This is a genomic window from Bradyrhizobium viridifuturi (assembly GCF_001238275.1).
Taxonomy (GTDB): Bacteria; Pseudomonadota; Alphaproteobacteria; order Rhizobiales; family Xanthobacteraceae; genus Bradyrhizobium; species Bradyrhizobium viridifuturi.
In genome coordinates this window covers 1-55,702 of record NZ_LGTB01000031.1, presented here as the reverse complement: position 1 = coordinate 55,702, position 55,702 = coordinate 1, and the positions used below count along the sequence as shown (strand labels likewise).

Annotated in this window: 52 protein-coding genes, 1 other RNA gene and 7 pseudogenes (1 of these 60 cut by a window edge); 39 read left to right on the top strand and 21 right to left on the bottom strand. The window is 65.6% G+C overall.

Going from position 1 to position 55,702, the window contains the following annotated elements:
• Positions 1–357, bottom strand: a pseudogene (locus ALC15_RS26160) (LysR family transcriptional regulator) (it extends 536 nt beyond the left edge of the window).
• A 108-nt stretch (positions 358–465) separates the two neighbouring features.
• Here ALC15_RS26160 and ALC15_RS26155 point away from each other — a divergent pair.
• A complete protein-coding gene (locus tag ALC15_RS26155; protein ID WP_050629749.1) occupies positions 466–1,458 on the top strand; it encodes an aldo/keto reductase in 993 nt (330 codons plus the stop codon).
• 181 nt (positions 1,459–1,639) lie between these two features.
• Here the strand turns inward: ALC15_RS26155 and ALC15_RS26150 are convergent, their stop codons facing one another.
• Positions 1,640–2,671 carry a peptidoglycan -binding protein gene (locus ALC15_RS26150; RefSeq protein ID WP_050629748.1) on the bottom strand — a complete coding sequence of 344 codons (1,032 nt, stop codon included), beginning with the start codon at positions 2,669–2,671 and terminating at the stop codon, positions 1,640–1,642.
• Positions 2,672–2,756: 85 nt separating this feature from the next.
• The gene (locus tag ALC15_RS26145; RefSeq protein ID WP_050629747.1) at positions 2,757–3,749 is read right to left on the bottom strand and encodes a hypothetical protein; all 993 of its coding nucleotides are present in this window, start codon (positions 3,747–3,749) and stop codon (positions 2,757–2,759) included.
• A gap of 538 nt (positions 3,750–4,287) precedes the next feature.
• Between ALC15_RS26145 and ALC15_RS26140 the strand changes: the two genes are divergently transcribed.
• The 3 genes and pseudogenes from ALC15_RS26140 (at position 4,288) to ALC15_RS26130 (ending at position 9,928) form a co-directional block, all read left to right on the top strand.
• Positions 4,288–5,493, top strand: a complete 1,206-nt coding sequence (locus ALC15_RS26140; protein WP_094194100.1) for an efflux RND transporter periplasmic adaptor subunit — start codon at positions 4,288–4,290, stop codon at positions 5,491–5,493.
• 6 nt (positions 5,494–5,499) lie between these two features.
• A pseudogene (locus ALC15_RS26135) lies at positions 5,500–8,651 on the top strand (multidrug efflux RND transporter permease subunit).
• Positions 8,652–8,788: 137 nt separating this feature from the next.
• Positions 8,789–9,928, top strand: coding sequence for an AAA family ATPase (locus ALC15_RS26130; protein WP_050629746.1), 1,140 nt, complete (start codon positions 8,789–8,791; stop codon positions 9,926–9,928).
• A gap of 14 nt (positions 9,929–9,942) precedes the next feature.
• Here ALC15_RS26130 and ALC15_RS26125 read toward each other — a convergent pair whose 3' ends face one another.
• The 8 genes and pseudogenes from ALC15_RS26125 to tkt form a co-directional block, all read right to left on the bottom strand.
• Positions 9,943–10,737, bottom strand: coding sequence for an inositol monophosphatase family protein (locus ALC15_RS26125; protein WP_050629745.1), 795 nt, complete (start codon positions 10,735–10,737; stop codon positions 9,943–9,945).
• 232 nt (positions 10,738–10,969) lie between these two features.
• Positions 10,970–12,051, bottom strand: a pseudogene (locus ALC15_RS26120) (tetratricopeptide repeat protein).
• A gap of 7 nt (positions 12,052–12,058) precedes the next feature.
• Positions 12,059–12,735 (bottom strand): annotated as a pseudogene (locus tag ALC15_RS26115) (thiamine phosphate synthase).
• Positions 12,736–13,776, bottom strand: coding sequence for a class I fructose-bisphosphate aldolase (locus tag ALC15_RS26110; RefSeq protein ID WP_050629808.1), 1,041 nt, complete (start codon positions 13,774–13,776; stop codon positions 12,736–12,738). It abuts the pseudogene before it with no gap.
• A gap of 190 nt (positions 13,777–13,966) precedes the next feature.
• Positions 13,967–15,034, bottom strand: a complete 1,068-nt coding sequence (fba, locus tag ALC15_RS26105; RefSeq protein ID WP_050629744.1) for a class II fructose-bisphosphate aldolase — start codon at positions 15,032–15,034, stop codon at positions 13,967–13,969.
• A 40-nt stretch (positions 15,035–15,074) separates the two neighbouring features.
• Positions 15,075–16,271, bottom strand: coding sequence for a phosphoglycerate kinase (locus ALC15_RS26100; RefSeq protein ID WP_050629743.1), 1,197 nt, complete (start codon positions 16,269–16,271; stop codon positions 15,075–15,077).
• Between the two features lie 144 nt (positions 16,272–16,415).
• On the bottom strand, positions 16,416–17,423 hold the full coding sequence (gene gap, locus ALC15_RS26095) for a type I glyceraldehyde-3-phosphate dehydrogenase (RefSeq protein WP_050629742.1): 1,008 nt from the start codon (positions 17,421–17,423) through the stop codon (positions 16,416–16,418).
• Positions 17,424–17,583: 160 nt separating this feature from the next.
• Positions 17,584–19,566 carry a transketolase gene (gene tkt, locus ALC15_RS26090; RefSeq protein WP_050629741.1) on the bottom strand — a complete coding sequence of 661 codons (1,983 nt, stop codon included), beginning with the start codon at positions 19,564–19,566 and terminating at the stop codon, positions 17,584–17,586.
• A 322-nt stretch (positions 19,567–19,888) separates the two neighbouring features.
• Here tkt and ALC15_RS26085 point away from each other — a divergent pair, with 322 nt between their 5' ends.
• From ALC15_RS26085 to ALC15_RS26070, 5 genes are all read left to right on the top strand, one after another.
• The gene (locus ALC15_RS26085; RefSeq protein ID WP_050629740.1) at positions 19,889–20,209 is read left to right on the top strand and encodes a DUF4164 domain-containing protein; all 321 of its coding nucleotides are present in this window, start codon (positions 19,889–19,891) and stop codon (positions 20,207–20,209) included.
• Positions 20,206–20,589: a cell division protein ZapA gene (locus ALC15_RS26080; protein ID WP_050629739.1), complete on the top strand. Its 384-nt coding sequence runs from the start codon at positions 20,206–20,208 to the stop codon at positions 20,587–20,589. Before ALC15_RS26085 ends, ALC15_RS26080 begins: the two co-directional genes overlap by 4 nt.
• 341 nt (positions 20,590–20,930) lie before the next feature.
• Positions 20,931–21,091: non-coding RNA, 6S RNA (gene ssrS / locus ALC15_RS41185), on the top strand.
• 168 nt (positions 21,092–21,259) lie between these two features.
• Entirely contained in the window at positions 21,260–21,838 is a 579-nt protein-coding gene (locus ALC15_RS26075) for a 5-formyltetrahydrofolate cyclo-ligase (protein WP_050629738.1), read from the top strand.
• Between the two features lie 2 nt (positions 21,839–21,840).
• A complete protein-coding gene (locus tag ALC15_RS26070; RefSeq protein ID WP_050629737.1) occupies positions 21,841–22,665 on the top strand; it encodes a TIGR00282 family metallophosphoesterase in 825 nt (274 codons plus the stop codon).
• 194 nt (positions 22,666–22,859) lie between these two features.
• Here ALC15_RS26070 and ALC15_RS26065 read toward each other — a convergent pair.
• Positions 22,860–24,281, bottom strand: a pseudogene (locus ALC15_RS26065) (methyl-accepting chemotaxis protein); the annotation flags it as partial.
• Positions 24,282–24,431: 150 nt separating this feature from the next.
• Positions 24,432–26,185: pseudogene (locus ALC15_RS26060) on the bottom strand (methyl-accepting chemotaxis protein).
• A gap of 213 nt (positions 26,186–26,398) precedes the next feature.
• Between ALC15_RS26060 and ALC15_RS26055 the strand changes: the two are divergent.
• From ALC15_RS26055 to ALC15_RS48180, 8 genes are all read left to right on the top strand, one after another.
• Positions 26,399–27,145, top strand: coding sequence for a YebC/PmpR family DNA-binding transcriptional regulator (locus ALC15_RS26055; RefSeq protein ID WP_050629736.1), 747 nt, complete (start codon positions 26,399–26,401; stop codon positions 27,143–27,145).
• Positions 27,146–27,359: 214 nt separating this feature from the next.
• Positions 27,360–27,887, top strand: coding sequence for a crossover junction endodeoxyribonuclease RuvC (gene ruvC, locus ALC15_RS26050; RefSeq protein WP_050419558.1), 528 nt, complete (start codon positions 27,360–27,362; stop codon positions 27,885–27,887).
• Positions 27,884–28,501, top strand: a complete 618-nt coding sequence (ruvA, locus tag ALC15_RS26045; protein ID WP_021076496.1) for a Holliday junction branch migration protein RuvA — start codon at positions 27,884–27,886, stop codon at positions 28,499–28,501. Before ruvC ends, ruvA begins: the two co-directional genes overlap by 4 nt.
• Positions 28,498–29,547, top strand: a complete 1,050-nt coding sequence (gene ruvB, locus ALC15_RS26040) for a Holliday junction branch migration DNA helicase RuvB (protein ID WP_050629735.1) — start codon at positions 28,498–28,500, stop codon at positions 29,545–29,547. Before ruvA ends, ruvB begins: the two co-directional genes overlap by 4 nt.
• A 171-nt stretch (positions 29,548–29,718) precedes the next feature.
• Positions 29,719–30,636, top strand: a complete 918-nt coding sequence (locus ALC15_RS26035; RefSeq protein ID WP_050629734.1) for a metallophosphoesterase — start codon at positions 29,719–29,721, stop codon at positions 30,634–30,636.
• Positions 30,637–30,795: 159 nt separating this feature from the next.
• Complete coding sequence (ybgC, locus tag ALC15_RS26030) at positions 30,796–31,197, top strand: tol-pal system-associated acyl-CoA thioesterase (protein WP_430649191.1); 402 nt, start codon at positions 30,796–30,798, stop codon at positions 31,195–31,197.
• Positions 31,198–31,277: 80 nt separating this feature from the next.
• Positions 31,278–31,745 (top strand): nuclear transport factor 2 family protein, encoded by a 468-nt coding sequence (locus ALC15_RS26025; protein ID WP_050629732.1) that lies wholly within the window; start codon positions 31,278–31,280, stop codon positions 31,743–31,745.
• Between the two features lie 163 nt (positions 31,746–31,908).
• Positions 31,909–32,382: a hypothetical protein gene (locus ALC15_RS48180; protein ID WP_050629731.1), complete on the top strand. Its 474-nt coding sequence runs from the start codon at positions 31,909–31,911 to the stop codon at positions 32,380–32,382.
• 176 nt (positions 32,383–32,558) lie between these two features.
• Here the strand turns inward: ALC15_RS48180 and ALC15_RS26015 are convergent, their stop codons facing one another.
• Entirely contained in the window at positions 32,559–33,203 is a 645-nt protein-coding gene (locus ALC15_RS26015; protein ID WP_050629730.1) for a glutathione binding-like protein, read from the bottom strand.
• A gap of 100 nt (positions 33,204–33,303) precedes the next feature.
• Between ALC15_RS26015 and ALC15_RS26010 the strand changes: the two genes are divergently transcribed.
• From ALC15_RS26010 to ALC15_RS25995, 4 genes and pseudogenes are all read left to right on the top strand, one after another.
• The gene (locus tag ALC15_RS26010; protein WP_050629729.1) at positions 33,304–33,963 is read left to right on the top strand and encodes a TetR/AcrR family transcriptional regulator; all 660 of its coding nucleotides are present in this window, start codon (positions 33,304–33,306) and stop codon (positions 33,961–33,963) included.
• A gap of 90 nt (positions 33,964–34,053) precedes the next feature.
• Positions 34,054–34,701: a dihydrofolate reductase family protein gene (locus tag ALC15_RS26005; RefSeq protein WP_050629728.1), complete on the top strand. Its 648-nt coding sequence runs from the start codon at positions 34,054–34,056 to the stop codon at positions 34,699–34,701.
• Positions 34,702–34,799: 98 nt separating this feature from the next.
• Positions 34,800–35,126, top strand: a pseudogene (locus ALC15_RS46520) (ArsR/SmtB family transcription factor); the annotation flags it as partial.
• A gap of 154 nt (positions 35,127–35,280) precedes the next feature.
• On the top strand, positions 35,281–35,772 hold the full coding sequence (locus ALC15_RS25995; protein WP_094194099.1) for an SRPBCC domain-containing protein: 492 nt from the start codon (positions 35,281–35,283) through the stop codon (positions 35,770–35,772).
• Between the two features lie 191 nt (positions 35,773–35,963).
• Here ALC15_RS25995 and ALC15_RS25990 read toward each other — a convergent pair whose 3' ends face one another.
• Positions 35,964–36,929 (bottom strand): 2-hydroxyacid dehydrogenase, encoded by a 966-nt coding sequence (locus ALC15_RS25990; protein ID WP_050629727.1) that lies wholly within the window; start codon positions 36,927–36,929, stop codon positions 35,964–35,966.
• A gap of 166 nt (positions 36,930–37,095) precedes the next feature.
• On the opposite strand from ALC15_RS25990, the gene ALC15_RS43510 reads away from it, so the two are divergent.
• From ALC15_RS43510 to ALC15_RS25960, 6 genes are all read left to right on the top strand, one after another.
• Complete coding sequence (locus ALC15_RS43510) at positions 37,096–37,305, top strand: hypothetical protein (RefSeq protein WP_128089584.1); 210 nt, start codon at positions 37,096–37,098, stop codon at positions 37,303–37,305.
• 163 nt (positions 37,306–37,468) lie between these two features.
• Positions 37,469–37,849 (top strand): YciI family protein, encoded by a 381-nt coding sequence (locus ALC15_RS25980; RefSeq protein WP_050629806.1) that lies wholly within the window; start codon positions 37,469–37,471, stop codon positions 37,847–37,849.
• On the top strand, positions 37,846–39,123 hold the full coding sequence (locus ALC15_RS25975; protein WP_050629725.1) for an RNA polymerase sigma factor: 1,278 nt from the start codon (positions 37,846–37,848) through the stop codon (positions 39,121–39,123). Before ALC15_RS25980 ends, ALC15_RS25975 begins: the two co-directional genes overlap by 4 nt.
• 355 nt (positions 39,124–39,478) lie before the next feature.
• A complete protein-coding gene (locus ALC15_RS25970) occupies positions 39,479–39,889 on the top strand; it encodes a DoxX family protein (protein ID WP_050629724.1) in 411 nt (136 codons plus the stop codon).
• A 33-nt stretch (positions 39,890–39,922) separates the two neighbouring features.
• Complete coding sequence (locus tag ALC15_RS25965) at positions 39,923–40,459, top strand: SRPBCC family protein (RefSeq protein WP_050629723.1); 537 nt, start codon at positions 39,923–39,925, stop codon at positions 40,457–40,459.
• Positions 40,460–40,530: 71 nt separating this feature from the next.
• On the top strand, positions 40,531–40,950 hold the full coding sequence (locus ALC15_RS25960) for a VOC family protein (RefSeq protein ID WP_050629722.1): 420 nt from the start codon (positions 40,531–40,533) through the stop codon (positions 40,948–40,950).
• A gap of 205 nt (positions 40,951–41,155) precedes the next feature.
• On the opposite strand, the gene ALC15_RS25955 is transcribed toward ALC15_RS25960, so the two are convergent.
• Together ALC15_RS25955 and cobT are read right to left on the bottom strand one after the other, a co-directional pair.
• Positions 41,156–41,572: a hypothetical protein gene (locus tag ALC15_RS25955; RefSeq protein ID WP_430649190.1), complete on the bottom strand. Its 417-nt coding sequence runs from the start codon at positions 41,570–41,572 to the stop codon at positions 41,156–41,158.
• Positions 41,573–41,675: 103 nt separating this feature from the next.
• The gene (cobT, locus tag ALC15_RS25950; RefSeq protein ID WP_050629720.1) at positions 41,676–42,689 is read right to left on the bottom strand and encodes a nicotinate-nucleotide--dimethylbenzimidazole phosphoribosyltransferase; all 1,014 of its coding nucleotides are present in this window, start codon (positions 42,687–42,689) and stop codon (positions 41,676–41,678) included.
• A 177-nt stretch (positions 42,690–42,866) separates the two neighbouring features.
• On the opposite strand from cobT, the gene cobS reads away from it, so the two are divergent.
• Together cobS and ALC15_RS25940 are read left to right on the top strand one after the other, a co-directional pair.
• The gene (cobS, locus tag ALC15_RS25945; RefSeq protein ID WP_050629719.1) at positions 42,867–43,619 is read left to right on the top strand and encodes an adenosylcobinamide-GDP ribazoletransferase; all 753 of its coding nucleotides are present in this window, start codon (positions 42,867–42,869) and stop codon (positions 43,617–43,619) included.
• A gap of 6 nt (positions 43,620–43,625) precedes the next feature.
• Complete coding sequence (locus tag ALC15_RS25940; protein WP_050629718.1) at positions 43,626–44,195, top strand: histidine phosphatase family protein; 570 nt, start codon at positions 43,626–43,628, stop codon at positions 44,193–44,195.
• Here ALC15_RS25940 and ALC15_RS25935 read toward each other — a convergent pair.
• Entirely contained in the window at positions 44,192–44,977 is a 786-nt protein-coding gene (locus ALC15_RS25935) for an SDR family NAD(P)-dependent oxidoreductase (protein WP_050629805.1), read from the bottom strand. The two genes, ALC15_RS25940 and ALC15_RS25935, sit on opposite strands and share 4 nt — an antisense overlap.
• A 165-nt stretch (positions 44,978–45,142) precedes the next feature.
• Complete coding sequence (locus ALC15_RS25930) at positions 45,143–46,813, bottom strand: methyl-accepting chemotaxis protein (protein WP_050629717.1); 1,671 nt, start codon at positions 46,811–46,813, stop codon at positions 45,143–45,145.
• A gap of 486 nt (positions 46,814–47,299) precedes the next feature.
• On the opposite strand from ALC15_RS25930, the gene ALC15_RS25925 reads away from it, so the two are divergent.
• The 9 genes from ALC15_RS25925 to ALC15_RS25885 all read left to right on the top strand — a co-directional run bounded on the left by ALC15_RS25925 (position 47,300) and on the right by ALC15_RS25885 (position 53,453).
• On the top strand, positions 47,300–47,953 hold the full coding sequence (locus tag ALC15_RS25925; protein WP_050629716.1) for a glutathione S-transferase family protein: 654 nt from the start codon (positions 47,300–47,302) through the stop codon (positions 47,951–47,953).
• Positions 47,954–48,107: 154 nt separating this feature from the next.
• The gene (locus ALC15_RS25920) at positions 48,108–48,479 is read left to right on the top strand and encodes a nuclear transport factor 2 family protein (RefSeq protein ID WP_050629715.1); all 372 of its coding nucleotides are present in this window, start codon (positions 48,108–48,110) and stop codon (positions 48,477–48,479) included.
• Between the two features lie 71 nt (positions 48,480–48,550).
• Positions 48,551–49,759, top strand: coding sequence for a serine hydrolase domain-containing protein (locus tag ALC15_RS25915; RefSeq protein WP_050629714.1), 1,209 nt, complete (start codon positions 48,551–48,553; stop codon positions 49,757–49,759).
• Between the two features lie 123 nt (positions 49,760–49,882).
• The gene (locus tag ALC15_RS25910) at positions 49,883–50,299 is read left to right on the top strand and encodes a YciI family protein (protein WP_050629713.1); all 417 of its coding nucleotides are present in this window, start codon (positions 49,883–49,885) and stop codon (positions 50,297–50,299) included.
• 155 nt (positions 50,300–50,454) lie between these two features.
• The gene (locus ALC15_RS25905; RefSeq protein WP_050629712.1) at positions 50,455–50,880 is read left to right on the top strand and encodes a YciI family protein; all 426 of its coding nucleotides are present in this window, start codon (positions 50,455–50,457) and stop codon (positions 50,878–50,880) included.
• A gap of 145 nt (positions 50,881–51,025) precedes the next feature.
• Positions 51,026–51,391 carry a YciI family protein gene (locus ALC15_RS25900; protein ID WP_050629711.1) on the top strand — a complete coding sequence of 122 codons (366 nt, stop codon included), beginning with the start codon at positions 51,026–51,028 and terminating at the stop codon, positions 51,389–51,391.
• A gap of 100 nt (positions 51,392–51,491) precedes the next feature.
• Complete coding sequence (locus ALC15_RS25895) at positions 51,492–52,025, top strand: dihydrofolate reductase family protein (RefSeq protein WP_050629710.1); 534 nt, start codon at positions 51,492–51,494, stop codon at positions 52,023–52,025.
• A gap of 93 nt (positions 52,026–52,118) precedes the next feature.
• Entirely contained in the window at positions 52,119–52,832 is a 714-nt protein-coding gene (locus ALC15_RS25890; protein WP_050629709.1) for a TetR/AcrR family transcriptional regulator, read from the top strand.
• A gap of 129 nt (positions 52,833–52,961) precedes the next feature.
• Positions 52,962–53,453, top strand: coding sequence for a DUF2852 domain-containing protein (locus ALC15_RS25885; protein ID WP_021080144.1), 492 nt, complete (start codon positions 52,962–52,964; stop codon positions 53,451–53,453).
• A gap of 105 nt (positions 53,454–53,558) precedes the next feature.
• Here the strand turns inward: ALC15_RS25885 and ALC15_RS25880 are convergent, their stop codons facing one another.
• Positions 53,559–53,858: a DUF6678 family protein gene (locus ALC15_RS25880; RefSeq protein ID WP_050629804.1), complete on the bottom strand. Its 300-nt coding sequence runs from the start codon at positions 53,856–53,858 to the stop codon at positions 53,559–53,561.
• Between the two features lie 149 nt (positions 53,859–54,007).
• Here ALC15_RS25880 and ALC15_RS25875 point away from each other — a divergent pair, with 149 nt between their 5' ends.
• Positions 54,008–54,772, top strand: a complete 765-nt coding sequence (locus ALC15_RS25875; RefSeq protein WP_050629708.1) for a serine acetyltransferase domain-containing protein — start codon at positions 54,008–54,010, stop codon at positions 54,770–54,772.
• Between the two features lie 29 nt (positions 54,773–54,801).
• On the opposite strand, the gene ALC15_RS25870 is transcribed toward ALC15_RS25875, so the two are convergent.
• Positions 54,802–55,560 carry a haloacid dehalogenase type II gene (locus ALC15_RS25870; RefSeq protein WP_244486266.1) on the bottom strand — a complete coding sequence of 253 codons (759 nt, stop codon included), beginning with the start codon at positions 55,558–55,560 and terminating at the stop codon, positions 54,802–54,804.
• Between the last annotated feature and the right edge of the window lie 142 nt (positions 55,561–55,702).

Here is a 55,702-nt window from a genome sequence, read left to right as displayed (position 1 = left end):
AGCGCGGCAGGAACTCGGCCAGCGCCGGCCACAGGATCGTCTCGGCGGCGTGCTCGCCGGCGTGATGCGGATGGTGCCGGCGGGCTTCTCGCGCAGCGCGCTGAGTGCGGTGAGCTCGGCCTCGATCTCCTCGAAGCGCGGGCCGATGCCCTGCAGCAGCCGTTCGCCGGCTTCGGTCGGCGCGACGCTGCGGGTGGTGCGGGTCAAGAGCCGCACGCCGAGCCGCTCCTCCAGCGCGCGCATGGTGTGGCTGAGCGCCGATTGCGAGACGCCGAGCTGCGCCGCGGCGCGGGTGAAGCTGCGCTCGCGCGCGACGGCGAGGAAGGCGATCAGGTCGTTGACGTCAGGCCGCGGCATTCATGAGCCCTGCTCATAAGTTCATCCCGATTTCTACGTCTAATGGCCTGCCGACGCACGTCCTAAATCCCGCTGCGACGAATCCAGTCATCGATGCGGAGAGACATCATGCAGACGCGCAAACTCGGCAACAGCAACCTCGAAGTCTCGGCGATCGGCCTTGGCTGCATGGGGTTGAGCTTCGCTTATGGTCCGGCGGTGGAGAAGCCCGCAGGCATCGCCATGCTCCGCGCAGCCGTCGAGCGCGGCGTCACGTTCTTCGACACCGCCGAGGTCTACGGTCCCTTCGTCAACGAGGAACTGGTCGGCGAGGCGCTGGCGCCGGTCCGGAGCGAGGTCGTGATCGCGACCAAATTCGGCTTCGACATCGGAACCATGGCCGAGCGGCACCGCTCGCTGAACAGCCGGCCCGAGCACATCAAGGCGGTCGCGGACGCCTCGCTGAAGCGCCTCAACATCGAGGTGATCGACCTGTTCTATCAGCACCGTGTCGATCCCGACGTGCCGATCGAGGACGTTGCCGGCGCCGTGAAGGACCTGATTGCCGCCGGCAAAGTCCGCCATTTCGGCTTGTCGGAGGCCGGCGTGCAGACCATCCGGCGCGCCCATGCCGTGCAGAAGGTGACAGCCTTGCAGAGCGAATATTCGCTGTGGGAGCGCGGGGTGGAAGCGGAGATCCTGCCGCTGCTGGAAGAGCTCGGCATCGGCTTCGTGCCGTACAGCCCGCTCGGCCGCGGCTTCCTCACCGGTGCGATCAGCGCCAGCACAACATTCGCGAACGACGATTTCCGCAACCTCGTGCCGCGCTTCACGCCGGAGGCCCGACGCGCCAATCAGGCGCTGGTCGATCAGCTCGGCCGGATCGCCGCGGGCAAGGGGGCGACGGCGGCCCAGATCGCGTTGGCCTGGCTACTCGCGCAAAAGCCCTGGATCGTGCCGATCCCGGGCACCACCAAGCTCAATCGGCTCGAGGAGAACATCGGCGCGGCGCGCGTCGAGCTGAGCTCCGCCGATCTTGCCGAGATCGGCAAGGCGGTCGCCGCGGTCGAGGTGCAGGGCGCGCGCTATCCGGAACAGTTGCTGGGGTTGGTCGGGCGCTGAGGAAGTCGAGCCGCACACTCGGTGTCGTCCCGGGCTTGACCCGGGACCCATAACCACTGATGGCAATTGTCGCGCGATGCTGGGGCCGCGATCCCGTTCATCACCGAATGCGGTGGTTATGGGCCCTGGCTTTCGCCAGGACGACGGATGGTTAGAGCCGGAGCGGCTGACCGCTTCTGCCCTACCTCTCCGTCAGCTTCAGCTCGATGCGACGGTTGCGCTTGTAGGCGTCTTCGGTCTGCGCGGTGTCGAGCGGCTGGAATTCGGCGAAGCCGGCGGCGACCAGGCGCTGCGCCGGCACACCGAGCGAGATCAGGTATTGCACCACCGAGATCGCGCGTGCGGAGGACAATTCCCAATTCGACTTGAACAGCGGGCTGTTGGTGATCGGCCGCACGTCGGTGTGGCCGTCGACGCGCAGCACCCAGGCGATCTCGGCCGGGATCTGCTTGTCGAGGTCGATCAGCGCATTCGCCACCGTATCGAGCTCGGTCTTGCCTTCCGGCAGCAGCGTCGCCTGGCCGGTGTCGAAGAACACTTCGGACTGGAATACGAAGCGGTCGCCGACGATGCGGATATCAGGGCGGTTGCCGAGGATTGCGCGCAGCCGGCCGAAGAATTCCGAGCGGTATTTCGACAGCTCCTGCACCCGCTGCGCCAGCGCGACGTTGAGGCGCTGGCCGAGATCGGCGATCCGGTTCTGCGATTCCTTGTCGCGCTTCTCGGAGGCGTCGAGCGCCTCCTCGAGCGCGGCGAGCTGGCGGCGCAGCGCACTGATCTGCTGGTTCAGCACCTCGATCTGCGCCAGCGCGCGCGACGACACGCTCTTCTCGGACTCCAGCGCCTTGTTGAGCTCGTTGGCGCGGCCCTGCGCGTCGTTGCCGGAATTGGCGAGCCCCTCATAGAGTCCCTTCATCCGGTCGCGCTCGCCCTCGGCGGAGGCGAGGCCGGCGCGCAGCTGCGCGACCTGGTCGTCGAGCGTCAGCTTGGAGAGCTTCTCCAGCGACAACAGGTCGTTGAGCTGGGCGATCTTGACGGTGAGCTGCTCCAGCGCCTTGTCCTTGCCGGTTACTTCCTGCGACAGGAAGAACTGCACGACGAGGAACACCGACAGCAGGAACACGATCGACAGCACCAGCGTCGACAGCGCGTCGACAAAGCCGGGCCAGTAGTTGAAGCCGGATTCGCTACGGCGCGAGCGGGCGAGGGCCATCAAACAATCTCCTCTCTCGTGTCCCGGGCGCGGCGCGGCATGCAACGCCGCTCAGCAGAGCCGAGACCCAAATTCTCTGCCCCTCTCAGCTCTTCTCGGGCTGGCGGGCGAGGCGTTCGAGCAGCCGCTTGATCTCGCGGTTCTGCTCGCCCTGGCCGTCGGCCCATTCGCGGATCATCTGCTGCTCGGTGCGCATATGCGCAACCAGCCCCTGGATCGCCTCGGCAAGATTGGCCATCGCCGCGGTGGTGTTGCGGCCGCCCGTGCCGCCGCCACCTTCCTCGAGCGTGGCACGCAGCCGGTCGATCGCGCCCTGCATGTCGGCGCCGCCGACGCCGTCGCCGGAAATGCCGCGCACGGTGGTGGCGAGCCAGTCCTCGAGGTCGGTGTAGAAGCGGTTCTGGGCCTGGCTCGATTGCAGGTCGAGGAAGCCGAGGATCAGCGAGCCGGCGAGGCCGAACAGCGAGGACGAGAACGAGATGCCCATGCCGCCGAGCGGCGCGGCAAGGCCCTCCTTCAGCGTATCGAACAGCGCGCCGGCATCGCCGCCGACCTTGAGCCCGTCGATCACCTTGCCGACCGAGCCCACCGTCTCGATCAGGCCCCAGAAGGTGCCGAGCAGGCCGAGGAACACCAAAAGGCCGGTCATGTAACGCGAGATGTCGCGGGCCTCGTCCAGGCGGGTTGCGATCGAATCGAGCAGATGCCGCATGGTCTGCTGCGTGATCGACATCCGTCCGGTGCGCTCGCCGCCGAGAATGGCAGCCATCGGAGCAAGCAGCGTCGGCCGGCGCTCGATCGCAAGGCCGGGATCGGCGATGCGGAAATTGTTGACCCAGGCCACTTCAGGATAAAGCCGGATCACCTGGCGGAACGCCAGGATGACGCCGATCAAGAGCACCGCGCCGATCAGGGCGTTGAGCCCGGGATTGGCGAAGAAGGCGGTGACGATCTGCTTGTACAGCACCACCCCGACCAAGCCGCAGAGCACCAGGAACACCAGCATCCGCACCAGGAAGATCCTGGGCGAGGACAGCTTGCTCAGTTCGATCTCCATTTCGGAGCGAGAAGGGGGCATTGCCGGATCATCCGTTCGCGAAGGCCGCATCTGTAAGCAATATGGCACAGCGGCGGAGTGAGGAAAGCCGAATCCAGGGGCTGTCGGCAGAACCTGGGGTTGATACGGAGTGGACTGTTGCCGCTTTGTGCAGCTTTCCGGGGCGCCGGCGCATCAGGGGTGTGCAGAAAGCGCCAGTCCCACGCGCGGATCGCGAGACGCACGCCGGTTGCGTCGCTTGGTGGTGGGCGCGGCGGTCGGCGATTCGCGCGCCGCGCATTACGAGTTTGCAACCTGCGGCATTGTGCGCAGGCAAACGGCCACTTTCCCGCTCGCGCAGTCCTTAACGCATTCCCACAGCCTGCGATGGAACCCGCTCACAATCCGGTGAGTCGACAAAACATGCCGCGAAATCAGAGCGATAGGATTGTGTGACATTGAGCCGCCCGAGAAACGCATTGCGTCGCAGCAAGCAGGATTTATTTTCAGCGGGCAGAGCGGTGCCGCTGTGGCGCCGCCATTTGTTTATCCTAACCAACCCACAGGGGCGATCATCTCAATGTCTGGACTTCGCGCGCAATCGGCATGCATTGCTCTGATGCTGGCCGTGACGGCGCCACTGCTTGCTGGCTGCGACGAGCCGAATTCTGCAACCGCCGCCGTGCAAGCACCCGAGCCGGACGTCAGCGTGGTCACCGTGAAGCCGCAGGCGCGCGCGATGATGCGCGAGCTGCCGGGCCGCATCGCCCCGACCCGCGTTTCCGAGGTGCGCCCGCGCGTCTCGGGCATCGTCGTCAACCGCATGTTCCATCAGGGCAGCGAGGTGAAGGTCGGCGATCCCCTGTACCAGATCGATCCGCGCCCGTTCGAGGTCGAATTGCAGTCGACCGAGGCGGCGCTGGCGCGCGCCAAGGCCGTGCTCGAGCAGACCTCGCTGCAGGCCCGCCGCATCGCGACCCTCACTAACCAGCGCGCGACCTCGGAGGCCGAGAACGAGAAGGCGATCGCCAACCTGAAGCAGGCCGAAGCCGACGTGCAGGGCCGCGAGGCCGACGTCGCGCGTGCCAAGCTCAACCTGGACTACGCGACGATCCGTGCGCCGATCGACGGCACCATCGGTGCTGCCGTCATCAGCGAAGGCGCGCTCGTCGTGCAGAACGACGCCGCGAGCCTTGCGACCATCCAGCAGCTCGATCCGATCTACGCCGACTTCCAGCAGTCGGTGACCGAGATGAACCAGCTCCGCCGCGCCTTCGAGAGCGGCGATCTGGACCGCATCGCGCCTGACGCGATGAAGGTACGTCTCGTGCTCGACGACGGCTCGATCTATCCGCTGCCGGGCAAGCTGCTGTTTTCCGACGCCAAGGTCGACGCCTATACCGGGCAGGTGACCCTGCGCGGCGAATTCCCCAACCCGCATCGCATCCTGCTGCCGGGCATGTATGTCCGCGTGCTGATCGAGCAGGGCATCGACTCGGACGCGATCGCCGTGCCGCAGCAGGCGATCCAGCGCAATGGCGGCGGCGGCAGCGAGGTGTTCGTCGTCAAGGACGACAATCACGTCGCGGTGCAGCCGGTGCGCACCGGCTCGTTGCAGGGCGGCCACTGGTTCGTGAGCGAAGGCCTCAAGGCCGGCGACAAGGTCGTGGTCGAGGGCTTCCAGAAATTCGCCGCCGGCGACAAGGTCCGGCCGCTGGCCTGGCGCGAGGTCGATGCTGCTGCAGCACAATCGGATTCGCAGCAGACCGCCCACGCGAAGCAGTGATCCGACATGCCTAGCTTCTTCATCGACAGGCCGATCTTCGCCTGGGTCGTCGCGCTGTTCATCTGTTTGGTCGGCGCGATCTCGATTCCGCTGCTCGCGGTCGCTCAGTACCCGATCATCGCGCCGCCTTCGATCTCGATCTCGACGAGCTATCCCGGCGCGTCGCCCGAGAACCTGTACAACAGCGTGACGCGGCTGATCGAGGAGGAGCTCAACGGCGCCGCGAACATCCTGAACTTCGAATCGACCTCCGATTCGCTCGGCCAGGTCGAGATCATCGCGAACTTCAAGCCGGGCACCGACACCAGCCAGGCTTCGGTCGAGGTGCAGAACCGCCTCAAGCGCGTCGAGGCGCGGCTGCCGCGCGCCGTGATCCAGCAGGGCATCCTGGTCGAGGAAGCCTCCTCGGCCGTGCTGCAGATCATCACGCTGAACTCGACCGACGGCTCGCTGGACGAAGTGGGCCTCGGCGACTTCATGATCCGCAACGTGCTGGGCGAGGTGCGCCGCATCCCCGGCGTCGGCCGCGCCACGCTCTATTCGACCGAGCGTTCGCTCCGCATCTGGATCGATCCGGCCAAGCTGGTCGGCTACGGCCTGTCTGCCGACGACGTCAACAAGGCGATCACGGCGCAGAATGCCCAGGTCGCCTCCGGCAGCATCGGCGCCGAGCCGAGCACCGATACGCAGAAGATTTCCGCGCAGGTGCTGGTCAAGGGCCAGCTCTCCTCGCCCGACGAGTTCGGCGCGATCATCCTGCGTGCCAATGCCGACGGCTCAACGGTGCGGCTGCGCGACGTCGCGCGGATCGAGGTCGGCGGCCTCAGCTACCAGTTCAACACCCGCCTGAACGGCAAGCCGACCGCCGGCCTCTCGGTGCTGCTGTCGCCGAAGGGCAATGCGCTGGCGACCGCGAGCGCGGTCGAGGCCAAGATGAAGGAGCTGTCGCGCTTCTTCCCGGCCAACATCTCCTATGAGATCCCCTACAACATCACGCCGGTGGTGAAGGCTTCGATCGAGAAGGTCCTGATGACCCTGGTCGAGGCGGTGGTGCTGGTGTTCATCGTGATGTTCCTGTTCCTGCAGAACATCCGCTACACCATCATTCCGACCATCGTGGTGCCGGTGGCGCTGCTCGGCACCTGCGCCACGCTGATGGCCGTGGGCTACTCGATCAACATGTTGACCATGTTCGGCATGGTGCTGGCGGTCGGCATCCTGGTCGACGACGCCATCGTCGTGGTCGAGAACGTCGAGCGCATCATGGCCGAAGAGGGCCTGCCGCCGAAGGAAGCCACCCGAAAAGCAATGTCGCAGATCACCGGCGCCATCATCGGCATCACGCTGGTGCTGATGGCGGTGTTCGTGCCGATGGCATTCTTCCCCGGCTCGGTCGGCATCATCTACCGCCAGTTCTCGGTCACGATGGTGGCGGCGATCGCGTTCTCGGCGCTGCTCGCGCTGTCGCTGACGCCGGCGCTGTGCGCGACCTTGCTCAAGCCGGTCGAGAAGGGCCACGGCCATGCCCGCAAGGGCGTGTTCGGCTGGTTCAACCGCGTGCTCGACAACAGTCGCGCCGGCTACACGCGCACGGTGCAGGGCTCGCTGAAGCGCACCGGCCGGCTGATGCTGATCTATCTCGTGCTGTTCGCAGGCGTCGCCTACGGCTTCGTGCGGCTGCCCGGCGGCTTCCTCCCGGTCGACGACCAGGGCTTCATCACGACCGACGTGCAGACGCCGTCGGAATCGTCCTATGCGCGCACGGAAGGTGCGGTCGAGCAGGTCGAGAAGTACCTGAAGGATCGCGCCGGCATCGAGAACGTCACCTTCCTCACCGGCTTCAGCTTCCTGGGCCAGGGCATGAACACGGCGCAGGCCTTCATCACGCTGAAGGACTGGTCGGAGCGCGGCCCGAAGGATTCGGCCGCCGCGATCGTTGCCGACATCAACCGCGACCTGTCGTCGATCCGCGACGCCAGGATCTCGGCGCTGCAGCCGCCGCCGATCGACAATCTCGGCAACTCGTCGGGCTTCTCGTTCCGCCTGCAGGACCGCGGCCAGAAGGGCTATGCGGCGCTGATCGCAGCAAGCGACCGCCTGGTCGCGGAGGCCAACGCCAGCCCGATCCTGCAGAAGGTCTATGTCGAAGGCCTGCCGCCGGCGCCGCAGGTCAACCTGATGATCGACCGCGAGAAGGCCGGTGCGTTCGGCCTCACCTTCGAGGACATCAACAACACGATCTCGACCAACCTCGGCTCGAACTACATCAACGACTTTCCGAACCGCGGGCGCATGCAGCGCGTCATCGTGCAGGCCGACAAGACCAGCCGCATGAACGCGGACGACATCCTCAACTACAACGTCAAGAACAGTCGCGGCCAGCTGGTGCCGTTCTCGGCCTTCGCCACCATCGAATGGACGAAGGGGCCGACACAGATCGCGGGCTTCAACTACTATCCGGCAGTGCGCATCTCCGGCGAGGCGAAGCCGGGCTTCACCTCGGGCGACGCGATCGCGGAGATGGAGCGGCTTGCCAACAAGCTGCCGCGCGGCTTCGGTTATGAATGGACCGGCCAGTCGCTGCAGGAGAAGCTGTCGGGCTCGCAGGCGCCGTTCCTGCTCGCGCTGTCGGTGCTGGTGGTGTTCCTGCTGCTCGCCGCGCTCTATGAGAGCTGGACCATTCCGCTCGCGGTGCTGCTCACCATTCCGCTCGGCATTTTCGGCGCCGTGGTGGCTGCGACGCTGCGCGGGCTGTCCAACGACGTCTATTTCACCGTCGGCCTGATCACCATCATCGGTCTTGCGGCGAAGGATGCGATCCTGATCATCGAGTTCGCCAAGGACTGCGCGCGCAGGGCAAGCCGCTGGTTGACGCGACCATCGAGGCGTGCAGTCTCAGATTCCGCCCGATCCTGATGACCGGCCTTGCCTTCGTCTGCGGCGTGCTGCCGATGGCGATCGCGACCGGCGCCGGCGGCGCCAGCCAGCAAGCGCTCGGCACCAGCGTGATGGGCGGCATGATCGCCGTCGTCATCCTCGCGCTGCTCCTGGTGCCGGTGTTCTTCGTCAGCGTGCAGCGCGTGCTGGCCGGTGACCGGGAGAAGGTCGAGAAGCCGGAAGTCTACGGTCCGCCCGCGCCGGCAACGGGCGGCCACTGACATCGAGGCCGGTCCTGATTGAATCAGGGCCGGCTTGCTTTCGCGGCATCGCCAATCCAGACTGCATCTCTGGATTGAACGGATTGTCCTTGGCACGGTGACGGAATGCGCAGGCATCGGCCGATCGAGAGCAGGTGATGCGCCCGACCGACATCGAGATCGCGAATTATCGTTCCATTCGCCGGCTCTTCATGCCCATCCACCCGCTGTCGGTGTTCGTCGGCGAGAACGGCGTCGGCAAATCCAATCTCTACAAGTCGATGTCACTGCTGCGCGACGCGGCGGCGGGCCGGATCACCCACACCATCGCCGACGAAGGCGGATTGAATTCGGTCTCCTGGTCCGGCATGCGCAAGCGAGGCGACGATCCCCGGCTGCGGCTGGCCGCACGATTCGACGACATCAAATATTCGATCGAGCTCGGATATCCCGGCCCGGCTGAGGCGGCGTTTGCCGGCGAGCCGATGATCAGGTCCGAGCGGATCGAGATGATCCGCGGCAAGCGAAAAGTCCTGATGGTGGAGAGGACGAACGCGCTGGTCAGCATCCGCAACGAGAGCGGCGTCTGGGAAAGCCACAAGGAGGCGCTGTTGCCGTCCGAAACCGTACTGGCCGGCTTCTTTGACGGCAAGAACTCCCCCGAGATCGACCAGATCAGAAACGCGATGCTGGGCTGGCGGTTCTATCACGACTTCCGGACCGATCAGGCGTCGCCGATCCGAAAGCCCTGCCTCGCGGTCACGACGCCGTCGCTGAGTGCCGACGGCAGCGATCTGGCCGCGACGCTCGCGACGCTCTACTCCATCCGGCAGGATGCCGCCGAGCTGCAGGCCGCGATCGAGGACGCATTCCCGGACGCGGAGCTCCGCGCATGGGCCCAAAACGGCCATTGCGAATTCGATCTGCAGCTTGCGGATATGCCGCGCCCGTTCAAGGCCCACGAATTATCCGACGGCACGCTGAAATATATCTGCCTGCTCGCCGTGTTCATGGGCTACCGGCTGCCGCCGTTCATCGTGCTGAACGAGCCGGAGGCGAGCCTGCATCCATCGCTGCTGGCGCCGTTGGCGCGGCTGATCGCCAAGGCCTCGCGCCGCGCCGATATCTGGATCGTCACCCACTCGGACCATTTGATGGAGGCGTTGCGTAGCGAGAGTTCGGTCCCGCTGCGCCGGGTGGTCAAGGTGAAGGGCGCCACCGCCATCGAAGGCCTGAGCATCGGCGGCGAATTTCGCGACGGCGATGACGATGATGACGACGACGATGACGACGAATAGTTCGCGCCGCTGCGCTACTGCCCGAGCGGCTTCAGGATCTTGATCAGCTCGCCGTGCACGAACTCGTTGCCGCCGACGACGTGGCCGGTCTGCAGCGGGTCGTCGTTGCCCTGGATGCCGGAGACGGTGCCGCCGGCTTCCCGGATCATCAGCAGGCCGGCCGCGAGGTCCCAGGGCTGCAGGTTGCGTTCCCAATAGCCGTCGAGGCGGCCGGCGGCGACGAAGGCAAGGTCGAGCGAGGCGGCGCCGAAGCGACGGAAGCCCGCGACCTTGCTCTGCAGCGAGGCCAGCTCCTGCAGCGCCAGCTGATGGTTGCCGCGGCCGATATGCGGCAGGCCGCAGGCGACCACGCATTCGTTGAGCTGGCGGCGGCCGGCGACGCGGAGCCGCTGGTCGTTGAGGAACGCGCCCTTGCCGCGCTCGGCGATGTAGAGCTCGTCATTGGCGGGATTGTAGATCACGCCCGCGATCACGGTGTCCTCGCGCAGCAGCCCGATCGAGATCGCGAATTGCGGGATGCCGTGCAGGAAGTTGGTGGTGCCGTCGAGCGGATCGACGATCCAGGTGTGGCTCTTGTCCGAGCCTTCGCGCTTGCCGCCTTCCTCGCCGAGGAACCCGTAGCCGGGCCGGGCCTTTTCGAGATCGGTGTAGAGCATCTCCTCGGCGCGCTTGTCGGCCAGCGAGACGAAGTTCGCCGGGCCTTTCAGCGACACCTGGAGATGTTCGATCTCGCCGAGGTCGCGCTTGAGGCTGCGGCCGGCGCGGCGCGCGGCCTTGACCATGACATTGATGAGGGCGGAGTAGAGCATGATGAGAACTTGTGACCGAGATTGTGAATGTCGATAGAGCGGCGGGCGCAAATCTCAGCCCGTCATCCTGAGGAGCGCGAAGCGCGTCTCGAAGGATCGACGCCCCGGTCCGGGGCCGTGCATCCTTCGAGGCTCGCTCCGCTCGCACCTCAGGATGACGGGCGAAAAAGAACGGAACGCGGCCACCTAGGCTTCGGACTGGGTGCCCTCTGGAAGTGGCGCCGTCAAGGCGTCATTTGACGTTGTTTCCGATCCATTTTCGGGCAGCTGCCTCGCCCTTGGCGCGGTCTTCCGGGGTCATATCGGCGAGGATGTCGTCGAGATCGGGGTCGCCCTTGCCGGCGGTCTTGGCGACCGTGTGCCATTTCAGCGCCTCGACCTTGTCGACCGGGGCGCCGGCGCCGGTCGCCAGCACGTGGGCGAGGCGGTTTTGCGCGATCGGGCTGTTCTGCCGGGCCGCCTTGCGCAGCAGCGCGATTGCCGCCGGCACGTTCCGCGGCGTGCCGGAGCCGTTGTAGAGCGCGATGGCGTATTCGACCTCGGCATCGACATTGTCGGCCAGCGAGGCGGCCTGCAACAGCCGCGCCGCCTTTTCGAGGTCCTTCGGCACGCCGGTGCCTTCCTTGTAGAAGGTCGCGAGCGCGTATTGCGCCTCCGGGCTGCCGGCGTCCGCCGCCATGCGCAACAGCTCGGCGGAGCGCTTGAGGTCCTGCGGCAGGGTCTGGCCGTCGAGGTAGAGCAGCGCGAGATTATAGGCCGCCTTGGGTTCGCCGAGCTTGGCCGCCGACGCCAGCAGCTTGACCGCGGAATCCTTGTCCACCGCGCCGCCGCGGCCCGCGATCCGCATCATGGCCAGCGCGAACATCGCCTCGCGGTCGCCGGCATCGGACGCGCGCTTGTACCAGTCGTCGGCCTTGACGTAGTCGCGCTTGACGCCGAGCCCGTTGGCATAGAGCTCGCCCAGCATCGTCATAGCCTTGGCATCGTTGTTGTTCTGCGCGCGCGCGTCGCCAGGTCGAACGCCGTCTTGTACATGCCGCGCTGATAGGCACCGTAGACGAGGTCGACGTTGGGATCGTCCGGGGTCGGCGACGGCGTCGGGGTCGGTGTCGCTGATGCGCCGGGCTTCGGCGTCGCTGTTGCGGCGGGCTTCGGCGCGGGCTTCTTCGCGACGGGCGAATGTACCTTCGGCTTCGGCGCCTCCTTCTTCGCAGGCGGCGTCTGTGCCGGCGGCGTGATCGAGAGCTGCGCCATCGCGCCGCCCGTCAGCATCATGCAGCCGAGCGCAACAGCTATCGGACGCAGGCATTTCATTCCGGCGTCATCCCTCGGCCTTGGCCGTTCCGAACGTGGCGGCATGCGCCCGCGCAATGGCCGCGCCGATCTCGACCAAGGCGCCTTGGCGCCGCGTGGATCGGACCAGATGACGTCTCCGACCAGCACGAAATCCGCGCCGGCCGCCGCGAACGCCTCGGCCTCCTCGCGCGAGGTCGCAAAGCCGACGCAGGGCGGCTCGAACAATTCGTCCCACCATTCCAGCCGCTCGGCGATCGCCTCCGCCGAGGGCCGCTGCCCCTTGGCGTCGGGCTCGCCGAACAGCACGTAGTCGGCGCCGGCTTCGCCCGCTGCCATCGAATCGTGGCGTGTCGCGAGCCCGCCGACACCGACGATGCGGTCGGGCCGCAGCGAAGGCATCGCCTCTTCCATCGCGGCGACGCCGGTCAGATGCGCGCCATCGGCACCGGCGCGGGCCACGATGTCGGGATGGCCGTCGATCAATAGTGCCGCACCGGCGCGCTGGATCGCCGGCGCCAGCGCCTTGACGGTGGAGATCATGCTGCGCGGGTCGCTCTCGCGCAGCCGCACCAGAACCGCCGCGACGTCGGCCGCGGCAAGCACGTCGGCAAGCTCGGCCGCAAGCCGTGCGGGCTCGTCGACCGGCGGGGTTGCCAGATAGAGGCGCGGCGCCGGCCGCGGCGGAACGGGCTTGGTGGCCAACTATGCCGCCTGCTTTTCGAGGCCGGCTTCCCAATTGCCGGTGCTCGCGAGCCCGTTCATCCGGGCGCGATGCGAGAAGGCGCGCTGTCCGGCGGGGACGTTGTCGGGCTTGCCGGACCACGCCTTCTGCGGCGCCGCCTGCAAGGCGCGGCCATAGGAGAAGGTCAGCCGCCACGGCAGATGGCCGATCTTGTTCATGGCGTCGAGATGCGCGGTCGCTTCCTCGTCGCTCTGCCCGCCGGACAGGAAGGCGATGCCGGGCACCGCGGCCGGCACGCAGCTCTTGAGCAGGCGGATGGTCTTCTCGGCGACTTCCTGCACCGACGCCTGCTTCGGGCACTTCTTGCCGGATATGGCCATGTTCGGCTTCAGGATCATGCCTTCGAGCGCGACACGCTGCACCCGCAATTCCTGGAAGGTGCGGTTCAGCACGCGCTGCGTCACCTCATAGCAGCGGTCGATGTCGTGATCGCCGTCCATCAGCACCTCAGGCTCGACGATCGGCACGATCTGCGCGGCCTGGCACAGCGCGGCGTAGCGCGCCAGCGCGTGGGCGTTGACGCGGATCGCGGTCATGGTCGGGATGCCGCGGCTGCCGGCGCCGGAGCCGATATCGATCACCGCGCGCCATTTCGCGAAGCGCGCACCGCGCTCGTAATATTTCTTCAGCCGCTCGGCGAGCTTGTCGAGGCCGACGGTGACGAGTTCGCCGGGGCAGTTCGGCAGCGGCTGGGTGCCTTCGTCGACCTTGATGCCGGGGATCGCGCCTGCCTGCTCGATCAGCTTGACCAGCGGCGTGCCGTCCTTGGCGTTCTGCCAGATCGTCTCGTCGTAGAGGATGACGCCGGAGATGTACTTGCTCATCGCCTCCTGCGAGCGGAACAGCATCTCGCGATAGTCGCGCCGATTGTCTTCGGTCGAATCGACCTTGATGGCGTCGAAGCGCTTCTTGATGGTGCCGGAGGATTCGTCGGCAGCGAGCAGGCCCTTGCCCGGGGTGACCATGGCAAGCGCAATTTTGTTGAGGTCAGCGAGGTTCATCGGGAACATCCTCCAGAGCATTGCCTTTGCAAACCAAAATAGGCGGTTCTCGGGCAAATGCCTAGAAAACGTTCGTCGCGGCCGGCGTTTGCCGCAGCCGGCGATCAAGCCTTCGGGACACCGTTTCCGACTGCGTCAGAGCCGGTGTCCCGCCTTAATGATTCAGGCAAGAAGTTGTCAGGTCGCCTCGTCAGGCGACCTTGGGATCAAGCTCGCCCTTGGCGTAGCGCTTGGCCATCTCAGCCGTGGTCAGCACCTTCTTGATCTTGCTGGCCTGGCCCGCGGTGTTGAACTCCTGCAGGCGCTGCTTGCACAGCTTGGTCATCGCCTCCATCGCGGGCTTCAGATACTTGCGCGGATCGAACTCTTCCGGATTGTCCTTCAGCACCTTGCGGATCTGGCCGGTCATCGCCATCCGGTTGTCGGTGTCGATGTTGATCTTGCGCACGCCGTTCTTGATGCCGCGCTGGATCTCGGCGACCGGCACGCCCCAGGTCGGCTTCATCTTGCCGCCATTGGCGTTGATGATCTCCTGCAGCTCCTGCGGCACCGACGAGGAGCCGTGCATGACGAGATGCGTGTTCGGCAGCTTGCGATGGATTTCCTCGATCACGTTCATGGCGAGGATGTCGCCGTCCGGCTTGCGGGTGAACTTGTAGGCGCCGTGCGAGGTGCCCATCGCGATCGCCAGCGCGTCGACCTTGGTTTCCCTGACGAACTTCACGGCCTCGTCGGGGTTGGTCAGCAGCTGGTCATGCGACAGCTTGCCCTCGGCGCCGTGGCCGTCTTCCTTGTCGCCCATGCCGGTCTCGAGCGAGCCGAGCACGCCGAGCTCGCCCTCGACCGAGATGCCGCCGAGATGCGCCATGCCGGTCACCGTCCGGGTGACGCCGACATTGTAGTCCCAGTCGCCGGGGGTCTTGCCGTCGGCCTTCAGCGAGCCGTCCATCATGACCGAGGTGAAGCCGGCCTGGATCGCGGTCATGCAGGTGGCGGGCTCGTTGCCGTGGTCGAGATGCACGCAGACCGGGATCTGCGGGTAGATCTCGGTGACGGCGTCCATCATGTGCTTGAGCATGACGTCGTTGGCGTAGGAGCGCGCGCCGCGCGAGGCCTGGATGATGACCGGCGCGTCGACTTCGGAGGCCGCCGCCATGATCGACAGCGCCTGCTCCATGTTGTTGATGTTGAAGGCAGGTACGCCGTAATCATGCTCTGCCGCGTGGTCGAGCAGTTGCCGCAACGTTATGCGAGCCATTCCATTTCTCCCTGTAGTGCGTGTTCGGATTCGAACTAAATCAACGGTTTTTCAAAACTTCGACGCCCGGCAGTGGCTTGCCTTCCATCCATTCAAGAAACGCGCCGCCCGCGGTCGAGACATAGGAAAAATCGCCGGCCACGCCCGCCTGGTTCAGCGCCGCGACGGTATCGCCGCCGCCGGCGACCGAGATCAGCTTCTTGGCCCTGGTGCGCTCGGCGGCATGCTTGGCCGAAACCACGGTGCCGCGGTCGAACGGCGTCAGCTCGAAGGCGCCGAGCGGCCCGTTCCAGACCAGCGTCGCGGCGTCGTCGATCGCGGCATGGATGCGCGCGATCGATTGCGGGCCGACGTCGAGGATCATGCCGTCGGCCGGGATCGCATCGAGGCCATAGGCGTGCGACGGCGCGTTGGCGGCGAACTGGTTGGCGACGACGGCGTCGACGGGAAGGATGATCGCGCAGTTCGCGGCGTTGGCCTTCTCCATGATCCGCAGCGCGGTCGCGGCGAGGTCCTTCTCGGCGAGCGACTTGCCGACCGCGACGCCCTGGGCGTGCAGGAAGGTGTTGGCCATGCCGCCGCCGATCACCAGCGCGTCGACCTTGTTCACGAGGTTTTCCAAGAGGTCGATCTTGGTCGAGACCTTGGCGCCGCCAATGATCGCGATGACAGGCTTGGTCGGGGCTTCCAGCGCCTTGCCGAGCGCGTCGAGCTCGGCCTGCATGGTGCGGCCGGCATAGGCCGGCAGCTTGTGGCCGAGGCCTTCGGTCGAGGCGTGGGCGCGATGCGCGGCGGAGAAGGCGTCGTTGACCCAGATGTCGCCGAGCTTTGCCAGTTCAGCGACGAAGCCGGCGTCGTTCTTTTCCTCTTCCTTGTGAAAACGCGTGTTTTCCAGGCAGAGGATGTCGCCGTCCTTGAGGGCTGCAACCGCCGTGGCAGCAGCTTCGCCGATGCAGTCCTCGGCGAAGGCGACCGGACGCTTGATCACCTTGGACAGCGCCTCAGCAACCGGCTTCAGCGATTCCTTGGGATCGCGTCCCTTGGGCCGGCCGAAATGGGCGAGCAGGATCACCTTGCCGCCCTTGTCGGAAATTTCGGTGATGGTGGGGGCAACGCGCTCGAGCCGGGTGGCGTCGGTGACGCGACCGCCTTCCATGGGAACGTTGAGGTCGACGCGCAGCAGCACGCGCTTGCCCTTCACATTGACGTCGTCGAGGGTACGGAACGATTTTGTCATGAGCGTTTCCTGTGCGGCCGGACACAGCCGTCCGATGGACGGCGTCGCGTTCGCTTGCCGATGTCGCGGCCGTCGGGGCCGCGGATGCGGAGGGCCAAAGACGCAGATGCCCGGCTTTGGGCCGGGCATCGCGAACAGTCGAACTTAGATCAGCTTGCCGATCGCGACGGCGGTGTCCGCCATGCGGTTCGAGAAGCCCCACTCGTTGTCGTACCAGGCCATCACGCGCACCAGCGTGCCGTTCTGCACCTTGGTCTGGTCCATGTGGAAGGTGGCCGAGTGCGGATCGTGATTGAAGTCGATCGAGACGTTCGGCGCGTTGGTGTAGCCGAGGATGCCCTTGAGCTGCTGCTCGGCGGCGCGCTTCATCGCCTCGTTGATCTCCTTGGCGTCGGTGGCGCGCTTGGCGACGATCTTGAGGTCGATCACGGAGACGTTCGGGGTCGGCACGCGGACCGAGACGCCGTCGAGCTTGCCCTTCAGCTCCGGCAGCACCAGGCCGATCGCCTTGGCGGCGCCGGTCGAGGTCGGGATCATCGACATCGCTGCCGCGCGGCCGCGATAGAGGTCCTTGTGCAGGGTGTCGAGCGTCGGCTGGTCGCCGGTGTAGGCGTGGATCGTGGTCATGAAGCCGGTCTCGATGCCGACGGTGTCGTTCAGGACCTTGGCGACCGGCGCGAGGCAGTTGGTGGTGCAGGAGCCGTTGGAGACGACCAGCTGATCCTTGTTCAACGTGTCGTGGTTGACGCCGTAGACGATGGTGGCGTCAGCGCCGTCGGCAGGCGCCGAGACCAGCACGCGCTTGGCGCCCGCGGTCAGATGCGCCGAGGCCTTGTCCTTCGCGGTGAAGATGCCGGTGCATTCCAGCGCGACGTCGACGCCCAGCGCCTTCCACGGCAGCTTCGCGGGATCGCGCTCGGCTGAAACCTTGATCTTGTTGTCGCCGAGGCTGATCGAGTCGCCTTCGACGGTCACGGTACCCGGGAAGCGGCCATGCACGGAATCGAAGCGCAGCAGATGTGCGTTGGTCTCGACCGGGCCGAGGTCGTTGATGCCGACCACCTCGATGTCCTTGCGGCCGGACTCGGCGATAGCGCGCAGAACGTTGCGGCCGATGCGCCCAAACCCGTTGATCGCGACGCGGATTGCCATGCTCGTCTCCTCTAAAGCTGTTGTCAGCCCCGCGGGAGGGCTCCCACGAGGTTTTTACGGCGGAACGCCCGGTTCGGCCGGGCGCGTACGGAAAAGATGGAGCTTTGGTAATCCTTTTTTACGACAAGCTCAACCGTGGGCCGCGGGTGCCAGCCCAGCGTCAGACGCGCTTGGTGGCAGCGTTAACGACAGCCTCAGCGGTAATGCCGAAATGCGGGAAAAGGTCCTTCGCGGGGGCGCTGGCGCCGAATCCGTGCATGCCGATGAATTCGCCGTCGTGGCCGATCACGGCGTCCCAGCCCCAGCGCACTGCGGCCTCGATCGCGATCTTGACCGGAGCCTTGCCGATAATGGCATTTTGCCGCTCGGCGGGCTGCGCCAGCAGCAATTCCAGCGACGGGACCGAGACGACCCGCGTCGCGATGCCGCGCCCGGCCAGCTGCTTCTGCGCCTCGACCGCGATCTGGACCTCGGAACCGGAGGCGAACAATGACACTTTTGCGTCACCCTGCGCCGCGACCAGCTCGTACGCGCCGTGGCTGCACGGGTTGTCGTTCGGCGCCGTGGTGCGGAGCTGCGGCAGGTTCTGGCGGGTCAGCGCCAGCACCGTCGGTCCGTCGACGCGGTTGAGCGCCAGTTCCCAGCACTCGGCGGTCTCGACCGCGTCGCAGGGACGGAACACGCGCATGTTGGGCATCGCGCGCAGTGCCGAGAGATGCTCGACCGGCTGGTGGGTCGGGCCGTCCTCGCCGAGGCCGATCGAGTCATGGGTCATGACATAGACGACGCCGGTGCCCATCAGCGCCGACAGGCGCATCGCGCCGCGCGCATAATCGGTGAACACCAGGAAGGTGGCGCCGTTCGGCGCGAAGCCGCCATGCAGGAAGATGCCGTTGAGGCACGCCGCCATGCCGTGCTCGCGGATGCCGTAATGGATGAAGCGGCCCTTCGGCGTCTTGGCGCCGAACGCGGTCGCCGACTTCGCCTTGTTGTTGTTGGAGCCGGTGAGGTCGGCGGAGCCGGCGACGAACTCCATCGGCATCGCAGCCGCGATCACTTCGATCGCAGCTTCCGACGACTTGCGGGTCGCGACGTTGAGCGGATTTTCCAGGAGACCCTTCTTGAAGGCGCGCAAACCCTTGGCGAGCGCTTGCGGCCGCTCGTGACGGATGCGGCGCTCGAACTCGGCGCGCTTGCGGTTGCCGAGCTGCGCGAACTGCTCGTCCCACGCCTTGTGCTCGGCGGCGCCGCGGCTGCCCGCCTCGCGCCAGGCCTTCAGCACGTCGTCCGGCACCGAGAACGGCTCGAGCGAGATGCCGAGCTTCTCCTTGGCGCCCTTCAGCTCAGCGGCGCCGAGCGCCTCGCCATGCGCCTTGGCGGTGCCGGCCCTGGTCGGTGCGCCGAAGCCGATCGTGGTCTTGCAGGCGATCAGCGAAGGCTTGCTGGATTTCTGCGCGCGGGCGATCGCAGCGGTGATCGCCTCCGGATCATGGCCGTCGATCAATTCGGCGGCCCAGCCGGCGGACTTGAAGCGCTTCACCTGGTCGACGGAATCGGCGATCGAGGTCGGGCCGTCGATCGAGATGCCGTTGTCGTCGTACAGCACGATCATCTTGTTGAGGCGCCAGACACCGGCGAGCGCGATCGCTTCCTGCGAGATGCCTTCCATCAGGTCGCCGTCGGAGGCGAGCACATAGGTGTGGTGATTGACGATCTTCTTGCCGAACTCGGCGGCGAGCATCTTCTCGGCGAGCGCCATGCCGACCGCGGTCGCAATGCCCTGGCCGAGCGGACCGGTGGTGGTCTCGATGCCCTTGGTGTGGAAGTTCTCCGGGTGTCCCGGCGTCAGCGATCCGAGCTGGCGGAAATGCTTGATCTGGTCGAGCGTCATATCCTTGTTGCCGGTGAGGTACAGCAACGCATAGAGCAGCATCGAGCCGTGGCCGGCGGAGAGCACGAAGCGGTCGCGGTCGGGCCATGCCGTGTCGGCGGCATCGAACTTCAGGAATTTCGTGAACAGCACGGTCGCGATGTCGGCGGCGCCCATCGGCAGGCCGGGATGGCCGGAATTCGCCTTCTCGACGGCGTCCATGGCAAGGCCACGGATCGCATTGGCCATACGGGTGTGATCGACCTGCGTCATGATGAAAAGTCCGCCTGGAATGAGGAGCTGATTGCTGGACGTATCGGGGCGGGCAGCCGCGATACGCGCGTGGATGGCCTTACGGGTTGGAGGGTGGATTAGCACCTCAAATCCGCAAGTCCAAGGCGATGAAACGCCCCAAAACGGGGAAAAGTTGCTCGAAATGGCCCTATTTCATTGAACGGTGCATAGTTCTGCGCCGCCGTTGCGCTTCGCTCGCTCGCCACGTAAATTTCGTCCCGTAAACGCTTGCCGAACCGCCAGTTTTGCCGTGCGGCAGCCATCTCCAGCAGGCCTAATTGAGGGGTCCACGCCGCGTGTCATGAGTGATCGTCTCGCCAACGGGTCTGGCAATACCGAGGCACCGCTTGCCGATATCGATGCTGCGACCAAGCGGCTGATGGCAGCACTTGATGCGCTGGAAAGCTCGGTGGAGCGGCGCCGCGAGGCCGACCGCGACGAGAACGAATTGGCGAGCAGGATCCAGGCGCTCGGCGCCGATCGCTCGCGGCTTGCCGACGAACTCGACGGATCGCTGGTGAAGACGCGCAGGCTCGAGCGCGTCAATCGCGACATCGCAGAAAAGCTCGACGCGGCGATCGGCACCATTCGCGCCGTGCTCGAGGGCGGAGAGGGTAGATGAGCCACATCAACGTCACCATCAATGGCCGGCAATACCGGATGGCCTGCGAGGAGGGCCAGGAGGTGCGGCTGCTGAAGCTCGCGGAGAATCTGCAGCAGCGCGTCGAATCACTGCGCGGCAAGTTCGGCGAGATCGGCGATGCGAGGCTCACCGTGATGGCGGCGCTGACCGCCTGCGACGAGTTGGTCGATGCGAGCGCGCGCATTCGCAGCCTCGAGGAAGAGATCGAGCAGCTGCGCAATGCCCGCACCGCCGCCACCGATCGCGCCCGCGCGACCCAGGCCGCGGTCTCCAACGCGCTCAACGCCGCTGCCGAGCGGATCGAGCGCACCACGCAGGTGCTCAACCGCACCATCGGCGGCGGCATCGCGATCGGGTGATCTTGCTCCCCCCTCCCTCGGAGGGCAGGACTATCGCATATGGCTGCCGGCTATGACGACGTGGAAACGTCGGTTGCAGAAGCATGCAAATGCCATGCGCGCCCCTTGGGGGAGTGCCGCCTGCCGGATTTCGGAATACCGGAAGAGTATCGGTGAGTTGCCCGACGCGTCAAGTCGTTTGGTCGAACGTCGGCCCCCGCCGCCGCTTTGCATGGGGTTGTTTTCGATATTTTGGCGGCGCGCCCCCGCAGATGCTCTCAGGTGGACAATGAAGAGGAGCAGGAGCTCTGCGTCGTCCTTACCGCTGGCGGATTTGGCCAACGATAGCTAGATTAGCCCCCGCGAAGCTGCGTCGTGCGTCAGGAGCCATATATCCCCGGGGCCTTATCGATCCTTTAGGGAACTGTCCCTGGCCGGGTCCGTGGACCCGGACATATGGTGCCCACCTACTTTCGTAGGGAACTCCGGGATCGAGCGCTCCAACGGCCTCTGCGGCTTCGCACTATTTTTGCTGTTGCCTGGTCGTCGCGCGGCGGCGGTTCGATTGTGGTGCAGCGCTGTCCCCTGCGAAGCAGGGCGTCCAGTGCGCCGCGGCCTGGCCCTTTGAATGCGAGCGTCTCTGAATGATGGATCGTCCGTTGTCGCGGACGACGACAGCGGAAGATGGATCATGCACGCATCTCCATCGAAGGCCGAGCTTCGGGCGCTCGCCCTCGCCAAGCGCGACGCGCTGAGCGACGAGCAGCGCGCGACGGCTGCGGAAGCGCTCGCCAAGCGCGGCGCGCCGTTCGAGATCACGCAGGGCATGATCATCTCCGGTTATGCGCCGATCCGCAGCGAGCTCGATCCGGCGCCGCTGATGAAGAAGCTTGCCGACAAGGGCGCGCGGCTCGCGCTGCCCTGCATCAATGCCCGCGGTCAGTCGCTGACCTTCCGCAGCTGGTCGCCGCAGGACCGGCTGATGCTCGGGCCGCTCGGCATTCCCGAGCCGTCGCCGGCCGCGGCCGAGGTGCATCCCGACGTGATGCTGGTGCCGCTCGCCGCATTCGACAAGCTCGGCCACCGCATCGGTTACGGTGCCGGCTATTACGACTATACCTTTGCGCATCTGCGCAAGGCCAAGCATGTGATCGGGGTGGGAATTGCCTTTGCTGCACAGGAAACCAAGGCTATCCCGGCGCTGTCGCACGACGTCCCGCTCGATTATGTGCTAACGGAGCGCAAGACGTTCGATTTCCGGAGTAGCTAGCCTTGCGTATCCTCTTCGTTGGTGACGTCGTCGGCAGGACCGGCCGCACCGCCATCTCAGACCATCTTCCCGGCATGATCAGGGACTGGTCGCTCGACCTCGTCGTCGTCAATGGCGAGAATTCCGCCGGCGGCTTCGGCATCACCGAGGCGATCTACCAGGAGCTCGTCGATGCCGGCGCCGACGCGATCACGCTCGGCAACCACGCCTGGAATCAGAAGGAGGCGCTGGTGTTCATCGAGCGCGCGCCGCGCCTGATCCGCCCGCTGAATTTCCCGCGCCACTCGCCCGGCCGCGGCGCCACGCTGGTCGACACCAAGAACGGCAAGCGCGCGCTCGTGCTCAATGCGATCGGCCGCGTGTTCATGGAGCCGTCGTCCAACGATCCGTTCAGCGCGATCGATCGCGAGCTCGAGGCCTGCCCGTTGCGCGAAGGCGCAGATGCCATCGTGCTCGATTTCCATGCCGAGGCGACCAGCGAGAAGCAGGGCGTCGGCTTCTTCTGCGACGGCCGCGTCAGCCTCGTGGTCGGGACCCATACCCATGTGCCGACCGCCGATCACCAGGTGCTGCCCGGCGGCACCGCCTATATGAGCGATGCCGGCATGACCGGCGACTATGATTCGGTGATCGGCATGCAGAAGGAGGAGCCGCTGCAGCGCTTCCTCACCGGCATTCCCTCCGGCCGTTTCGAACCGGCAGGCGGCGTTGCGACGCTCAGCGGCATCGCGGTCGAGACCGACGATGCGACCGGGCTTGCGGTCAAGGTCGCGCCGGTGCGCGCCGGCGGCCGGCTCGAGCCCGCGGTGCCGGGGTTCTGGACCTGAGTCATCATCAGGCCGCGGACTTCACGACTGGCCGGGACGAGGAGCGTCCATTATTTCGGAATAATGGAAAAATGCTCCTGAGTTGCCCGACGTGTCAAGTGCAGTGTCGGGCGCCGACAGCCGCCGGCTTGCTTTGCATGGGGTTGTTTTGCATTTTTTTGGCAGTGCGCCCCATCCCGGCCGGTGGCTGGCCTAGCCTGGCGGAAGCCCATCCGGAACGCGCCCCAGTGGCGGCCGCCGACGAAGATCGGCGATGACAGGTCCTTCATCAGCACGAAATTGCCGCCGCCCATGTCGCGGCGGTAGGTCTGCAGCAGGAACGGCTTGGTGTTGGCCGCAACCTTGCTCACCGCGCGGTCGTTGAACAGCCGGCGGTTGCGGCAATTGGCGTTGTTCCAGACCGGGTCCGGTCCCTGCGGCTGCCGGTAGTTCGGATTGTGGGTCGGTAGGTAGCCGCCGCGCGCCCAGGCGACGCAGAACACGATGCGCGGGTCGGTCTTCTGGATCGGGTCCTGGATCGCCGGCAGCACGCGGTCGGTGAAGCTGACGTAATCGGTCAGGTACTGCTTCGGATTGGTGCCGGCGATCTCGCGATACTTCTCATCCATTAATTGCGCCAGCGTGATCTCGCCGCGTGCGACGGCATTCTCGAACAGGTCGGAGATCTGCTTCGCAGTCTCGATCACGACGCGGATCAGCGGCGCATCGCTGGTTTCCACGCCGCTGTCGGCGATCATGACGATCAGGCTCTCGGAGAGCTCGAGCAGTTTCGCCACGCGGCCGTCGGCGTGCTTGAGGTCGCGCGAGGACAGGTCGACGCCCTTGGCAAGCTCGTTCAGCTCCGCGATCACGGTGTCGCAATGACCGAGATTGGAGGTCGCAGCGCGCGCCACGTTGCCGATCTCGGCGCCGACGGATGAGAAGCCCTCCTGCACGCGGGTGATGATGCCCGAGATCTGCTGGGCGCCTTCACCGGCGCTCTTGGCGCGCAGCGAGGCATCGCCGCTCTCGCCGATCAGGCTACCGATCTGGCCGTCGAGATCGCGCACGGTGTCGGAAATCTGGTGCGTCGCCTGGCGGGTCGCCTCGGCGAGGTTCTTCACCTCGCTTGCGACCACCGCAAAGCCGCGGCCGGCATCGCCGGCGCGCGCGGCCTCGATCGTGGCGTTCAGCGCCAAAAGGTTGGTCTGCTTGGCGATCGCCTCGATCGAGCCGGACACCTTGGCGACCTGGCTCAACGCCGAGCCGACCGCGGCGAGCCGCGCCTCGATCCGTCCGACCGCTGCGACGAGCTCGGCGATGTGGCTGACCGCCGTCTCGACCACGTTGCGCGATTCCGCGATCTGGCCGGCCGCGGCGGATGCGGTCGACTGCACCGCCTGCGACGCATTGGCGATGTCATGATTGGCCGAGACCATGATCTCGGCGGTCTCCTGCAAATGATGGAACCGCTCCGACTGGTTGGTGACGCGGTTGGCGACCTCCTGGACGTTGCCGGCGATGTCGGCAAGTTCCACGCCGAGGCCGCCGATGCGGTCGGCGAGCTGGTCGACCAGCCGTTCGGCCAGCGTCCGGTTCGATGACGTATCCAGCACTGCAAGCTGCGCAGCCGACATATCAGCACTTCCTCCAGTCACGGCGGCCCGTCGAGCCGCCGCAGCATTCCCCATTCCGATCTAGAGCGTGATTCGCGAAGGCCGTCTTGCCTGAGCGTGCACTGCGTACCCGGATGACGCTTCGCCGCATCCGGGCTACGGGAACTCCAATCAAAGCTTGTAGGCGGTGCGGAAAGCGCCCCAGTGCCGGCCGCGCACGCGGATCGGCACGTCGATCTCGCGCATCATCACGGTGGTGCCGTTGCCCATGTCGCGCGCGTAGCTCTGCACCAGGTAGGCGCGCTCATTGTGCGCGGCGGCGAGGCCCGCGGGATCGTTGAAGATGCGGCGATTGCGGCAATTGGCGGTGTTGTATGCCACGTCGCCCGGCCGCTGCGGATGCGAGTAGATCTTGTTGTGGACCGGCAGGTAGCCGTTGCGATCGACCGTCGCGCAGAACGCCAGGCGCTTGTCCCTGGCGAGGAACGCCTCGAGCAGAGCGGGCAGCGCGCGATCCGCCCAATCCAGCATCCTGGTGCGATACTGCACCGGATTGGTGTCGGGAATCTCCACATAGTCGGTGTCGAGCATGTCCGCGATCGTGATGGCGCCGTTCGCCAGTCCGTTCTCGAAGATCTTGTTCAGCTCGGCGCCTGCTTCCATCGCGCGGGTGATGAGTTCGGCGTTCTCCTCGTGGATCGCCCACATCCGGTCTTCGATCTTTTCGCGCAATTCAGCGGTCGACGCCTCGAACCGGGCCTGGCAGCCGGCCTTGGAGCGATCGCCGATCCTGATCCGACACGCGCCGATATCCTGCACGGTCGCGCTCAGGGTCTCTTGCGCCGGCAGCTTTTCGGCATCGGGCCCGCCGATCAGGATGCCGTCCATCGCCAGCTCGTAGACGGGTGCGTTAATGACACCGCGCGCGGTCGTAATCTTGATCCTGAGGCTGCAAGGCAGCCGCTCGTTCTTGCGCGGATCGCCGCGCTCGTCCTGGCGCAGCAGCACCGCGCAGCGCGCCTTCAGCTTCTGGGCAAACGCAGTGACCGCCTTGCCGGCCTTCGCGACATCGGCGCCATGCGCGGCGGCTTCGCGCGTCGCACTGTCGATCTCGCCGGCGCTGGTGCGACCGAGACGATGAAGTGCGAAGCAGAGGCTGCGTTCTGGCCCATCTCGCCGGTGATCTGGTTCTGCTCGGCCACCGCGCCGTTGACGTTCTCGAACACCGGGCGGATCTTTTCGATCGCCTCCGAGATCCGGTGGACGGCGTCGGCCGATCCGGTGGCGTCCTTCTGCAACGCCTCGATCTTCCTGGTGATCTCCTCGGTCGCGCCCTGGGTCTGCACCGCCAGCGCCTTGACCTCGGTCGCGACCACCGCAAAGCCCTTGCCGGCGGCGCCGGCGCGCGCCGCCTCGATCGTGGAATTGAGCGCCAGCAGCGTGGTCTGCCGTGCGATCTGCGCGATCAGGTTGACGACATTGCCGATCGCGGCCGAGGATTCGCGCAAGCGATCGACATTGGCGGTGGCCTCGCGCGCTGCGGCCGCGGCGTCGTCGGCGAGCTGGCTGGCGCTGCGCACCTGCGCGCCGATGCCTTCGGCTGAATGGGTGAAGCGGTCGGCGGCTTCGGAGAATGTCGTCGCGGTGCTCTGCGCGTCGCTGCTGCGGCCGGCCAGAGCATCGGTTCGGGCGCGGATGGTCGCGAGCCTTGTTGCCGTCGCCTCGGCGCCGTCGGCGACCGAGCTTGCGGCGCGCTCAAGCTGGCGGATCATTGCACCGAGCTCAAGTTCCAGCAGCTCCAGAATCTCCTTGGCCGAATCAGCCTCGGTGGAGATCTCAAGCTCGGCAACCGCGGCTGGAACCTGCGGCGCAACGGCCGGCGCAGCCGGCTCCGGCACTTGCTTTCGAAACAAACCGAACGCCATGGGAGTTCCGGGGGCTCTGGGAAAGTTACGGCGGGACGGCGGCGATCCTCGCATCGGGGCATGAAGTCATGGTTAACAAGTGCCTCATATTCCGGCTTGCGGTAGTATTCCCGGGCCGGAGGGCCCCGCCGATCCTTTGATTTTGACCGCGAGGGGCCTATAAGGCCGCGTTTTCCATCCCTGTTCAGACCCTAAGCTCCAAAGAGACGTCGCATGGCCGGCCATTCCCAATTCAAGAACATCATGCACCGCAAGGGCCGGCAGGATGCTCAGAAGTCGAAGCTTTTCGGCAAGCTGGCCCGCGAAATCACCGTGGCGGCCAAGCTCGGCACGCCGGACCCGGCGATGAACCCGCGGCTGCGTGCCGCCGTGGTCGCAGCCCGCGCCGAGAACATGCCCAAGGACAATATCGACCGCGCCATCAAGAAGGCCGCGGGCAATGAGGGCGAGAACTATGACGAGATCCGCTACGAGGGTTATGGCCCCGGCGGCGTCGCCGTCATCGTCGAGGCGCTGACCGACAACCGCAACCGCGCCGCCTCCGACATCCGCTCGTTCTTCACCAAGTCCGGCGGCAATCTCGGCGAAACCGGCTCGGTCGCCTTCATGTTCGATCGCACCGGCATCATCGAATACGACGCCAAGGTTGCCTCCGACGACGCGATGCTGGACGCCGCGATCGAGGCCGGCGCCGACGACGTCGTCTCCAGCGAAAGCGGCCACGAGGTCTACGCCTCGCAGGATACCTTCCGCGAAGTGGCAAAGGCGCTGGAGGCGAAGTTCGGCGAGCCGCGCAAGGCGGCGCTGACCTGGAAGCCGCAGAACACCGTCTCGGTCGACGACGAGACCGGCGAGAAGCTGTTGAAGCTGATGGACCTGCTCAACGAGCACGATGACGTTCAGAACGTGTTCGCCAATTTCGAGGTCTCCGACGCGCTGATCGCCAAGATGGGCGGCTAGTCGCTTGCACTGCTGTCATCGCCCGGCCCGACCGGGCGATCCAGTATTCCAGAGGCCGGTGTTTGATCCGAGAAGCCGCGGCGTACTGGATCCCCCGCTTTCGCGGGGGATGACGAGTACGGCTGGATGACCAGCACGGTGCGATGACAAGCGGAGCAGGGGATGAGCCTCCGTTTGTGTTTCGTTCTCCCGGCGCAGGCGGTATCACTACCCCATGACAGCCCAGCCGATTCGCTCTCCCGTCCGCATCATCGGTATCGATCCGGGTCTCCGCCGCACCGGCTGGGGCGTGATCGAGACCGAAGGCAACCGCCTGGTCTATATCGGCTGCGGCTCGGTCGAGCCGCCGGATGATCTGCCGCTGGCAAGCCGGCTGCTCGCGATCCATGAAGGGCTTGCCGCCGTGCTCGGCGACTTCAGGCCGGCAGAGGCCGCGGTCGAGCAGACCTTCGTCAACAAGGACGGCGTTGCCACGCTGAAGCTCGGCCAAGCCCGCGGCGTTGCCATGCTGGCGCCCGCAATGTTCGGTATCTCGGTCGCCGAATACGCGCCGAACCAGGTCAAGAAGACCGTGGTCGGCGCCGGGCATGCTGAGAAGAACCAGATCCAGGTGATGCTGAAGATCCTGCTGCCGAAAGCCGAGCCGCCGTCCGCGGATGCCGCGGATGCACTCGCGATCGCGATCACCCACGCGCATCACCGCCAGAGCGCGGCGCTGCGGCTCAGGGTGGCGAACCTATGATCGGCAAGCTGAAGGGGCTGATCGATTCCTACGGCGAGGATTACGTGATCCTCGACGTCGGCGGCGTCGGCTATCAGGTGCATTGCGCGGGTCGCACGCTACAGGCCTTGCCGTCGCCGGGCGGAGCGGCCGTGCTCTCGATCGAGACCTATGTCCGTGAGGACGCGATCAAGCTGTTCGGCTTCCGCAGTGATCACGAGCGTGAGTGGTTTCGTCTGCTGCAGACCGTGCAGGGCGTCGGCGCCAAGGTCGCGCTCGCGGTGCTCGGCACGCTGCCGCCGACCGATCTCGCCAATGCCATCGCGCTGCGCGACAAGGCGGCGGTGGCGCGGACGCCGGGCGTCGGGCCGAAGGTCGCCGAGCGCATCGTCAGCGAATTGAAGGACAAGGCGCCGGGCTTTGCCGATGTCGATCCCGCGGTGGTGCAGCTCTCGGGCGCGATCGACAACAACCGCGCGCCGCGCCCGGTGACGGACGCGATCTCCGCGCTGGTCAATCTCGGCTACGGCCAGCCGCAGGCCGCCGCCGCGATCGCCGCCGCGTCGCGCAGCGCCGGTGAGAGCGCCGAGACCGCGCAGCTGATCCGGCTGGGGCTTAAGGAATTGTCGAAGTGAACACGCCCTCGCGCATCGTGACGCCCGAACGCCGCTCCGACGATGTCGGTGACACCGCACTGCGTCCGCAGTCGCTGACGGAGTTTGTCGGCCAGGCCCAGGCGCGCAAGAATCTCTCGATCTTCATCGAAGCCGCCAAGAAGCGCGGCGAGGCGCTCGATCACGTGCTGTTCGTCGGTCCCCCCGGCCTCGGCAAGACCACGCTGGCGCAGATCGTCGCGCGCGAGCTCGGCGTCGGCTTCCGCGCCACCTCCGGCCCGGTGATTGCGAAAGCCGGCGATCTCGCGGCGCTGCTCACCAATCTGGAAGAGCGCGACGTGCTGTTCATCGACGAGATCCACCGCCTGAGCCCGGCGGTGGAAGAGGTGCTCTATCCCGCGATGGAGGATTTCCAGCTCGATTTGATCATCGGCGAAGGTCCCGCGGCACGCTCGGTGAAGATCGAGCTGTCGAAATTCACGTTGGTCGGCGCGACGACGCGCGCCGGCCTGCTCACCAATCCGCTGCGCGACCGATTCGGCATTCCAGTCCGGCTCAACTTCTACACTGTGGAAGAGCTGGAGAAGATTGTCACCCGCGGCGCCCGCGTGCTTAACATCGGCATGAGCCCGGACGGCGCCAACGAGATCGCGCGCCGCGCCCGCGGCACGCCGCGCATCGCCGGCCGACTGTTGCGCCGGGTGCGCGACTTCGCCTCCGCGGCCGATGCTGATTCCGTCGATCGCGGCATCGCCGACCGCGCGCTGAGCGCGCTCGAGGTCGACAGCGCCGGGCTCGATGCGATGGACCGGCGTTATCTCACCACCATCGCCCTGAACTATGGCGGCGGGCCGGTCGGCGTCGAGACCATGGCGGCGGCATTGTCGGAGCCGCGCGATGCGATCGAGGACATCATCGAGCCCTATCTGATCCAGTGCGGCTATCTGCAGCGCACGCCGCGCGGCCGGCTCCTGACCTCGCATGCCTTCCGCCATCTCGGCCTCGCCGAGCCGAACCGCGACCCCTCGCAGTTCGGCCTGTTCGGCGGCAACGGCGACGACGACTAGGCCAGCGCTCTCGAAGACGTGAATAGACGTGTTGATGCAGCGCATCGCGCGGGCCGGTAGCCTTGCGCGCTAACCATTGCGTAGCGTCTGCAGGCCGTTTGCACAAACGCGGCCCAATTTCGCTCCAATCAACGGGCCTATGGTCGTTCAGGCATCACCGATCACACGTCCATGATCTCACGTCGTCATTTTCTTCGCGGCTTCGGCGGATTGACCGCCGCTTCCGCTTCGACCGCAGCCTACGGCGTCAGCGAGCCGGTCGTCCGGCTCGCGCTGACGCGCTACGATCTGTCGCCGCGGCAATGGCCGTCGGACTTTCCGCTCAGGATCGCCGCGCTCGCCGACATCCACGCCTGCGATCCCTGGATGTCGCTCGACCGCATCTCGGAGATCGTCGAGCGGACCAACGCGCTCAATGCCGACATCATCGTGCTGCTCGGCGACTATGTCGCGGGACTGCGCCACGTTACGCGCTTCATTCCGGCGTCCGAATGGGCCGCGGTGCTCAAGGGCCTGAAGGCGCCGCTCGGCGTGCACGCGGTGCTCGGCAATCACGATTACTGGGAAGACAAGACGGTGCAGCGGCAGGGGCAGGGTACGCCGGTCGCGCGTCGCGCGCTGGAGCGCGCAGGCATCCCGGTCTACGAGAACGACGCGGTGCGGCTCGTCAAGGACGGCCGCCCGTTCTGGCTCGCCGGTCTCGGCGACCAGCTCGCCTTCATGGCGGCGCGACGCTATCGCGAGATCAGGCGCATCGGCGTCGACGATCTCAACGGGACGCTCGCGAAAGTCACCGACGATGCGCCGGTGATCCTGCTGGCGCACGAGCCCGACGTTGCGCTGCGCGTGCCCTCGCGCGTCGCGTTGCAACTGTCCGGCCACACCCATGGCGGTCAGATCCGGCTGCTCGGCTGGTCGCCGGCGGTGCCCGTCAAGCACGGCATGCGGCTCGCCTATGGCCATATCAAGCTGAAATGCGACGTCGTCGTCTCCGGCGGCCTCGGCTGCAGCATCATGCCGTTCCGCCTCGGCGTGCCGCCCGAGATCGTGCAGGTGACGCTGGGTGCAAAGGGACCTGTGGTGTCCTGATCGCGCTTGCGTGATCGAGGAATTTGCGCAACACGATTGTTGTTCCAGAGCCTGATCCGGAAAAGCTTCCGAAGAGATCATGCTCAAACGACCTCAATCGAGGGGCCGCAATTGACCTTACCCCATATCGACGGCGCGATCCGCGACGGCCGGCACCATATGCAGGTCCGGGTCTATTATGAAGACACCGACTTTTCCGGCATCGTCTACCACGCCAATTACCTGCGGTTCATGGAACGCGGGCGCACCAATCACCTCCGATTGATGGGCGCCGAACAGAATGCGCTGTTCGAGGAGGCGCAGGAGGAGACCGGCGGCTTCGCCTTCGTGGTGCGCTCGATGACGCTGGACTTCCTCAAGCCCGCGCGGATGGACGACATGCTCGATGTCGTGACCTGGCCGATCGCGGTGAAGGGTGCCTCCATCATGCTGGCGCAGGAGGTCCGGCGCGGTGATGACGTGCTTGTGAAGGCGCAGGTCCGCGTTGCCTTCGTCAGCGGCGGCCGTGCGCAGCCGATCCCGAAATCCATTCGAGCGTTGATGAAGGCTGATTTGGCCTAACTATCGGGCGATAGCGAACGCCCCATCGACTCTCTGTCGCGTCGCGATAGATTTGTGCTGCCAACAACGAGGGATCGCCGATGTCACGCCCGCCACTGCCGCCCTTTACCCGCGAGACCGCCGCGCAGAAGGCGCGCATGGCGGAAGATGCCTGGAATTCGCGCGACCCGGTTCGGGTTGCCGGCGCCTACACCGAGGACAGCCGCTGGCGCAATCGCTCAGAGGTGTTTCAGGGGCGCGATGCGATCGTGGCCTTCCTGACCCGCAAATGGGAAAAGGAGCAGGAGTACCGCCTGATCAAGGATCTCTGGGCGTTCGACGGCAACCGCATCGCGGTGCGCTTCCAGTACGAATGGCACGATGCCAGCGGCAACTGGTTTCGCTCCTACGGCAATGAGCAGTGGGAGTTCGACGAGCACGGCCTGATGCGTCGCCGCGAGGCCTCGATCAACGACATCGCGATCTCGGAGAAGGACCGCCGCTTCCACTGGCCCGCGCCCGGCCCGCGGCCGGCCGATGTGCCGGGGTTGGGGGATAGTCCGTTTTAGTTGTCGTCCCGACGCCTGGTGAGCGATCGCACCGCTCCCGGATTGCGCTGCGCTTCATCCGGGCTACGGGATATTGCCCGGCCGATCGAAAGCGTTTGCAAGTCTCGATCACGATCGGTTTATTCGGCGATTGCAACCTCAACGCGTCTGCCGGACTCATTCCATGTCAATTGAACGTTCTACAGCCCTTGTGTTCACGGGCTTCCTCCTCGCGAGCGCTTTCTTAGCCATTCCAATTCAGCCAAGCGCGGCGAAAAGTGAGATGCGCGGGCCCGACACCTGGGGACCGATGTTCAGGCATCAGGTCGAGAGGTGTTGGAGGAAGCCTGTACGCGTCGGTGACGAGGCCGCGAGCATGAAGGTTGAGTTCGTGGTCAAGCTGACGCGAGAGGGTAAACTGGATGGGCAACCCGAGGTGTTGCCGGGGAGTAAGCCGGCTGCGTCAGATTATGCGCGAGCCTATCAAGCGAGTGCGCTGCGAGCGATCACTGACTGCCAGCCGTTCACTTTGCCGGCCGAATATTACGATCAATGGAAGCACTTCCAGCCGGTCTTTATGGAACGGCCCGCAGGGCAGGGGCAACCTGCCGCTGGAGAGCTCGATACGCGCAAGCTTTCGATTTGCCGAGGATGCTGACCGCGGCGCGCAGCCTACGGCGATACTTCACCTCGCCCCGCCTGCGGGGAGAGGTCGGATCGCATCGTCAGATGCGATCCGGGTGACGGGGAGTCTCCGCGAGTTCGTCTCTTAGCGACCTCGCGGAAACTCCCCCTCATCCAACCTTCTCTCCGCAAGCGGGGAGAAGGAGAAGCTTACGCCGCCGCCTTGTGGCGGGCGATCTCGGCCTTGTAGAGCTCGAACTCTTCCGCGACCGCCTTCGCGACCGAAGGCCGCGACCGCAGCCGTTCGTAGTAGGCCTTCAGCGCCGGCCATTTCGCGAGTTCGATCGGCGGCGTCGCCATCGTCCAGTTGATGACCGTGACGAGATAGGCGTCGGCGACGCTGAAGTGGTCGAGCAGATACTCGCGCCCCTTCAGATGATCCTCGACATAGTCGAGCCGCGAGACGTATTTCTCGAGTGCGTAGGATTTAGCCTCCGGCGGCGCCTTCTTGTCGAGCAGCGGCAGGAACAGGCCCTTGTGCAGTTCGGTGCCGATGAAGCACAGCCATTGATGCAGCTTCGAGCGTTCGGCGTTCGAGGCGGTGCCGAGGCCGGCCCGCGGAAACTGGTCGGCGACATATTGCAGGATCGCGGCGTTCTCGGTCAGCACCACGCCGTCGTCGGTGCGCAGCGTCGGCACCAGGCCGAGCGGGTTGACCTTGTTGAAGTCGGAACCGTCGTTGCGCACCTGCTTGGTCTTCGGATCGACTTCGAGGTAGTTGGCCGGCTGGCCCGCTTCATAGAGCGCGACGCGGGTCGCCATCGAGCAGGCGAGCGGCGAGAAATAAAGGTCCATGGGGTGCCTCCTTGGCGGTGTCCGGCGCGGGTGTCCCGGCCGTTGTTGATTTTTGTACTGTCCTGGATAATATTTGTCCGGTCAAGGAATTTAATGCGAAATGGTACAAAAAAGTAAGAAGCCGCCATCTGCTGCCAAAATTGCAGCGCCCGTCGCGCCGAAGCGGCGCGGGCGGCCGCGCGCCTATGAGCCCGACGTCGCGCTCGGCAAGGCACTCGACCTGTTCAGGCGCGACGGTTTTGCCGCGACCTCGCTCGATGATCTGAGTGCAGCGACTGGCATGAACCGGCCGAGCCTCTATGGCGCGTTCGGCGACAAGCGCGAACTCTACATCAAGAGCTACCAGCGCTATCGCGACGACGCGCGCGCCGCGATGGTCGACATCTTCCGCGCCGATGCACCGCTGCGCGAGCGGCTGGAACGCATCTATCGCATCGCGCTCGACATCTATCTCTCCGGCGAGTCCGGCCCGCGCGGTTGCTTCACGGTGATGACGGCTGCGTCGGAGGCGGTGTCGGATCCAGATATCCGCGCCATGGTGCTGGAGGGTCTGACCGAGCTCGACAAGGCGTTCGGCATCTGCTTCCGCCATGCCAAGGAGCGCGGCGAGCTGCCTGATGGCGCCGACCCGGCGGCGCTGGCGCACCTTGCATCCGCCACCATCCACACCATCGCGATCCGCGCCCGCGCCCGCGTGCCGCGCCGGGAACTCGAGGCGATCGTGAAGGGGGCCATCGACCTGATGTGCCGGGCCAATTAGAGGCGACAAAAATCTTCAGCAGCAAATGTCGGGTGCTGGTTTTCCGACCCGTCTTCCGTAAGGTCTCCCCACTCACGGAAACGGAACATCATGGGAAAAGTCAGGACTTCAGCATTCTCGGTCTCGATCGACGGATTTGGCGCGGCACCGCGTCAGAGTCTCGAAAATCCATTCGGCGAAGGCGGCATGGTGTTGCCCGGCTGGTTCCTCCAGACCCGGACGTTCCGCCAGACATTCGGCCAGGACGGCGGCAGCACCGGCCTCGATGACGAGATCGCGCGCAAGGCGATGGAGAATATCGGCGCCTGGATCCTCGGGCGGAATATGTTCGGTCCGATCCGCGGGCCGTGGCCGGATCATGCCTGGAAAGGCTGGTGGGGCCCCAATCCGCCGTATCATACGCCGACCTACGTGCTGACCCATCACGCGCGGCCCGACATCGAAATGGAAGGCGGCACCACGTTTCACTTCGTGACGTCAGGCATTCACGCCGCGCTCGAGCGCGCGCGTGCCGTTGCCGGGGACAAGGACATCCGGGTCGGCGGCGGCGTGTCGCTGGTGCGCCAATTCCTAGAGGCACGCTTGCTCGACGAAGTGCAGCTGGCGCTGTCGCCGGTGCTGCTCGGCGCCGGCGAGAATCTGTTCGCAGGGCTCGATCTGCCCGCGCTCGGCTATGCCGTCGTCTCACACGTCGCGAGCCCGAACGCCACCCACATCACCTTCGCGCGCAAATCGTAGTCGGCTCGCGCCCGCGTCGGCGGCCAAAATTGGCCGTTGACGCGGAGCGCGTTCGGGCGTACTTAACCTATAGGTTATTTAACCAATGAGCTAAGTATATGCCGCTGGACCCCCTCAGTTCGACCTTCGCGGCGCTGGCCGATCCGACCCGGCGCGCGATCCTGGCGCGGCTCGCACTCGGCGAGACCTCGGTGATGGAGTTGGCAGAGCCGTTCGACATGAGCCTGCCGGCGATCTCCAAGCATCTGAAGGTGCTGGAGCATGCCGGCCTGATCTCGCGCGGGCGCGAGGCGCAGTGGCGGCCGTGCCGCATCGCGCCCGACTCGTTCAAGCAGGTCGATGGCTGGCTCGGGAATTTCCGCCGTTTCTGGGACGAGAGCTTCAACCGCCTCGACGGACTGCTCGAGGAGATGAAGGCGGAGGAGGCCGCGAAGGTCCCGCCGCGCAAGCGTAAAGGCAAAGCGTTTTCAAGCGAAGTGGGCACCGGTTCGCGTGAAGAAAACGCGTCAAAGCAAGAGTCCGGAGCTTCGTCCCGATCTGATCGGAAAGAAGGCTTTGGTATGACAAAGGAGAAGCAACGTGGACGCACGCGTGGATAAGACGCTGAAGATCACCACCCCGTCGGATTTCGAATTCGCGATGACGCGCCAGTTCGACGCGCCGCGGCGCTTCGTGTTCGATGCGATGACCAAGCCGGAGTTTCTGGTCCGCTGGCTGGGCTGCGAGACGCTCGCCATGCCGGTGTGCGAGGTCGACCTGCGGGTCGGCGGCGCCTATCGCTTCGTGTTCCGCTCGTCCGAGGGCATAGAGCATGAACTCACCGGCACCTATCGCGAAGTGGTTCGTCCGGAGCGGCTGGCGTTCGGCGAAACCTTCTCGATGCCGGGCTTCACCAGCGACGAATATCTGGTGATCTCGACCTTCGTCGAGGAAGCCGGCACCACCACGTTGACCACCACCATCCGCCATCCGACCAAGGAGGCGCGTGACGGCCATCTCAACTCCGGCATCGATAAGGGCGTCGCGCCCGCCTACGACCGCCTCGCGGAGGTGATTGCCGAGATGGGCTGAGGCGGTGGACTCTCCACTTGTCGTCCCGGCCGAGTGCGCGCTTGCGCACGGAGCCGGGACCCATAACCACGGCTTGTCGTTGTCGCGGCAAGCTGGGGCCCCAGCTTTCTTGATCACGAACGTAGGTGGTTATGGTCCCGGGTCGCGCTTCGCTTGCCCGGGACGACACTGCCTTTATGGCCCCGCCGGTCTTAGTATCCCCGCTTGCGATCGACCAGGTTCTCGAGCTCCCCGCCTTGCTCGAAGCGTGCGATCTGCGCCGCGACGTATTTCGAGATCTCGTCGGCGTCGGTGTCGGCGGCGTTGTGCGGCGTCAGCACCACCTTCGGATGGCTCCAGAACGGGCTCGCCTCGGGCAGCGGCTCGGTCTCGAACACGTCGAGCGAGGCGGCGCCCAGCGTGCCGTCGTCGAGCGCGCGCAGGATGTCGGCTTCGTTCTGCAAGCCGCCACGGCCGGCATTGATGATCACGGGCGCGCCGAGCGGGCTGCTGCGGTTGAGCTTGGCGAATGCATCGCGGTTCAGCACATGGCGCGTGTCGGGTGTCAGCGGCAGCAGGCAGACCAGGATGTTGGTCGCGCGCAGGAATGCGTCGAGCCCGTCGGTGCCGTGGTAGCAATTGATGCCGTCGATCCGCTTCTCGCTGCGGCTCCAGCCGACCACGCGGAAGCCGAGCGCGCGCAGCGCCTGCGCGGCGGCCGCGCCGAGCGTGCCGAGCCCCATCACGCCGACGGTGATGGCGTTCGCCGCCCATTGATAGTCCGGCGCCCAGCGCTTCAATCGCTGCGACTCGCGCAAGTACAGCTCCTGGCGGTGATGCATCAGCACATGCAGCACGACATATTCGGTCATGCGGTCGGTGAGGTCGCCAACCGAGACCCGTACCAGCGGCACGTCGGGCAGCGAGCGGTCGGCCATCAGCGCGTCGACGCCGGCGCCGAGGTTGAAGATGACGCGCAGGTTCTTGAATGAAGCGAGCTCGCCGGGCTTCGGCTTCCACACCGCGGCATAATGCACTTCGGCGGGATCCAGCGCCGGGTCCGGCAGCAGCACGACGGGGCGGTCCGGGCAGATCGCGTCGAACCGCGCCTTCCAGCGCGCCGACGACCAGTTTTCCGAGCCGCCGTTGATCAGCAGCGCCAATGCGCCCTTACCCATCCAGATACCTCCAATTTCAATGTGATTGATATCACAGAGCAGGTCCGACCCGCTCCCTAGTCTCCTGCCATCAACCGGGGAGAACTTCCATGCGCAAGCTGATCCTGGCCGCGGCGTCATCATCGCCTCCGCTGCCACCGCTGACGCCGGCCAGAGCCGTGGTCTGGTGCTCGCGAACGCCGATACGCCCGCCCAGGCGCAACCGGCCGTTGCTCCTGACCAAGCCGAGGCCCAGCCCGCGCCGTCGCAGGCCCAGCCGACCGAGGCCCCGAGGGCGCACGTGTCGCGTCCGGTGAAGCGGAGCCAGGCGAGCCGTCGGGAGAGCGACGAAGCCAAGGCGCGCCGGATCGCCGCCCGCTACGGCGTCTACTGGTGATCGCAGCATCCTCGTTGCGGTGATGGCCTGGCGCCACCGCCATGGCTTTGCGACGAGCCTCGGCCAATTCATCGTCGGCATCAGGAACCGAAATTTCTTTCGCGCCGCCTGTCGGCAGCGGGCATAATCGTTCGTTCTTGCAATGAACGGAGATGCCTTTTCGATGCTGTACGCCATCCTCTGCTATCATGACGAAGACATGGTCGGCTCCTGGAGCAAGGAGCATGACGCCTCGGTCATGCAGAAATTGTCCGTCGTGCAGGACAAGCTCGCCAAGCAGGGCAAGCTCGGCCCGGTGGCGCGGCTGTTGCCGACCACGGCCGCGACCACGCTGCGCAAGGAAAACCCGCCGCTGGTGCTGGACGGCCCGTTCGCCGAAACCAAGGAGCAGTTGCTCGGCTTCTATCTGGTCGAGGGCAAGAACCTCGACGAGGTGCTCGATATCGCGCGCGACCTCGGCGAGGCCAATCCCGGCGGTACCTATGAGATCCGTCCGGTCGGCTACTTCACTCCGGGGGGAGCCAAGGAGGGAATGAAGCCGTGAGCGTGACCGACACCGCCTGGATCGATGCCGCGCTGACGTCGGCGCGTCCCCAGGCGGTGGGCGCATTGCTGCGCTACTTCCGCAATCTCGATACCGCCGAGGAAGCCTTTCAGAACGCCTGCCTGCGGGCGCTCAAGAGCTGGCCGCAGAACGGGCCGCCGCGCGATCCGGCGTCGTGGCTGATCATGGTCGGCCGCAATGTCGCGATCGACGACATCAGGCGCAGCAAGAAGCAGGAGGCGCTGCCCGACGACGACCGGGCGATCTCCGACCTCGACGATGCCGAGGACGAGATCGCCGAGCGGCTCGACGGCTCGCATTACCGCGACGACATCCTGCGGCTGCTGTTCATCTGTTGCCACAAGGACCTGCCGCCGACCCAGCAGATTGCGCTGGCGCTGCGCATCGTCTCCGGCCTCACAGTGAAGCAGATTGCGCGCGCCTTCCTGGTCTCGGAAGCCGCGATGGAGCAGCGCATCACCCGCGCCAAGGCGCGCGTCGCCGATGCCAACGTGCCGTTCGAGACGCCGGGCGCGGTCGAGCGCAGCGAGCGCCTCGCCTCGGTCGCAGCGATGATCTATCTGATCTTCAACGAGGGCTATTCGGCGAGCGGCGACACCGCCGAAATCCGCTCGCCGCTGTGCGAGGAGGCGATCCGCCTCGCTCGCCTGCTGCTGCGGCTGTTCCAGAGCGAGCCGGAGATCATGGGGCTGACTGCGCTGCTGTTGTTGCAGCACGCCCGCGCCGCCGCGCGCTTCGACGCCGACGGCCAGGTGATCCTGCTCGACGACCAGGACCGCAGCCTGTGGAACCAGAAGCAGATCGCCGAGGGGATCGCGCTGATCGACAAGGCGATGCGCCACCGCCGCAGCGGGCCCTATCAGGTGCAGGCCGCGATCGCCGCGCTGCACGCCCGCGCGGAAAAGCCCGAGGATACCGACTGGACCCAGATCGACCTGCTCTACGGCGCGCTCGAGGTGATGCAGCCGTCGCCGGTGATCACGCTGAACCGTGCCGTTGCGGTCTCCAAGGTGAGGGGGCCGGAAGCCGCGCTCGAGATGATCGAGCCGTTGGCGCCGCGGCTCGCCAACTACTTCCATTATTTCGGCGTGCGTGGCGCCTTCCTGATGCAGCTCGGCCGCAACGAGGAAGCCCGCATCGCCTTCGACCGCGCCATTTCGCTCGCCAACACCACGGCCGAAGCCGCCCACATCCGCATGCACATCGACCGCCTGATGCGCGACAGCCAGCCGCGCAACGTGAAGGCGAAGTAGCAGCGCGCGCCTTGTTGCGCGTTGTTCGTGTCCAGTCTGAGAGACTTCCCGTGCAGTACCCCTCTCCCTAACCCTCCCCCGCAAGGGGGAGGGAACCCTTCCGCCGGTGTGTCCCTCACATGAGATCAACAACATCGCCAGCCGATCGTGTGAGGTGAGCACGAACGTCTGGCTCCCTCCCCCCTTGCGGGGGAGGGGTGGGGAGAGGGGTAAGCCCCAAGCGAGATGATCAAGGTACGCGTCGCTCTCGCAACTCTGGTGACGCCCTCCAAAAAAATCTTCCCGCGCAGTGTCGGCCTCTCATCTCACCGTTCGTCTTGATGACAGAGCATCACAAAGCGTTACGGAGCCCGTCATGCCGACGATCGTCGACACCGAAGTCTCAAAGCCCGCCCGCATCACCGGCCGTGTCATGAGCGGCGTGGTCATCCTCTTCCTGCTGTTCGATGGCGCCATCAAGCTCGTGCCGTTGCCGGTCGTCACCGAGACCATGGACAAGATGGGCTGGGGCGCGAGCGATACGTTGGCGCGTAGCCTGGGCATCATCACCATCGTCTGCACGCTGTTGTACTCGGTACCGCCGACCTCGATTCTCGGCGCCATCCTGCTCACCGGCTATCTCGGCGGCGCGATCGCATCGCATCTGCGGATCGACAGCCCGCTGTTCACGCATACGCTGTTCGGGCTCTATCTCGGCCTGATGGTGTGGGGCGGGCTCTATCTGCGCGACGGCAATCTGCGCGCGCTGTTGCCGTTCCGCCGTTAAGCTATTCCTCAAAGCATCCTTCCGGAGACAATCATGTTCGAGACCATTGCCATCGTTGCCGTCGTCCTCGCCGTCACGATCGCCGTCATTCTCATCCTCGCGGCGACCAAGCCGAGCACGTTCCGCGTCACGCGTGCGACCAGCATCAATGCGCCGGCCGAGCGGATCTTTCCGTTGATCGACGATTTCCGGCAGTGGACGGTGTGGTCGCCCTACGAGAACCGGGACCCGGACATGAAGCGCAGCTACGACGGCGCCGGGCGCGGGCAGGGCGCGGTCTATGCCTGGGACGGCAACAAGAATGTCGGCACCGGCCGCATGGAGATACTGCAGTCGTCGGCGCCGTCGAAGGTCGTCATCAAGCTCGACTTCCTCAAGCCGTTCGAGGGCCACAACACCGCCGAGTTCACAATGCTGCCGCAGGGAGATGCGACCAGCGTCACATGGACCATGTATGGTCCGGCCGTCTTCATGTCGAAGGTGATGCAGGTGTTCATGAACCTGGACCACATGATCGGCAAGGATTTCGAGGTCGGTCTCGCCAATCTGAAGAAGCTGACGGAAAAATAGCGTTTTCGAGCGAAGTGGTTTACCGGTTCGCGTGAAGAAGACGCGCCAGAACCTACCCCAGGGAGCATGCGATGCAGGTCAACCCCTATCTCTCCTACGATGGCAATTGCGGCGCCGCGCTGAACTTCTACCAGAAGGTGCTCGGTGCGCGGATCGAGGAAACCTATCCCTACGGCGAGGGCAATCCACAGATGCAGACGCCGCCGGGATGGAAGGACAAGATCATGCATGCCCGCCTTACGATCGACGGCGAGATCATCATGGCCTCTGACGCGCCGCCCGGCCATTTCCAGAAGCCGCAGGGCTTCCACGTCTCGCTGCAGGTCGAGGATCCCGCCGAGGCGGAACGCCGCTTCAAGGCGCTGTCCGAAGGCGGCACGGTCACCATGCCGTTCGGCAAGACCTTCTTCTCCAACGGCTTCGGCATGTGTGTCGATCAGTTCGGCATCCCCTGGATGGTGAACTGCCCGCAGGATGTAGGCCAACACTAAGTCCGTCCTGGCGCCTTGTACCTCATTCTATCGCCGTCGTCCTGAGGTGGCCGCTTCTTCAGCGGCCCTCGAAGGATCGACGGCCACCAGCCGGCCGCACATCCTTCGAGGCTCGCTCCGCTCGCATCTCCAGCGACAAAGGCGAAGCCTTTGCGCGGGGATGACGGAATCGGTAGCGGCGGTTGTCAGGTCGGTCAGATAGCCCTTACCGGCACCGCGGATAGATCGCGGCCAGCTCGCGGCCGCGCAGCAGCAGCAGGCGCGAGGTCAGGCCGCCGCGGCGCACGATCCAGCCGCGCACCGGCGCCGGATAGGCTTGCAGCACCGCCTCGGACGCTTCCGGCTCCGCGTAGGTGCGGCCGCGCTGGTCGATCGAGCGTGCGGCGTGGAAGCCGAGCACGGCGCGCCGTGTCACGCAGATGCGGTCGCCCGGCACCATCGAGAGCACCAGCGTGCAGGCCGACAGGCACGGCCCGTCGATCACGACGCGCTCGCCGGACTCGCGCACCTTGTCGAACAGATCGATGAACGGACCGACCTGTCCGCCGGGGCTGGCGAGAATGCGAACGTCTGCTTCAGCGCTTGAGACATCGGCAAGCAGCGCCGCCATCCCCAAGATCATGATCGTCCAGATCGCCCCGATGCGCATGCGGCGGTTCCTTCCGTTGACGTCGCTCCGGCTCGTGCCAGGCGCCAGTTAGGCTAGCCCATGCGGCGACAGTTTGTCAGTCCGCGCCGGAGACGCCGGCCTCGGCGAAGGTCGCCATGCCGCCGTGGCAGGCGAGCGCCGCGCGCAGCAGCAGGATCGCGATCCCCGCGCCGGAGGCTTCGCCGAGCCGCATCTCGAGATCGAGCAGGGGCGCAAGCTGAAGTTCGCGCAGCAATTCGCGATGGCCGAGTTCGGCCGAGACGTGGCCGGCGCGGCAATGCGCGAGGCCATTGGGCGCCAGCCGCGCCAGCGGCAGCACCGCCGAGGTTGCGACGAAGCCGTCGAGCAGCACCGGAATCGATCTCGCACGCGCCGCCAGCACGGCGCCGAAGATGGCCGCAAGCTCGCGCCCGCCGAGCGCGACTGCGACCGCGAGCGGATCGCCGAGCAGGTTGCGATGCATTTTCAGCGCGGTGTCGATCGTGGCGCGCTTGCGCAGCAGGCCGGCATCGTCGACGCCGGTGCCGCGGCCGGCCCAGCGCGCGCCGCGCCCGCCCATCAATGCCGCGCACAGCGTCGCCGCCACCGTGGTGTTGGCAATCCCCATCTCGCCGACCACGAGCAAATCGCATTGTTCGGGCACCGTGCGCCAGCCGGTGTCGAGCGCAACCAGGAAATCGGCGCCGTCCATTGCCGTTGCCATGGTGAAATCGCGGGTCGGACGCGCGAGCTCGAGCGCCTCGACGCGGAGCTCGGCCCCGGCCAGTTTTGCGATCTGGTTGATCGCGGCACCGCCCGCGGCAAAATTCGCCACCATCTGCGCGGTGACCTCGGACGGGTAGGCGGAGACGCCGCGCTCGGCGATGCCGTGATTGCCGGCGAACACCGCGATCGTGACCTTATCGAGCCGGGGAATCTCGCGCTCCTGCCAGCGCGCCAGCCAGATCGCAGCGTCCTCCAGCCGGCCGAGGCTGCCCGGCGGTTTGGTCAGGTTCTGCTGGCGAACCGTAGCGGCCGCGGCGCTGGCCTCGTCGCCTTGGGGCAGGTCGCGACAGAAGCTACGGATGTCGTCTAGAGTACTGAACTGCATGCGATTCCCTCGTCGAGCGGGCCGCAAGCTAAAGCATGATCCGGAAAAGCGTGAAGCGGTTTTCCCTCCTGACAAACGCCTGGCGTTTGTGCGGAGATCATGCCCTAACAAGAAGCTCAAGCGCGATGAGATTGAGCCCGATCCCATCGCGCTTTAGCCCAATTTCCAGCCTTCACCATGAATCAATGGCTCGACGATCTCAGGATCGCCACCGCCTTCCTGACCCGGCTGCCGATGCCGCATCCGGACGGCGCGCGGCCGGAGAGTTTTGCGCGGGCGCAGCGGCTGTTTCCGCTGGTCGGGGCCGGCATCGGGGCTGCGATCGGCCTGTTCTGCCTGCTGCTGCGGTCGATCGGCGTGCCGGACCTTGCCGCGGCGGCACTGGCACTCGGTAGCAGCGCGCTGCTGACCGGCGCGCTGCATGAGGACGGGCTTGCCGACGTCGCCGACGGGTTCGGCGGCGGCCGCGATGTCGCGGCCAAGCTCGAGATCATGCGTGACAGCCGGCTCGGCACCTATGGCGCGCTGGCGCTGTTGGTGAGCTTTGCCACCAAGCTTGCGGCGCTGGCTGCGCTTTCCGACGGCATCGTGGTGCAGGGCCTGATCGCGGCGCATGCGCTCGGCCGCGGCGTGCTGCCGTGGATCGCGATCAGCCTGCCTTACGCCCGGAAAGATGGTCTCGCCGCCAATGCCGGCCGGCCCGATGGTGCGATCGCGGCGGTCGCGGCCGGCATCGCACTTTTGATCGCAATCCTTGCTCTGCCCCTGGGCAGCGCGCTGCTGGCGGCGATCGCGGCCGGCGCCAGCGCACTGATCATGATGCAATTGGCAAGGCGGCAGATCGGCGGCCAGACCGGCGATGTGCTTGGCGCTGCCGAGCAGGTCGCGGAGACTGCGATCCTGGTGTTGCTCGCAGCGCGGTTGGGGTGAGCAGCAATGGATCACGAAACGCATCTCTGGCTGATCCGCCACGCGCCGGTCGATGGTCCGCGCGGTGTGATCCATGCGCCGGATGCACCGGCGGACCTCGGCGATGCCGCGGCCTTCGCCGCATTGCAGGCGCGGCTTCCGATTGAAGCGGTCGCGGTCTGCAGCCCGGCACGTCGCACAACCGAGACCGCAGCCCGGCTCGGTCTCACGGCAACGAAAGACGACGCTTTTCGCGAGCAGGATTTCGGCGAGTGGACTGGCCGTCGCCACAGCGAGATCGAGCAGGAGCTCGGCGCCGAGGCCTATCGCGCGTTCTGGAATTCGCCGGGGACCAACCGGCCGCCTGGCGGCGAAAGCTTTGCCGACCAGATCGCGCGTGCGCGGACAGGGCTAACTCGCCTGCCGGCAGGCGACGTCGTGCTGGTCGTGCATTCCGGCACCATCCGCGCGATCCTCGCGATCGCACTCGATCTCGCGCCGGAGCTTGCGCTGCGCTTCGTGATCGACCCGCTGTCGCTCGCGCGGATCGACCGGTTGTCGGATGCGTGGCGTGTCGTTGCCGTGAACGGGCGTTAGCCATTTCGCCGCTCGCCGCGCAGGGTCGGCAGGCCGATGCCGGCAGCGTCGAAGCCGCCGTCGACGGCGAGGATCTGTCCGGTGATGTAGCTTGAGCGATCCGAGCACAGGAAAAAGATTGCCTCTGCCAGCTCCTCTTCCAGTCCATAGCGGTTGAGCGGGATGGCGTCGTGATAGTCGGCGCGGATCTCCGGCGTGTGCACGGCCTTGGCCATCGCGGTCTCGACCGGTCCAGGTGCCACGCCGTTGACACGGATGCCGAGCGAGGCGAGCTCGACCGCGAGCTGCTTGGTGAGGTGCGCGAGGCCGGCCTTGCTGGTGCCGTAGGCCGAGCGCAGCGTCGAGGCGCGCACCGCCGAGATCGAGGTGATGTTGACGATCGCGCCGCCATGCTCGCGCATCGCCGGCGCCGCCGCCTTGGTGCACAGGAACGGGCCGGTGAGGTTGACCGCCATGATCCGGTTCCAGTCGGCGTCGGAGGTCTCCAGCACCGGCGCGAACACCGCCGTGCCGGCGTTGTTGACCAGCGCGTCGAGCCGGCCGAAGCGGGCCGTGATCGCGGCAATCGCCTTGGTCACGCCATCGGCGTCGGATACGTCGCAGGTCAGCGCCAGGGTGGCGTCGGGCTGCTTGAGCGCCGCAACGGCGCTTTCCAGCAATGCGCCCTCGATGTCGAGCAGCGCGACGCGCCAGCCGTCAGCAAGAAAGCGCTTCGCCGCGGCAAGCCCGATGCCGCGCGCGGCGCCGGTCACGAGCGCGACTTTGTGTGCTGAGGGGGTCATCGGGCGGTCCATCGGTTCGGGCAGGAAGCCCCGACCGTCTGCGACCTTTACCGTAGCGTGTCAACCCGGGGGAGGTGCTTCGTCCCGAGAAGACGGAAAGGCGCGTCTCGAAGGATGCGCGACCCCCAGCCCGGGCCGTTCATCCTTCGAGGATCGCACCGCTGCCTACGCCGCGAGCTCGGCGGAGGCGCGCTGCATGTTGGTGGACATGTCCTGCGTCACGATGCTCTGCTCCTCGACCGCCGCGGCGGTGGAGGTGATGTATTCGTTGACGCCGGCAATCGCAGCCTTGATCTCGGAGAGCGAGCTCGCCACCGCGGCGGCGATCGAGTTCAGCGCATCGATTTCCGAGGAGATCGTGTCGGTCGCCTGCTTTGCCTGGTTGGCGAGGCTCTTCACCTCGGAGGCGACCACTGCGAAGCCGCGGCCGGCTTCGCCCGCGCGCGCCGATTCGATCGTGGCGTTGAGCGCCAGCAGGTTGATCTGCCCGGTGATGCTCGAGATCATCTCGACGATGCCGCTCATCGCTTGAGCGGCGGCATTGAGCTTCTGCGCCTGGCCGTCGGCGGCCTCGACGCGGCCGGTGGCGACCGCGGCGTTCTGCTTCGACTTGGTCATGGTCTCCGAGATCTCGCGGATCGAGGCGCTCATCTCCTCGCTGCCGGCGGCAACCGCTTCGATCAGGCCGCGCGCGCTGTCGGCCTTCTTGCGGCCGATCGCCTGCGCGGTAATGTCGGTGGCGTATTTCACCACCTTGTAGGGCTTGCCGTTGGGATCGAGGATCGGATTGTAGGAGGCCTGGATCCAGATCTCGCGGCCGCCCTTGGCGATGCGCTTGTACTCGGCGGCCTGAAACTCGCCGCGGTTCAGTGCGCCCCAGAATTCGCGATAGGCCTGCGAACTCGCCTCGACCGGCTCCACGAACATGCTGTGATGCCGGCCCTGGATCTCGGCCAGCGAATAGCCCATCGCGGCGAGGAAGTTCGGGTTCGCGGAGCGGATCGTGCCGTCCATGTTGAACTCGATCACCGCCTGCGACTTGCCGATCGCGTCGATCTGGCCGTCATTGTCGGCGGCCTTCAACTTCTGCTGCGTCACGTCGGTTGCGAATTTGACGACCTTGAACGGCTTGCCGCGGTCGTCGAGGATCGGATTGTAGCTGGCGAGGATCCAGATCTCCTTGCCGCCCTTGGCGATGCGCTTGAACTCGCCGGACTCGAGCTCGCCGCGGTTGAGCCGCGCCCAGAAATCGCGGTAGGCCGCGCTGTCGCGGTCGGCCGTCGGCATGAACATGCTGTGATGCTTGCCCTGGATCTCGGCGAGCGAATAGCCCATCGCGCCGAGGAAGTTCTCGTTGGCGTTGACGATGGTGCCGTCCATGTTGAACTCGATCACCGCCTGGGCACGGCCGATCGCGGCGATCTTGCCGGCATCTTCCATGCTGTGGATCTTCTGCGAGGTGATGTCGGTGGCGAATTTGATGACGCCGACCGGCTTGCCACCCTTGTCCATGATCGGGTTGTAGGAGGCCTGGATCCAGATCTCGCGACCGCCCTTGGCGATGCGCTTGTACTGGGCGGCCTGGAATTCGCCGCGGTTCAGCCGCGCCCAGAATTCGCGATAGTCGTGGCTGTCGCGGGTGGCGGGTTCGACGAACATGCTGTGGTGCTTGCCCCTGATCTCGTCGAGCGAGTAGCCCATCGCGTTCAGGAAGTTCTCGTTGGCGGTGACGATGGTGCCGTCGAGCTTGAACTCGATGACGGCCTGCGACTTGCCGATCGCTGCGGCCTGCGCCAGCGCACTGTCGATGTTTGCCTTGTTGCTGAAACTGAACATCAGGGCTCCGTGAATGTTCAAATGAAACGGGATGGAAAAGCGGATCGCGGCAACTCAAGGAAAGGTTGCAGCGAGCCGTTTAGCATCGGTAAAGCCTCGCGCCTGGCACGAACTGCACAACGCGCAATGGCTCGTGCGCATCTATTTCAATTTGCGAAGTAATTCTTTCATGTGCACGTTATCATCCATAGTCGGCATGCGATGTTTACCGTAATCTTACGGACGAAAATCGACGACAATTTTGATCTGATGTGAATCATCGGAACGGCCGGCCTTCAGCACCGCTGATAGACCCATCACGAAGTTTAATATGGCTGACTGCGTCACGGCTTGATTCAACACTTCGATTCGCGCTCTCGACCAATGCGCGTTCGCGGCGATGCGTACGCTTCGCGCCCGGCGACAACAAAATGAATCGCGGCACGAGATGTCGGCGGGGTGGTCCGTGGATCGTCCTCGGGGCACTGGTTCCATGATGGAGTTCTGATGTCACTCACCCTGCATTACCACCCGCTGTCCTCGTTCTGCTGGAAGGCGCTGGTCGCGCTCTACGAGAACGGCGCCCCGTTCACCCCGCACATGGTCAATCTCGGCGATCCCGCCGAGCGCGCGGCGCTGCTCGCCTTATGGCCGATCGGTCGCTTCCCCGTGCTGCGCGACGAGGCGCGCGGCGAGACGGTGCCTGAATCCAGCATCGTGATCGAATATCTCGACCGGCATTATCCCGGCACCGTCAGGTTGATCCCTGAGAGCCCGGAGCTCGCGCTACAGACCCGGCTGCGCGACCGCTTCCTCGATCTCTATGTCCATCTGCCGATGCAGAAGGTCGTCGGCGACCGGCTGCGCCCCGCGGACAAGAAGGACCCGCATGGCGTCGCCGAGGCGCGGGCGCAGCTCCGCACCTCCTATGCGATCCTGGACCAGTACCTCGCGCATGGCGGCTGGATGATGGGTGAGCGCTTCTCGCTGGCCGATTGCGCAGCCGCGCCGGCGCTGTTCTACGGCAACAAGGTCGAGCCGATCGGGGAGGGCCACCGCCATCTGGCGGCCTATCTCGAGCGGCTGAAGGCGCGGCCGTCTTTCGCGCGCGTCTTCAACGAGGCCGAGCCCTATTTCGGCATGTTCCCCCAGGAATCCTGACCAGGTTCTGACCGGGAACCCTGGTCCGGTCCCGTCCCGAAAATAAATGACGGCGCGATGTCGCTTTCGCGCCGTTCCATTCGTCTTGTACCTGAGGCCCGGGTTCTGGAGCGCTTGGCGCTCCGGAGGCCCGGGCGATCTGTGTGGAGACGACATGGCTGCAACTGGCAACAGGGCGGAGATCATCCGCTCCCTCTTCGCCGCCTATCTCGCCAATGACCGTGCGAGCGTCGAGGCGGCGTTCGCGGAGGATTTCCGCTTCTCGACGCCCTATGGCGAGAACATCGACAAGCCGCGCTATTTCGCCGAGTGCTGGCGCGACTCGGGCTGGATCGGCCGCCACGAGATCGAGCGCATCATGGTCGACGGCGTCGAGGCCTTCGTCACCTATCGCTGCGTGGCGAAGGACGGCAAGAGCTTCCGCAACACCGAGTTCTTCGTGTTCGACGGCGACAAGGTGTCGCGGATCGACGTCTATTTCGGTCCGTCGCATCAGGACGGCGAACTCGTCAGGCAGGAGCGATAGACGGCTCCTGTGACATCGCCTGCTCGATCATGGTCATCGGGCGGGTGCGGCTTTTGTGAAGGAAACCCAAAATGACCATTGCGAGTGAAAACGGTGGCCTGTCGCAGGCCCGGCTCGGGCGCATGCGCGAGGTGCTGGCGCGCCACATCGATGATGGCGACGTCCCGGGCCTCGTGGCGCTGGTCAGCCGTCGGGGCGAGATCCATGCCGATGTGCTCGGACGCACGGCGGTGGGCGGGCCGCCGATGCAGCGCGACACCATCTTCCGCATCGCCTCGATGACCAAGCCGGTGACGGCGGCCGCAGCGATGATTTTGGTCGAGGAATGCCGGCTCAGGCTCGATGATCCCCTCGATCGCTGGCTGCCCGAGCTCGCCGACCGTCGCGTGTTGCGCACCATCGAATCCGAGGTCGATGACACGGTGCCGGCCAAGCGCGCGATCACGCTGCGCGACCTTTTGACCTTTCGTTTCGGGCTCGGCATGATACCGGTGTTTCCGGCGCGCTATCCGATCCAGATGGCGATCGCGGACGCCGGCTTCGCGCCCGGGCCGGTGTTTCCGTCGTTTCCGCCGGACGAATTGCTGCGCCGCTACGGCACGCTGCCGCTGGCCTATCAGCCCGGCGATCGCTGGCTCTACGATACGGGGAGTCCGATCCTCGGCGTCTTGATCGCGCGCGTTGCCGGAATCTCGTTCGCGGGCTTCCTGCAGGAGCGGATCTTCGGGCCGCTCGGCATGAACGATACGGCTTTCCATGTGCCGCAACACAAGCTGTCGCGGTTTGCGACCTGCTATGCCCGCGACCATGCGACCGGCGCGCTGAAGGTGTTCGACGAGCCGGCAACCGGCAAATACGCAGCACCGCCGGTGTTCGAGAACGGCAGTGCCGGGCTGGTGTCGACCGCCGACGATTTCAACGCCTTCGCCCAGATGATGCTCAATGGCGGACGGCTCGGCACCGAGCGCATCCTGTCGCGTCCCTCGGTGGAGCTGATGACCTCGAACCAGATCACGCCGGAACAACAGCTTGGCGCCGAGCTGTTACTTGGTGCGTCGCGCGGGTGGGGTTTCGGGCTGTCGGTCGTCACCGCGCGCGACGATCTCTGCCATGTGCCGGGCAGTTATGGCTGGGTCGGCGGCTATGGCACTTCCTGGTATTCCGACCCGTGCGAAGCGATGACAGGAATCCTGCTGACCCAGCGCGTGATGGATGCTCCGCAGCCGCCCGCGGTGTTTTCCGATTTCTGGACGCTCGCCTACCAGGCGATCGATGACTAGCGCAGAGCCTGCGTCAATGACGTCGAAGATAATTTCAATGGTCGTGTCGGGAGCGCAAACCGTCCGTCGTCTTTCAACCGAGCGCCGGTGCTGAGATCGGCAGAGAGACAACGGAGCACGACGATGAAGTTCATGGTGATCGTGAAGGCGAACAGGGATACCGAGGCCGGCGTGATGCCGAGCACCGAGATGCTTGCCGCAATGGGCAAGTTCAACGAGGAGATGGTCAAGGCCGGCGTGATGCAGGCAGGCGAGGGGCTGCATCCGACCAACAAGGGCGCGCGGGTCAGATCTGCCGGCGGGCAGGGCACCGTGTCGCGCGGACCGTTCGGGCTGAGCAGCGATCTGGTTTGCGGCTTCTGGCTGATCGAGACCAAGTCGCTCGATGAGGCGATCGACTGGATGAAGCGCGCGCCGTTCGACAGCGGCTCCGAGATCGAGATCCGACAGGTATTTGCCGCCGAGGATTTCGGCGAGGCACTGACACCGGAGTTGCGCGAGCAGGAAGAGCGCTTGCGCGCGCAGGCAGGCAAGAAGTGACACCCGACGTCATTCCGCGATATCGCGCAGGCGGTGCGACCCGACTACATGACCTCCGTCGCAAGTCCTGGATTCCGGGTCTGTGTCTGGTGGCACATCGGGGAATGACAAGGGTGAAAATTGCGAGTGCTTCAACAGATAGGGAAATCCGACCAATGCGTTTCATGATGCTGATGATCCCGCTCGGCTACGAGTCCGCCCCCGCCAAGCTCGAGCTCGACCCCGAACGGGTCGCCGCGATGATGCGGTACAATCAGGCGCTGAAGGATGCCGGCGTGCTGATCACGCTGGAGGGTCTGCATCCGCCTGCCGCCGGCGCGCGCGTCAAGTTCGATGCCGGTGAGCCCGTCGTGATCGACGGTCCGTTCACTGAGGCCAAGGAAGTGATCGGCGGCTTCTGGATGATCGAGGTCGCCTCGCGCGCCGAAGCGATCGAATGGGCGAAGCAGTGCCCGGCCACCGCGAACGAGATGATCGAGATCCGCCAGGTGCAGGAGATGGCCGACTTCTCCGAGGAGGTGCAGCAGGCGGCCGCCACCTTCGAGCATCCGCAGGGCGGCTGGGGCAAGGCGCTGCGCTAGCGCATGATCCGGAAAACTACGCAGCGGTTTTCCGGAAAGATCATGCGCAGAGCAGAAGAGCCGAACAAGATGCGATGCCGCCGCACAGCGTCATCGCGCCAGCAATCGATCGTTGCACCATCAACCACCACAACGGAGAACCACGATGAGCACCAACACTTTCCTCGCCGTCTATCTCGGCGGCGGCAAAACCGGCGCGCGGATGGCAGCCTGGAACGCGCTGCCCGAGGCCGAGCGCCGCACCAGGGAGCAGCAGGGCATGGCCGCGTGGGGCGCCTGGGTCGAGAAGCACCACGACGTGATCGTCGAGATGGGCGGACCGCTCGGCAAGACCAAGAAGGTGGGGTCCGACGGCACCACCGACATCGCCAATCTGATGACCGGCTTCACGGTGGTGCGCGCGCCCTCGCATGAGGCGGCGGCCAAACTGTTCGAGAACCATCCGCACTTCTCGATCTTCCCGGGTGAAGCCGTGGAGATCATGCCGGTGCTGCCGATCCCCGGGCGATAGTACCGGGGTGACAGAGCCGCAAACTCGACGCACCTCTCCCGCCTGCGGCGGGAGGGGTCGTTTTCTTCCGACTTGGGTTGGTTGGATGGGGTCTTGCGCGATGGCGAAGCTCGTCTTTGGATTGAACCAGTCGCTCGACGGCTATGTCGATCACGACCAGCCGATGCCGCCGGAACCTGGGCTGTTTCGTCATTTCATCGAGCAGGTGCGCGGCACGACCGGCATGTTGTACGGCCGCCGCATGTACGAGGTGATGCGCTACTGGGACGACGACCTCCCCGATTGGAACGCGGAGGAGCGCGAGTACGCGGCCGCGTGGCGGAGCCGGCCAAAATGGGTGGTGTCGCGTTCGCTGACGTCGGTCGGGCCCAACGCGACCCTGGTCGCGGGCGATCTCGGGGCGGCGGTGCGCGAATTGAAGGCCCGGCTCGACGGTGAGATCGAAGTTGCGGGACCGGAGCTCGCGGGACGTTTGACCGAGCTCGGCCTGATCGATGAGTATCAGATCTACCTCCGACCCGTCGTGCTCGGGCGCGGCAAGCCCTTCTTCGCCGGCCCCCGTGCCCCGCTGCGCCTCTTGGCAAGCGATCGGCTGGGCGAGAACACGATCAGGTTGACCTACGTCCCCGCCTAGCCGCGCATTCGGCCCGCCGGTCCGTTAATCTTGATGATCGCGTGATCCCGCCGCTAGTGACCTTTACCGCCGGCTCATGTAAAAGCCGTTCACATGAGCTGGCGCAAGGACCAAGGCCGCGCCGAGCGCGGCTATCATCACGGCAATCTCAAAGAGGCGTTGCTGCAGGCCGCCCTCGACCTGATCTCGAAGAAGGGGCCTGCCGGCTTCACCTTCGCCGATGCCGCGCGCATGGCCGGCGTCAGCCCCGCCGCGCCCTACCGGCATTTCCGCGACCGCGACGAACTGATCGCCAGCATCGCGCAGCGCGGCTTCGAGCAATTCGAGTCTTTGCTGACCCAGGCTTGGGATGACGGCCGCCCGGATACCGTCACGGCGTTCGAGCGGGTCGGCAAGGCCTATCTCGCCTTCGCGCGCGAGGAGCCCGCGTTCTATTCCGCGATGTTCGAATCCGGCCTGCCGCCTGATGCGAATCCAACGCTGATGGCCGCAAGCGAGCGGGCGTTCGCGATCATTCGCGCCGCCGCCGAACGGCTCGCGGCACTGGCGCCGCCGGGCATGCCGCGTCCGCCGGCGATGATGATGGCGCTGCACATCTGGTCGATGTCGCACGGAGTCGCCTCGCTGTTCGGCCGCGGCGATGCCGCGCGGCGCAAGCTGCCGATGTCGCCGGAGGAATTGCTCGAGGCCGAAGTGCTGATCTATCTGCGCGGCCTCGGCTTCCGGACCGATCAGAGGCCTGGAACCGCGGCGGCCGACGACAAGCCGGCGGGCGAGAAGGCTGGTCCGTGGGGCAAGCCGAAATAAGGTTCAACGGCTAAGCCAAAAATAATCCGAGGGGTGCGTCATCCGCGCTGCTTGACTTTCCCGGGGGATGGGCTACCTATGTAAATGTTATTTACATTCACAACGGCGTGATGCGTGATGGAGAAGGAAATGGCCTACACCGCTGATGTCAATCGCTGGCGCGGCCCCGTTGAAGAGCCCTACCGTCCCTACTTCTACGCGACGCCGTGGCATCCCCTGAAGATCGCCGGGATCATCCTCGGCTTCATGATCTGGTGGCCGATCGGCCTCGCCCTTCTCTTTTTCACACTTGGGAGCAGAAAAATGGCCTGTTGGAGTCACAACGACATGGATCGCTGGCAGAACAAGATGGAGCGCATGCAGGACAAGATGGAGCGGATGAAGAGCCGCATGGAGCGCCGCGGCTTCCCGTTCGGCGGCTTCGGCCCGCCCTCCAGCGGCAACCGCGCCTTCGATGAGTACCGCCAGGACACGCTGCGCCGTCTCGAGGAAGAGCAGGTCGAGTTCAAGAACTTCCTCGATCGCCTGCGCCACGCCAAGGACAAGGAAGAGTTCGACGCCTTCATGGCGCAGCACAAGACCCGTCCGACCCCGCCGAACGACCAGCCGCCGCAGAGCTGATCACGCGAGGCAATAGCTAGCCTTCAGGCGATGTGCCCCCATAGAACCTGATGGCCCTGAGCCGCCCGTTTGCGATGAGCAAGCGGGCGGTTTGCATTTTGGGGATTACAAATAGTCGATCGCCTGCCCGGGCTCGGCGTAACCGTAGATGCGGAAGCCGTCGTCGGTCACCTCACCGGGCAGATGGATCTGCTTAATCGCCGCCAAAATGCGTTCGCGATGCTCCGCACCCTCGGCGAAAATGTCGACGGGAATGATGTCTTCATATCCACCGTTCCGGAAGTGATAGTACCAATCGCGGTCTTTGGCTGCCCGGCAACCGTTCGTGACCAATGTGCTCCAAAGCGGTGAGGGCTCGATCGCGTCCATTGCGAGCCGCAACTCATTCCACTTCGTATCGTTCATCAGCGGGTGAAGCATGGGGCACCTTGTCTAAGGCAGGGCTGAAGCCAAAATAACGAGAACCCAGTTGATCCGGAAGGTCCAAACCGGTTTGCATTTTTGTGGCGTCGCGCCCAATCTATCTTCGAATTGCGGGCAAAGAGGCATTAATCATGACGGCAGAAGCGCCAGTGAGTTCCGACGATCTCTGGCTTGCGATCCGGCGCGAGGCGGAAGCTGCTGTTGTCGCCGATCCCTTTCTCGAAGCCTCGGCCGCCTTCATCCTCGACCAGGGCGATTTCGGCGGCGCGCTCGCATTCCTGATCGGCCGGGCGATCTGCCGCGCTGATGCCGATCGCGCGCAGTTCATGCGGACCGCCCGCGAGGCGTTCGCGGCCGAGCCGGCGCTGGTCGATGCCGCGGCGACCGATCTCGTGGCGATCGTGCGCCGCGATCCCGCGATCACGGGTCTGCTGCCGCCGCTCCTCAACTTCAAGGGCTACGTCGCGCTGCAGGCCTGGCGTGTCTCGAACTGGCTGTGGCGCTTCGATCGCCCCGACCTTGCGCTGTTGATGCAGAGCGCGACTGCGGATCAGCTGCAAATCAGCATTCATCCTTCGGCCCAAATCGGAACGGCGGTGTTCCTCGATCACGGCACCGGCATCATCATCGGCGCGCTGGCCTCGGTCGGCGACGAGGTCACGATCCTGCAGAACGTCACCATCGCGCGGCATCAGGACGATCAGCGCCACGCTCCGACGATCGGCCGCGGGGTGCTGCTTAGCGCCGGCGCCACTGTCATCGGCAACCTCAGCATCGGCGATTTCGCCAAGATCGGCGCCGGTGCGCTGGTGACGTCGGATGTCCCCGCCGGCTGCACCGCCGTCGGCGTGCCGGCGCGGCTGACCAATTGCGCGGAGGCGGGCGCGCCGGTGTAAGCCGGGCACACTGACTCACCCGCGCATCGTCACGCCGGCCCGAGCGCGTCGGCGAGCTGCGTAAAGCTGTCGACATGCAGGTCGAACCAGGGCTCCGGCGCGACGTCCACCTTCGCCGCCGGTCCGAACTCCAGCGGACGAGCGACGAACGCTGTGCGCATGCCGAAGGCGCGGGCCGCCTTCAGATCATATTTGTGGCAGGCGACCATCAGGATCTTGTCGGCAGGATAGCCGAGATAGTCGACGGCGAGCTGATACACCGCCGGTGACGGCTTGTAGCTGCGCGCAAGCTCGGCGGTCAGCACGGCATCGAACGGCAGCCCGGCGTGCTTGACCACCGCCACCACAGCGGCCATGCCGGCGTTCGACAATGTCGAGGTCACGAACCGGCGGCGCAGCCGCGCCAGCCCGTCGACGCTGTCGGGCCACGCATCGAGCTTGCTCCACACCGTGTTCAGTTCGTCGCGCTCGTCCCTGGAGAAAGCTTTCGAGAGCTCGTGGCGATCGAGCAGCACATCCAGCGCCTCGCGATAGATGCGGTCCACCCTGATCCACGGCCGCTTGCCGGCGATCACGTCGTCGAGCGCGGCACGATAGAGATCGCGCCACTCGCTTGAGAGTTTTGCCCAGTCGAGCGCGAGCCCCTTCGCGGCGTTGACGGCTTGCCCGGCACGCAGGATCGGCCGATAGAAGTCGACGCACGTCCCCTGGACGTCGAACGCGATCGCGCGGATCTCATCGCGCCACGTCGCGGCCCTTGCCGGCTGCATCCCCGTCATCGCGGCCATGATCGATAGTCCCCCTGCGGTCACAAAGCTTCGTCTGGTCAGATCGGGTAGCACGGTTCTGTCCCCGGTTGCGGTATCGGAGGGCGGCGCGCGTCAGGTGGGCAAGCCAGTCAGGCTCCCTCTCCCGCTTGCGGGGGGAGGG

Bases quoted from the DNA above. Each gene is read 5' to 3' on its own strand.
- ALC15_RS26155 (WP_050629749.1), top strand. From the start codon at position 466: ATGCAGACGCGCAAACTCGGCAACAGCAACCTCGAAGTCTCGGCGATC.
- ALC15_RS26150 (WP_050629748.1), bottom strand. From the start codon at position 2,671: ATGGCCCTCGCCCGCTCGCGCCGTAGCGAATCCGGCTTCAACTACTGG.
- ALC15_RS26145 (WP_050629747.1), bottom strand. From the start codon at position 3,749: ATGCCCCCTTCTCGCTCCGAAATGGAGATCGAACTGAGCAAGCTGTCC.
- ALC15_RS26140 (WP_094194100.1), top strand. From the start codon at position 4,288: ATGTCTGGACTTCGCGCGCAATCGGCATGCATTGCTCTGATGCTGGCC.
- ALC15_RS26130 (WP_050629746.1), top strand. From the start codon at position 8,789: ATGCGCCCGACCGACATCGAGATCGCGAATTATCGTTCCATTCGCCGG.
- ALC15_RS26125 (WP_050629745.1), bottom strand. From the start codon at position 10,737: ATGCTCTACTCCGCCCTCATCAATGTCATGGTCAAGGCCGCGCGCCGC.
- ALC15_RS26110 (WP_050629808.1), bottom strand. From the start codon at position 13,776: ATGAACCTCGCTGACCTCAACAAAATTGCGCTTGCCATGGTCACCCCG.
- fba (WP_050629744.1), bottom strand. From the start codon at position 15,034: ATGGCTCGCATAACGTTGCGGCAACTGCTCGACCACGCGGCAGAGCAT.
- ALC15_RS26100 (WP_050629743.1), bottom strand. From the start codon at position 16,271: ATGACAAAATCGTTCCGTACCCTCGACGACGTCAATGTGAAGGGCAAG.
- gap (WP_050629742.1), bottom strand. From the start codon at position 17,423: ATGGCAATCCGCGTCGCGATCAACGGGTTTGGGCGCATCGGCCGCAAC.
- tkt (WP_050629741.1), bottom strand. From the start codon at position 19,566: ATGACGCAGGTCGATCACACCCGTATGGCCAATGCGATCCGTGGCCTT.
- ALC15_RS26085 (WP_050629740.1), top strand. From the start codon at position 19,889: ATGAGTGATCGTCTCGCCAACGGGTCTGGCAATACCGAGGCACCGCTT.
- ALC15_RS26080 (WP_050629739.1), top strand. From the start codon at position 20,206: ATGAGCCACATCAACGTCACCATCAATGGCCGGCAATACCGGATGGCC.
- ALC15_RS26075 (WP_050629738.1), top strand. From the start codon at position 21,260: ATGCACGCATCTCCATCGAAGGCCGAGCTTCGGGCGCTCGCCCTCGCC.
- ALC15_RS26055 (WP_050629736.1), top strand. From the start codon at position 26,399: ATGGCCGGCCATTCCCAATTCAAGAACATCATGCACCGCAAGGGCCGG.
- ruvC (WP_050419558.1), top strand. From the start codon at position 27,360: ATGACAGCCCAGCCGATTCGCTCTCCCGTCCGCATCATCGGTATCGAT.
- ruvA (WP_021076496.1), top strand. From the start codon at position 27,884: ATGATCGGCAAGCTGAAGGGGCTGATCGATTCCTACGGCGAGGATTAC.
- ALC15_RS26035 (WP_050629734.1), top strand. From the start codon at position 29,719: ATGATCTCACGTCGTCATTTTCTTCGCGGCTTCGGCGGATTGACCGCC.
- ybgC (WP_430649191.1), top strand. From the start codon at position 30,796: ATGCAGGTCCGGGTCTATTATGAAGACACCGACTTTTCCGGCATCGTC.
- ALC15_RS26025 (WP_050629732.1), top strand. From the start codon at position 31,278: ATGTCACGCCCGCCACTGCCGCCCTTTACCCGCGAGACCGCCGCGCAG.
- ALC15_RS48180 (WP_050629731.1), top strand. From the start codon at position 31,909: ATGTCAATTGAACGTTCTACAGCCCTTGTGTTCACGGGCTTCCTCCTC.
- ALC15_RS26015 (WP_050629730.1), bottom strand. From the start codon at position 33,203: ATGGACCTTTATTTCTCGCCGCTCGCCTGCTCGATGGCGACCCGCGTC.
- ALC15_RS26010 (WP_050629729.1), top strand. From the start codon at position 33,304: ATGGTACAAAAAAGTAAGAAGCCGCCATCTGCTGCCAAAATTGCAGCG.
- ALC15_RS26005 (WP_050629728.1), top strand. From the start codon at position 34,054: ATGGGAAAAGTCAGGACTTCAGCATTCTCGGTCTCGATCGACGGATTT.
- ALC15_RS25990 (WP_050629727.1), bottom strand. From the start codon at position 36,929: ATGGGTAAGGGCGCATTGGCGCTGCTGATCAACGGCGGCTCGGAAAAC.
- ALC15_RS25980 (WP_050629806.1), top strand. From the start codon at position 37,469: ATGCTGTACGCCATCCTCTGCTATCATGACGAAGACATGGTCGGCTCC.
- ALC15_RS25970 (WP_050629724.1), top strand. From the start codon at position 39,479: ATGCCGACGATCGTCGACACCGAAGTCTCAAAGCCCGCCCGCATCACC.
- ALC15_RS25965 (WP_050629723.1), top strand. From the start codon at position 39,923: ATGTTCGAGACCATTGCCATCGTTGCCGTCGTCCTCGCCGTCACGATC.
- ALC15_RS25960 (WP_050629722.1), top strand. From the start codon at position 40,531: ATGCAGGTCAACCCCTATCTCTCCTACGATGGCAATTGCGGCGCCGCG.
- ALC15_RS25955 (WP_430649190.1), bottom strand. From the start codon at position 41,572: ATGATCTTGGGGATGGCGGCGCTGCTTGCCGATGTCTCAAGCGCTGAA.
- cobT (WP_050629720.1), bottom strand. From the start codon at position 42,689: ATGCAGTTCAGTACTCTAGACGACATCCGTAGCTTCTGTCGCGACCTG.
- cobS (WP_050629719.1), top strand. From the start codon at position 42,867: ATGAATCAATGGCTCGACGATCTCAGGATCGCCACCGCCTTCCTGACC.
- ALC15_RS25940 (WP_050629718.1), top strand. From the start codon at position 43,626: ATGGATCACGAAACGCATCTCTGGCTGATCCGCCACGCGCCGGTCGAT.
- ALC15_RS25935 (WP_050629805.1), bottom strand. From the start codon at position 44,977: ATGACCCCCTCAGCACACAAAGTCGCGCTCGTGACCGGCGCCGCGCGC.
- ALC15_RS25930 (WP_050629717.1), bottom strand. From the start codon at position 46,813: ATGTTCAGTTTCAGCAACAAGGCAAACATCGACAGTGCGCTGGCGCAG.
- ALC15_RS25925 (WP_050629716.1), top strand. From the start codon at position 47,300: ATGTCACTCACCCTGCATTACCACCCGCTGTCCTCGTTCTGCTGGAAG.
- ALC15_RS25920 (WP_050629715.1), top strand. From the start codon at position 48,108: ATGGCTGCAACTGGCAACAGGGCGGAGATCATCCGCTCCCTCTTCGCC.
- ALC15_RS25915 (WP_050629714.1), top strand. From the start codon at position 48,551: ATGACCATTGCGAGTGAAAACGGTGGCCTGTCGCAGGCCCGGCTCGGG.
- ALC15_RS25910 (WP_050629713.1), top strand. From the start codon at position 49,883: ATGAAGTTCATGGTGATCGTGAAGGCGAACAGGGATACCGAGGCCGGC.
- ALC15_RS25905 (WP_050629712.1), top strand. From the start codon at position 50,455: ATGCGTTTCATGATGCTGATGATCCCGCTCGGCTACGAGTCCGCCCCC.
- ALC15_RS25900 (WP_050629711.1), top strand. From the start codon at position 51,026: ATGAGCACCAACACTTTCCTCGCCGTCTATCTCGGCGGCGGCAAAACC.
- ALC15_RS25895 (WP_050629710.1), top strand. From the start codon at position 51,492: ATGGCGAAGCTCGTCTTTGGATTGAACCAGTCGCTCGACGGCTATGTC.
- ALC15_RS25890 (WP_050629709.1), top strand. From the start codon at position 52,119: ATGAGCTGGCGCAAGGACCAAGGCCGCGCCGAGCGCGGCTATCATCAC.
- ALC15_RS25885 (WP_021080144.1), top strand. From the start codon at position 52,962: ATGGCCTACACCGCTGATGTCAATCGCTGGCGCGGCCCCGTTGAAGAG.
- ALC15_RS25880 (WP_050629804.1), bottom strand. From the start codon at position 53,858: ATGAACGATACGAAGTGGAATGAGTTGCGGCTCGCAATGGACGCGATC.
- ALC15_RS25875 (WP_050629708.1), top strand. From the start codon at position 54,008: ATGACGGCAGAAGCGCCAGTGAGTTCCGACGATCTCTGGCTTGCGATC.
- ALC15_RS25870 (WP_244486266.1), bottom strand. From the start codon at position 55,560: ATGGCCGCGATGACGGGGATGCAGCCGGCAAGGGCCGCGACGTGGCGC.